Here is a 56,423-nt window from a genome sequence, read left to right as displayed (position 1 = left end):
GGGATTTCTTGCGCTGGGGGTGCCGGTGTTTGTGCACCTGCTGCGGCGTCATGTCACGGTGCCGCGTCCTGTCGGGTCGCTGATGTTTTTTGAACGCGGCACGCAGAGCTCCACGAAGCATCGGCGATTGAAGTACCTGTTGTTATTTGTATTGCGTGCGGCGCTGGTGTTGCTGGTGGTGCTGGCATTTGCGAATCCATTTGTGAAGCGGCCTGCGGCTGATCCTGCCGGACGGTTGCTGATGATTGTGCTGGATAACTCGTACAGCATGCGTGCGGGTACTCGCTTTGAAGATGCGAAGCGTGCGGCGCTGGAGATGCTGGCGAAACGGACTGCTTCGCAGCGGGCACAGGTGATTGCGTTGGGTGGCCAAGTCCAGGTGCTGACGCAAGCGACGGAAGATGGGTCGCAGCTGCGGTCCGCGCTGGAGAGCATTCAGCCAGGCGATGGCCATGCGAGTTATGGCGAACTGGCGCGCACGCTGCGTTCGCTGCGCGAGGGGAGCAGGCAGCCTGCGGACCTGCATCTGTTCAGCGACATGCAGAAGTCTGCAGTGCCTGCGAGCTTTGCGGACATGGTGTTGCCGCCGGATGTGGTGCTGACGTTGCACCAGGTGGCAAAAGGGAATTCCACGGAGAACTGGACTGTGGCCAGTGTGGATGCGCCCGCGGAGATTGCGGATGTGAAAGACCCGAAGCAGTCACGCGCACGCGTTACGGTGACTGGATTCCATGCGCGTGCGGCGAAGAAAAGTGTGTCGCTGCTGGTGAATGGGCACATTGTTGCAACGAAGCAGGTGGACGTGCCGGAGAACGGCAGTGCCACGGTGGAGTTTGCGCCGTTGGATGTGGCTTATGGATTCAATCGCTGTGAGGCACGCATTGATGGCGGCGATGCGTTTGCTGCAGACGATGTGAGTTATTTTGCGATCCGACGTTCTGATCCGGAGAAGGTGTTGTTTCTGCATGGCATTGGCGATGCTCGTTCGGAGGTGTATTACGGTTCGGCGCTGGCGGCCGCGGCGCGTGCTTCATTCACGTTGCAGAGTACGAGTGCGGCTGCTGCGAATGATCTTGATCCTTCGCGATTTGCGTTTGTGGTCTTGTCGGATGCGGTGGCGCTGCCTTCCATCTTTGAACACAATCTGCAGGACTACGTGCAGAAGGGTGGCAATGTCCTGATCGCGCTGGGAACGGCTGCGGGGCATCATGCGCGTATCCCGCTGTGGGGCAGCGATGTGAAGGATACGCGCAGCTATAGTGCGAATGCGCCGGCAACGGTGGGGCAGGTGGACTTTACACATCCTGCGCTGCAGGATGCGCAGCCGGGGCGTGACAACGGCGGATGGGCAGAGGCGAAGATCCTTTATGCATCGCAGGTGGATGCGTCGAATGCGCGTGTGCTGGCGCGGCTGAATGATGGAACGCCGTTGCTGCTGGATCGTGCGATGGGCGAAGGGCATGTACTGCTGCTGACCACAGGGTTAGATAACCTGACGAACGATCTGCCGCTGCATCCGGTGTTTGTTGCGTTTGTCGATCGCAGCGCGCGGTATCTTGCCGGTGCAGAGCGACTGGCTGGTTCGCGCATGGTGGATAGCTTTGTAGTATTGCGTTCTGGAAATGCATCGACAGCGAATGTCGAAGTAATCGATCCGGACATGAAGCGTGCGCTGTCGTTGGAGGAAACGCGTACGGCGCAGACATTCCGGTTGGAGCGCACTGGTTTTTACAGTGTGCATTTTGCCAGCAGTCGGGATGCGGTGATTGGCGTGAATGCGAATCGACTGGAAAGCGATCTGGAGCCGATGCCGCAGGATTTGCAGCAGTTGTGGGCGGGAAGCAACAGCGGTGAAGCGCAGAGTCAAACTGTTGCAGCGACTAATGATGCGAAATTTCAGCGCGTGAGCTTGTGGTGGTGGGTTATGCTGCTGGCACTCCTCGTAGCGATTGCGGAGACAACGCTCTCCGGCAGCTACATGGCCACACAGCGGGAGGATGCATGAGTTATCAGGGCGAACTCCGCAGTTATATTGCACGCATCCAGCAACGGTTGCAGGTGCGGGCCGGCGTGCGTGGCGTGGCGATCTTCTTTGCAACAGCGCTGGTGATGACGCTGGTGCTGGTGTTGCTGCTGAATCATTATGCGTTTCCTCATGCGGGCACGGTGCAGTCGCGCGCGGTTTTGCTTGCAGTGCTTGTTGTTGTTGCGTGTGCAGGGATTGCATGGCCATTGTGGCGGATGACGGCATCGCGTGCGATCGCGAGTGTGGAGGCTTCGCATCCTGAACTTGAAGATCGTTTAACGACGTTCCGTCAGCGTGAGGAAGAGGCGAATCCGTTTGTTGAGTTGCTTGCTGCGGACACGCTGACGCGCACAGAAAATGTAGAACCGCACTCAGTTGTGTCAGCGTCCACGCTGGCGATGTTCGCTGGTGCTGGCGTTGCGTGTCTTGCGGCCTTGTTGTGGATGATTTTTGCTGCGCCGGGGTATGTGGGTTATGGAGCGTCGCTGCTGTGGCGTGGTGAACGAAAAGCTGTGCAGCCGTTGTATGCGATTGCGGTGCAGCCCGGCGATGTGACGGTGCGTCGTAATAGCGATCAACTCATCACGGCAGAGGTGACGAATCTGCATCCGGAACGCGTGGAGTTGTTTGCGCGTTTTCACAGCAGCAATGGATGGGAGCCGGTGGCGATGCAGGCGATTCCATCGGCAACGGGCAATGCGAGCTATCAGTTCACATTTACCGGTTTGCCTGAGGATGTGGAGTATTACGTTACTGCAGGGCCGTTGACTTCCGAACATCACACAGTGCGCGTGGCGGATCTTGCCGCGGTGAAATCAGTGAAGGTGACGTATCACTATCCTGCGTGGACGGGGTTGAAGACAGAGACGCAGGAACATGCAGGCGATCTGCGCGCGATTGAAGGCACGCAGGCAGAGTTACAGATCGAGATGGACCGCCCTCTGAAGGATGGCAACCTTTCGCTGGATGATGGGCGCACGATTCATCTGCAGCCTGTGGAAGGCAATCGTTACAAGGGAACGATTGCGATGGCCAAGGATGGGGCGTATCACGTTGCAGGAACCGCCGATGGCAAGCCGGTGCGCTTGAGCGAGGACTATTTCATTGCAACCGATAAGGCAGAACCACCGCAGATTGCGATTGAGAAGCCGGGGCGCGACTATCGTGCCAGTCCGATCGAGGAGGTGACGATCGGCGTGAAGGGCGGTGCGCAGTTTGGACTGCGCGATATGCATCTGCATTACAGCGTGAATGGTGGCCCGGATAAAGACATTGCCATATTGAACAAGCCGGGTGCGCGCGATGCCGATGGGAAGTACACATTGCGGCTGGAAGATTTCAAAATGCAGCCGGGTGACCTCATCAGCCTGTATGCGACGGCGCGCGATGGTCATGCGGAGTCGCGCACGGATATTTCGTTTATCCAGGCGGACCCGTTTGAGCGTGAGTTTTCGCAGTCGCAGCAGGGTGGTGGCGGTGGAGGAGGAGGCGGACAGCAGGGCAGCAACCAGACGGATATTTCGCGGCGACAGAAAGAGTTGATTGAGCAGACGTGGAAGCAGATCAACGACAAGACTGCCACGGAGAAGACTGCAAAGGCGCAGGGAGATTTTCTGTCCGGCGCGCAGAGTAAGCTGCGAGATCAGGTGAATGCGTTGAGTGTGCGCGTGAACAGTCGCGATCTTTCTGAAGCGAATGAGGAGTTCACTACTTTTGACAAAGCCATGCAGGAGGCAGCGAAGAACATGCTGCCTGCAAGCGAGAAGCTGGCTGTGACGAAGTGGCAGGGCGCTCTCGCATCAGAACAGAAAGCATTGCAGGCGTTGCTGCGCGCAGAGGCCACGTTCCGGCAGATCCAGGTGGCATTTGGACAGCAGGGAGGTGGGGGAGGTGGTGGTGGGAACAGCACGGGGCGCGACCTGGCTTCGCTGTTCGACCTGGAGTTAGATACCGAGAAGAATCAGTATGAGACGGCCCGCACCTCGTCTCCGCAGGAAGAACATCAGAAACAGGTGGAGGATGCGCTGGCGAAGCTGGATGCGTTGGCGAAGCGACAAGAGGAGTTGGCGCAGCAACAGAAGAATCCGCAGCAGGCGTTTCAAGAGCGTTGGCAGCAAGAGATGTTGCGTCGTGAGGCGGAGCAGTTGCAGCGGCAGATGGAGCAGATTGCACAGAATAATCAGAATGGTCAGCAGGGCTCATCGCAAAGCGGGCAACAGGGGCAGTCTTCTTCGCAGGGCGGACAATCTTCTTCTCAACGTGGACAACAGGGAAGCCAGCAGAATGGTCAGGGCACTTCCTCTTCCGGCAACAACGGCCAGCAACAGGCCCGCAGTAGTAGTAGCGGATCGCAAGGGAGTGCGGATCAGAGGATTGAACAGGCTTTGAATCGTGTTCGCTCTGCCAGCGATGCGATGAAGCGTGCGGGAGCGCCTGGTGCAAACAGCAGCAGTGCGGAGGCGCAGCGGCAGGCGGCGGAGCGTTTGCGTGAGGCAACGGGCTTGCTTGGTGGTGCGCAGCAGAACCTTGCGGGCAATCGCATGGGACAGCTTTCACGTGAGGCTGATCGTATTCAGCAGGAGGAAAAGGCGCAGGCGCAGCGCGTGGATGACTTCACGAAGCAGACACAGAATCACAGTTTCAATCCGCAGGACATTCAGAACTTCATGCGGCAGCGAAACCAGCTTGCGAGTGATCGGCAAGAGTTGTCGGATAGCTTATCGAAGCTGCAGAAGAACATGCGCGACGCAGCGTCGGGCATGGCTTCGAACCAGCCGGATGCGGCGAAGAAGGTGCGCGATGCGTTGTCGGAGATGGACAACAGCGATCTCGACAATCGCATGCAGCGTAGCGCGGATTGGTTGCGCAGCGGCATTAATCCCAACAGCAACGGTACTGAGAAGGGCATTGCAGATGGCTTGTCGAAGTTGTCGCAACAACTTCATGCAGCATCCGGCGCCGTGGGTAGTGGCAATGGACAACGCACAGGTGACGCTGGCAAGCCTGATCAGACAGCGGCACTGGGGCAGGTGGCGCGTTTGCGTTCGCAGTTGCAGGCAATGCAGGCTTCGCGGCAGGGCAATGGCTTGAATCGTGGTGGCAGCGGTCAGCAGGGGAATGATTCGCAGAATCGCAACGGACAGCAAGGCCAAGGACAGCAGCAGGGCAATGGATCGCAACAAGGCGGCGGTGCGCAGTCCGGCCAAAATGGCGGAGGTCAGAGCGGCAATGCGCAAACAGCGGGCAATCGTAGCGGTGGCGCTTTGACTCGCGGTAATAGCCGCGACGGTGCTACCGATGATCGTGGTGGCCAGCTTGGTGATCTGGGTAATCGCGTGAATGCTGGCGGAGGAAATCGGGGCACGGTCTTTGGCGGCGTCAATACAGGCAACAACACCTATGCTGGTGGCGGTACTGCGGTTGGCGCGAAAGACACCTCGGATAATCCCGCGGATACGGAACGAAATTTCCAGCAGTCGTTGCGACAGTTGCAGGCGTTGCGCGGCATGGTGCGGGATGATCCGCAGGCGCAGAAGGATCTTGCCGAGTTGACCCGGCAGATGCAGAACCTGGACCCGAAACGGTTCCCGGGGAATCCTGCGATGGTGGAACAGATGCACAGCGACGTGTTGCGCACAGTGGATCGCCTGGAACTGGAGTTACAGCGCAGTGGTGAAACTACAGCGCATACGGGAACTCCGCAGACCATCCCGGCGGGATATAGCGATTCCGTTGCGGATTATTATCGGCGGCTGAGCAAGAACAGCAGCCGATAAACGCGATTTAAAGAGCAGCTTCGCGAAGTCTGTCTGCGATGGTGACAGCTTCACGTGTGCGCTGGACATCGTGAACGCGGACGATGTGTGCGCCCGCGATTGCGGCCATGACGTTTGCTGCTGCGGTGGCTTCATCGCGTTGCTGCGGCGCGGGAGGTGTTGCTCCAGCCGGGTCTCGCAGCGTGTCGCCAAGGAAGCCTTTACGTGAAAGCCCTGCAAGCAGAGGGAAGCCGAGTTCCTGAAGACGATCCATCTCGTGCAGCAACGTCCAGTTTTCATTGCCGATTTTGCCAAAGCCAAAGCCCGGATCAAGGACAATGCTGGATTGGTTGCATCCTGCAAGCATCAGCCGCGAGGCGGTTTCGCGGAGCTCGTCCATCACCGTGGGAATGATCCGGCCTGGTTCCAGGCGTGGTTGCGTGGCCCATTCAGAAGGCAGGCCGCGTGTGTGCATGGCAACGACGCCGCAGCGCAACTCCGCGCAGGTAGAGGCCATGTCGCGGTCCCACAGCATTCCGCTCACATCGTTGACGATCTCTGCGCCTGCATCGATAGCAACACGCGCTGTGGAGGCGCGGTAGGTGTCTACGGAGATGATCGTGTCCGGTCGCGTGTGTATAAGACTGCGAATCAGGGGCAGGATGCGGGCCTGTTCTTCGTCTGTACTCACCGCGTCTGTGGTGCCTGCTGCCGTGCCGGGGCGGGTGGATTCCCCGCCAATGTCGATGATGTCGGCGCCGTGGTCCAGCATGTACAACGCGTGTTGCAGGGCAGTGTCGGGGGACACGTACTCGCCGCCGTCAGAGAAAGAGTCCGGCGTGGCATTGAGGATGCCCATGACCAGTGTGCGTTTCCCCAGCGTCAACGCGCGTGTGCGCAGTTTCCACTCATATTCGCCGCGGTGTGCAATCTGCATAGTTTCCATTGTAGGAAACGAACTGGTCTTGCCGTTGAAAACGCCACAGAACGCGGTACACTCAGCCGCATGAGCTTCCGGTTTCTGCCTGTTCTGTTGCTTTCTGTGTCGATTGCATCTGCCAGTGGGCAGACGCAGGCGCTACCCACGTATGACGGCCTGCCCCTGTCGGAGCGTGTGCAGCGCATTACCAGCGAGCCGAATGTGGTGCGTGCACACTGGGGCGTGCGTGTGACGAAGCTGGACGGAACGCCGGTGTTCACCATGAACGATGTGCAGCTATTTCAGCCCGCGTCGAATGCGAAGCTGTTCACCACGGCTACGGCAATAGCGCTGCTTGGTGCGGATACGACCTTTGAAACGCGCGTGATCGCAAATCCTCTCAAGCCGATACACGACGGCAATCTGGAAGGCGATCTGGAATTGGCGGGTGACGGTGACCCGAATCTTTCGGGCACCACGTTGCCGTATCTCTCACCTGCGCAGCGACCAAAGGTTGACCCGAATGCACCGCCGGTTGATCCGCTGCGATATCTGGCGCAGCTTGCGGATAAGGTTGCTGCGACGGGGTTGAAACATGTTGCGGGGAATATCGTTGGTGATGACACGCTGTTCCCTTATGAGCCGTATCCCGAGGATTGGAGTATTGACGATGCGGTCTGGGGTTATGGTGCACCTGTCTCCGCGCTGACCATCAATGACAACCTGATCAACATCAAACTGAAGCCGGGTGCGAAGGTTGGCGACCCCATCACGTATGAGCTTTCACCTGCAATGCCGTGGTACTCCATCGACACGGTGGATGCGAAGACGGGCGATGCGAAGAGCGGTTCGCACCTGGTCATCGACCGTATGCCGGATTCGCGCAATATCCGCATCTATGGCTCGATTGCAGTGGATAGCGCGCCGGACAATGAAGAGCTTGCGATGAATGATCCCGCAGACTATGCGGCTACGGCGTTCAAGATGCTGCTGGAACAGCGTGGCATCAAGGTGGATGGGAAGCCTGTGAGCAAGCATCGGCTGCCGCAGAATGAAGGCAGTTTTACCGTGGAGGCGCGTAAGCCGGTGACGCTGCCAGAGGCCGGCGTATTGGCGCATCGCCCGGCTGTTTCGTCTGAAAATGTTCCTTCGGCTTCTACGAATGGCAGTGACGTTGTGTTGGCATCATTTGCATCGCAGACTGTTGCGACGGACATGATGCTGACCAATAAAATTTCGCAGAACCTTCATGCGGAGATTTTTCTGCATCAGCTTGGCGCGGCGTTTGGTAATGGTTCCACGTTGAGCGGGGCGCGTGTGGTGCGTACGTTTGTGACGCAGCGGGCAGGAGTGGATCCGGAAGATTTCATCTTCTTCGACGGCTCGGGGCTGAGCGGGCATGATCTTGTCACGCCACGCGCGATCACCACGCTGCTGCAATATGCAGCCACGCAGCCGTGGTTTGCGGCATGGAAGGCGACTCTGCCAGTGGGCGGCGAAGACGGAACATTGCGCGCGCGTTTCCCCGGTGCGCCCATGAAGGACCATGTGTTCGCGAAGACGGGAACATTAAGCGAAGCGCGTGCGCTGTCGGGATATATTGATTGCGCCAGCGGGCAGACGTTGATCTTCTCGGTGATGGTGAACGCGCATACGCCACGCACCAGCGATGACATGAAGGCGATGGATCGGATTGTGTCGGCGATTGCTGCCACAAATTGACGGGGTGATGCAGTTGCCAGTGGCGCGGCAGGAATGTGACCATCGTTCGCATGAAGCTGACGCCCCATGTTCTCGCACTGTGCCTCATCCTGCCTGTTGCAGCCAGTGCACAGGCAAAACATATACCGGATCTGCGCACGGAAAAGATTGAGTGGACGTGGGCCGATCGGCCCGAATCACCCAATCCGGCGCTGCCAAATGTTTTGCTGCTGGGCGATTCCATTACGCGTGCTTACTATCCGTCAACGGTGAAGGCGCTGGAAGGTGTTGCGAATGTGTATCTCTTCGCTACTTCGGCATGCAGCGCGGACCCGCGTTATACGGCACAGTTAAAGGACTACATGGCGCTTGCGGCAGTGCCGTTTGCGGTGATCCATTTCAACAACGGCATGCATGGATGGCGATTTACTGAGGCGGAATATGCGGCATCGCTGCCGGGCGTTGTCAGCACGTTGAAGAAGCTGCAGCCGCAGGCACGTCTGGTGTGGACCGATACGACACCTGTCCGCAAAGACTCGGATACAGGCGCTACGAATGCTCGCATTGACCAGCGCAATCGCGATGCGGCGCAGGTCATGCAGCGGCTCAACATCTCCGTGGACGATCAACATGCGTTGATGCAGCCACACGCGGACATGCATTCTGACGACGTTCACTGGAACGCGGCAGGCAGCGATCTGCAGGCTGCGCAGGTCGCTGCCCTGGTGCGGAGACAGTTAGGCCGCTGAGGTTATACGGTTGCGGTTCTGTAGGCGCGTTTCACGCTCATCAGCAACAGCAGTCGCGAGAAGCCGGTGAACAGAATCGAAAATCCCAGCAGCGTTCCGATGACCCATGTGGCAGCGGCCAGCACGTGTGCCCAGATGATGCAGGACAGTACGAGCGAAATAACACCGTCCAGCAGCAGCCATCCGGAGCCGGGAATGCTTCGCGCTGCAAGGCCGCCCACAATCTCCATAATGCCCTTGATGAGCAGATAGACGCCGAGGATTGCGGTCAGCCCCACCAGTCCGGCCAGCGGGTGCATGAAGGTATAAATGCCGCAAAAGAGATAGACCAGTGCGACCAGAAATTCCCACAGGTGTGCTCCCACGCCGCGCACCTGCCATGCGAATACCAGGTGCAGGAATCCCATCAGGATCAGGCCCCAGGCGAAGATGGCTGTCACCGCCACGCCTGCTACCAGAGGCATTGCCAGGGCAAGGAATCCAAGCACAATCATCAGCACGCTGATGGCGATGGAGACGCCGTGAGAACGTTCCGTTGCGACAACTTCTGTTCCAGCCATATCAAAATTCCTCCCGGCCCTCATGGTGTGCCTTCCTGTGATACAAGTCCACCGTAAAAACATGTAGTCTGCGGCGATGGAACCCTTTGAGACGTACCAGGGCTGGCGCGGCACGCTGGTGAAGCGCATTCGTACAGAGGCCCTGCCTCCGGAAAAGTTCTCTCACCAAGCGCGTCTCTATGCGCTGACGCGGGAGATCGCCGCCAGTGTTCGCGAGCCTGTGGATGACGATGTCCTCTTTGGCGCGGCCTGGGTGCATGATCTGGGGGTGTTTCTCGGGCATCGGCCATCGGAGCCGGAGGCGTTGAAGCGGTGGGACTCCACAGCCTACACCGTGGCGCACGCAGGCGAAGTTCTGCGCGAATGCGGGTTTCCGGCAGAGAAGATTGCGGCTGTGATTGAGTGCATACGCACGCACGAGGCTCATGGAGAACCCACCACGGTGGAGGGGACGATTCTTCGCGACGCCGATCTGCTGGAGCAACTGGGTGCCGTCGCAGTGATGCGGACGACGGCAAAGATTGCGCAGGATACGCGGTTCGTTACCTTTGCCGATGCGGCGCGCTCGCTGGAAAAGGCGCTTGTCACGGTGCCGCCGCAGATCCGGCTGGAAAAGACGAGGGAACTCGCCATGCCGCGCATCGCCGCGCTGCGCAGTTTTCTGGATTCACTGCAGTGGGAATCGGGTGGCCTGCTGGATTAAGAGCGGAACGTTAAGCCTTCTCTCAGAAACGTCAGGGTTCCACGGCCTGACGCATGCGTTTGTCGGAATAGATGCGCCATTTCCTCACACGTAACAAACTGGTAACGACTCACGCCAGTCACTTACGGGAATCAGGGGAGCGCGCCTAGTCTGAAAGGGCTCTGATGTATGATTCTCCGCGGCCGGCCAACGGCATGCCCGCGACCCCCAACGGAACCGTCTCCCGCTCTCTTTCGGTGCGCACGGTGGCGCTCGCCCTTGCGGCAACGCTGCTGCCCACCCTGAGTCATGCTGCCACCCGTCACACCGCCGCGCATCCTGCTGCAAAGCATGGAAAGGCTGCGCCTGCTCACACGACTGCTGCCAAATCCGCGAAGTCCCATCGCAATACGGAACTGGAGCGCGCGGAAGCAGCCTCTCGTAAACCTGCGAAGGGACACGCTGCGAAGCGGGTGACTGCTGCGAAACCGGAAGTCGCCATAAAACGGCCTGCCGGACGCGAAGCCATTGAGGCGGCGCGTGCCGAAGTGCGAGGCGCACATGCAGCGGCTCAGACGAAGTCTGCTGCCGTAGCCGAGGCCCCCAGCCGCAAGGCAGGCGCCCCGGCGGAAGCGGCAACTGTCGATCGCGCCACGCAGGACCGTGTTCATGCGTGGTACAAGTCGCACACGACTGCGTCCTCTGATGAAACGGCAGATATTGCTGCACCTGCCAAGCCCGCAACGGCGAAGGCAAAGCCGGTAAAGCAGGTGGTTGCACCGGATCTTTCTCCGACACCACGCAAAGCCACGGTGGAAGACTTTGATCGTGCGTTGGAACAGCAGCGGCAGGCCCTCCGTACGGCGCAGGCGCAAAATCTTGCTCGCACCACGGACGACGATGACGCCGCCGAGGCTGCCACGCAGATTCCCCGTACCGCGCCCACAGCCCGCGTTGCTTTGCCGTTCGTCCATGGCGATTTGCTGGCTCAGGCCGCCAGCGACCAGGACACTGCTGTGCCGGATGTTGCGCCGCCAGAGCGTGTTCGTACAAACACCGTCGACACGGCATCTGTGGATACAACAAAAGCGAATCTTCCTAAACCGATTGTGATTCGCAAGGATGCTGCTTCTGCAGTCGCTGCGGTGAAGACTGCGGCCAGGAAGCCGGAACTGGACCCGCAAACCACACAGGCGCTTACCGACGCCACGTTTGACGATGACGGCGATGCTCCGACAGATAACACTCGCACCGTTAAGGCTGCTCCTGTAGTACGGCGCGCTGTTGCTGCCAGCGATGAGGATGCGGCGGATGCAGCCGTGATTCCTGCCGTCAAGGTCGATCTGTACGATACGCGCGGACGCATCAAAATGTTGCCCGCCATGAAGGGCAGCCACGAAATCCTGGTGCACCAGAACCAGATGGCAGTTGCCGACGGTCTGGATCGCATTGAAGATGACGACCAGCTTCAGCAGATGCGGCATTACAAGCTGCTGGTGTCACTGCCGAATAACGAGTCCATCATGGTGAACGACACCATGCCTGCGAACCGGCGGTATGCGCGTCCGTGGACGGTTCGTTTTCTGAACGATCTGGCGCGCGCCCACTATGCGCGCTTCCATACGCCGCTGGTCATCACCTCCGCCGTGCGTACGGTCGAGTTTCAGAAGCATCTGGTCCGCATCAACGGCAATGCAGCACCACCCACTGGTGATGTCGCTTCGCCGCATCTTTATGGACAGGCCATTGACCTGGGCAAACGTGGCATGAGCATGACGGAAATCGCATGGATGCGTGCCTACCTTACGCCGGTGGAAGTTGCCGGAAAGGTTGACGTTGAAGAAGAGTTCCAGCAGGCCTGCTTCCATATCAGCGTCTATCGCCGCTACCTTGGATTGCCGCAGAAGAAGAATGCGCCCACACCGGACGCTTTGCCGCAGCGCAGGATGGAACTGGTAAAGGCTGTGCCGGCACCCTCCAGGCGCCGCAGGCATATCTCCGCATTGCTTGCTGCCGGAGTGCGTTAGCACTTGCCGCAGACTGGGGTGCCGCCCGCGACACAGCGTTTTGACAGCGTGGATGTGTTGCGCGGCATCTCCATCGCGGCGGTGGTGCTGCATCACTGTTATATCCGCTTCGTAATTGCAGGACACGATCTCGGCCATGTTCTGCCACAGGCATTATGGCGAATACTGTTCCTCAACGGAGGCAACGGTGTCACGGTTTTCTTCGCCGTTTCCGGCTTCCTCATCACTTACATTTCACTGCGCCGCTTTGGCTCACTCACTCATCTGAAGCCACGTGTTTTCTATCGCATTCGTTTTGCACGTATTGCGCCTCTGCTGCTGGCTTTGCTTGCACTCCTCAGTATCCTGCACCTGCTGCACATCAATGCGTTTTACATCTCCCCAAAGCGCGCAACACTTCCACAAGCTCTCATTGCTGCACTCACTTTTCATCTCAACTGGCTCGAAGCAAAGCGCGGTTATCTCCCAGCGAATTGGGATGTCCTATGGTCTCTCTCGATTGAGGAGATGTTCTATCTTTTCTTTCCGCTTGCGTGCCTTCTGCTTCTGCGTATACGCCGCGTCGGTATGCTGCTGTTCTGCCTTCTGCTTACCACATTGATCGTGCTTGCCCCGCTGGGCCGAACCCTCTGGGCGGCCAACGAACTCGAGGCAGAAAAGTCCTACCTCGGCGGCATGGGTGCCATTGCCATGGGCTGCCTCACCGCGCTTCTTCTGCAACGCTGGCAAATGCGCCGGACCCTGCCTTCCCCCACCAAACTTCTTGCACTCGCATGGTCCGGTGGGGCGCTCATGCTCTTTGCGGAGATGCCGTTTCGCGTTACCGCCATCCGCCCGTTCATGCACTGGATTGCTGTACGTGATCTGGATGATTCGCTGCTTACGTTCGGCGCCTGCATGGTCATCTTCGGCCTCGTCGCCCGTAATCGTGCGGGTTCGCAGTGGGTCGTGCCAATTCGTTGGCTTGGCCGTCTTAGCTACGAGGTTTACCTTACACACGAGTTTTTCGTGATCGGCGTCACGCTCCTGGCGCTGCATATCGGCCACACTACCGGTAAGGGTCTGGGCCGCGGCATGGTGGCGTGGAGCCTGTTCACGTTGCTGCTCAGCTCTGCCTTTGGATGGCTTGTTGCCACCTGCTTTTCTGAGCCCATGAATCGCCGTCTCCGCGGCGCACCCCACCCTGCGGAACTTACTTCTCTGCCGGATCGTAGATAGAGCGGTACAATCCTCCACACCGCATACCGGAGACGATTCATGTCCGCTTATCCTGAAGCACTCCCGCCGGGCCCCATCGACCAGTACGATAATCAGCCGCCACTCACGCCTGTTCAGCGTGTCCTCAACATCTTTTATGCGCCCTCGAAGACCTTCGCGGATCTTCGTCGCAACCGCTCCTGGTGGCTTGCATTCGTCGTCATGGCCATCTTCGGTTATCTCTTTAGCACCACGGCGCTGACCAAGGTTGGGCCGCGCGGACTGGCGGAATCTTCCATCCGTAACAGTCCCGCTCAGACGGAGAGGATGCAGAACGCCTCACCGGAAGGCCGTGCGCAGATGATCTCCATCACGGCTTCCATCATGCAGGTTTCGCTGTGGGCATGGCCGGTCTTTGTGCTGGTTTCGGCGGCCATTGGTGCTCTGCTGTTGTGGCTGGGGTTCAACTTTATTCTTGGCGGATCCGGCACATATCCCGGCATGTTTGCCGTGATGATCTTTGCGTATTTACCGGGCATCTTCCGATCCGTGCTGAGTACGGCGGTACTGCTCTTTGGCGAGACGGAAAACTTCAACCTGAACGACCCCGTCGGTACCAATCCGGGCTTCTATCTCGGCACTGACTCTTCTGTTTTCCTGAAGACTCTTCTTGGTTCGGTGGATGTGTTCTCGCTGTGGACGCTGGTTCTTATGGCGATTGGCGGGGCCATTGTGGCGCGTGTGAAGGTGAAAAATGGCGTGGTGATGGTCCTGGTTACATGGCTTATTTACGCGTTGGGTAAGGCCGCTATCGTCGCTGTCAGGGGTTGAGGCACTCCGAAGCGCACGCTCTTTGTGCAAATGTGGTGCAATAAAAAGATCGCATTTTGAACGCAACGAGTCCATTTCAACCGCGCCGCTGGCTCCGCAACGGCCACCTGCAGACGATCGTCGGCAACTTTCTGCCGCGCATGGATCGCCTGCCCGTGGCCACGACGGAACTGGTTCCCGTGCCATTGCCGCAGGAGATGCAGTCGCTGCCCGAAGCCGTGGCGCTGGATCAGCATCTGCCCAGCCGCATTCTTTGCCATTGCCACTGGCAACCGGAGCCGGAAGGCCGTGTCACGGTCGTGCTGGTGCATGGTCTTGAGGGATCGTCGTACTCACAGTACGTGGTGGGAAATGCGAACCGCCTCTTTGCAGCGGGATGCAACGTGGTCCGCATGAACATGCGCAACTGCGGAGGCACCGATGCGCTTTCGCCCACGCTGTACCACTCCGGTATGTCTGGCGATGTAAAGGCTGTGCTGGCGTGGCTCATTGCGCGCGGTTGCGGCCGCGTTGTTCTGGCGGGCTACAGCATGGGCGGTAACCTGATGCTGAAGGCGGTGGGGGAGTTCGCAGACGAAGCTCCGCGGCAGCTGATCGGATGCGTCGCCGTTTCGCCCGTGATGGATCTGGGAGAGAGTGCCGACGCACTGCATGAGTCGCAGAATCGCCTCTATGAACGCCGCTTTCTGCGCGCTCTGTTGCAGCGTTATCGGCTTAAGTGTCGTTTGTATCCCGCAGTGTATGCGCCGGAGCTTGCCGCACGTGTGCAATCCATCCGCGATTTTGACGAGTACATCACCGGCCCTGCATGTGGCTTCACTGGCGCCAGTGACTATTACCATCGCGCTGCTTCGGCGCGGGTTCTGGATCGCATTATGGTGCCGACGCTGGTGCTGCATGCATGTGACGACCCCTTCATCCGACTGACTGCCAACACGCGGCAGAAGCTGGTATGCAATCCGCACATCACGCTGCTGGAGCCGCAGAACGGTGGCCACTGCGCCTTCCTCGAACAACCCACGCAGGATTACGACGGCTATTATGCGGAACGCCTGTTGCTGGATTTTGTGAAAGACCGCGCTGCCGATTCTGCGCGGGAGCGGGTGCCGCTATGCTGACCGACTGGAATGCCGCATGTGGCCCGGACGACCCCGTCCTGGTGGTGCCCTGGGCATCGCCGGATGGTTTGCTGCAGTGGGTAGACCTGCGCGAAGACCCGTATGCCGTGAATGAGATTCCCGAGGGGGAAGACTATCCCGCTCTGCTCGCGGCCCTGCGTGCGTTGAACGGTTCACGTTCGCCTGTGTTCACCGCAAAGTGCGATGTGTGGGCGATGGATGCGGATGAACTGGATGCCATGCGCGACGAGCTTCTGCTGGATGAGGAAGTTGCCACGGCGGGCCTTGCTTCTTATATCGATCTGCTGTGGCGCGACCGCACCATCTTTGCCTCGCGCCATCGCATGGAACAGATGCTGCACCGGCTGGACCGGATACTCACGGATCTTCCTTACTCGCTGGCTGCGGCGGAACTGACGATGCGGCCGGCGGTGCTCGACCTGGAAGGAACGGTGGCGGAGGGCTTTGCCATTACGCTGTACGCCAAGGGCGTGGGTGTGGATGAAGCGGAAGCGGCGCAGCGGTGGGATGAGGCGTTGCGCGCCATCACCGCCACCTTCCGCAGCCGCGAACTTGCTGGAAACTAATAAAGTCTACGGGCGGTTCAGGTCTTTGATGGTGTCACTGACCACATCTGCAGCCTTGCCTGCGGCATCCTTGATGTGGCCAACGGTCTGCTCGCCTGCGCCTTCGTCTGCCAGATCATAATTGCCCGTGGCTTCACCGAACTTCTGCTTGGCCGCGCCGAGTATGCTTTCGCCGCCACCCTTGACGCGCTGCTTTGCACCCCATGCGCCAATGCGATTTGCAGCATGTTCCACGTCAGGATCGCTGTAGGTGTTTTCCGGTTCGTTCAGTGCGGCAACGACCACAGCGGCAGCGCCAACAGCAAGTCCGGCAATCAACCAGGGGAAGGCTTTCATCGTAGATTCTCCTGCCTTGCTGTGATGCAGAAACCAGCGGGCGCGGCAGGATTCCGTGTGGCATCGGTACACTCAAGAAGCAATGTCCACCACCGTCCGCTCCTACGCAAAGATCAACCTCGGCCTGAGGATCGGCCCACCACGCGCGGACGGCTTCCACGAATTGCATACGCTGTACCAGACCATTGGCCTGCACGATGAGGTGACGGTCAGGGCGAAGGCGGCAGCGGCTACGCGCATCACCATGGACTGCACCGATCCCCGGGTGCCCACGGACGCTCGCAATACTGCTTTCCGCACTGTAGAGATGGCGTTGGAGGCGATGGGTCTGGCGGCGGAAGTTCACCTGTCGCTGACCAAGAACCTGCCGGTACAGGGTGGGCTGGGAGCCGGATCAGCCAATGCAGCGGCGGCGCTTCTCGGCCTGGAGAGAGAACTGGGCACTGCGCTGCCGGGTCCGCAGCGTATGGCGCTGGCAGAGCGCATCGGTTCCGATGTCCCACTATTTCTTTTGGGAGGAACGGTTTACGGGCATAACCGGGGGCAGATTGTGCTGCCGTACCCTGATCTACCAACGATGCATTGTGTGGTTTTCGCGCCCACGGTGGGATCAAGCACTCCGCTGGCGTTTAAGGCCTGGGACGAGCAGGTTTCTCGATTGACCCCCGAAGCCGCGCAGGATAGACTTGATGAGTTGAGCCGCGTCTACGCGTCCGCATTCGCCTGTACGGGAGCAGACAGTCAGACCGGCGCCTCCGGTGCTTTCGGAACACTCGATGCGGGACATAAGAACCTGCAACGATCCGGGAGCCTGGCCGGGAATCCTCTTCCTGCGCTTGTCCGTACCGGGATTGCGAACGACTTCGAAGAGGTCGTCTTCCAGCAACACCCCTTCCTGCGCGACATTCTGCATGCCCTTCGGGGCGATGAGGCTCTCGGGGAATCGTCCGCGATGATGGCGGCGCTTTCCGGCTCCGGTTCGTCCTTGTTCGGTTTATACCGGACGGAGGCAGACGCAGAAGCGGCACAGGCACGCACCGCGGGGTTTGCAGGACGGTCTTTTAAGACCATTTCCCTTACTCGCGAGGCGTACTGGAGTTCCATGTTCGTCTGAAGCCAGTGGCTTCCGGCGGATTGCGGCAAATCGCCGGGGTTGTCAGGCCAATGTCTTTAGTACACTGGAACTGGCAGAGTTCCCAAGCGTCAAACGGCGCGACGGACTTTTTGGGCGATCGACTAATGGTAGGTCAAGTGCCTTTGACGCACTTTGTCTAGGTTCGAATCCTAGTCGCCCAGCCATCAAGCGTCGATGCTCCCCAGCGGCAGAGTTCTACGAGAGGGGGCAGAGGCAGGACAATCCGGCAGAACCAACCAACGCTAAACGGCTTGGAGGCTCGTACCGCAGTGACCACACCCGAATCCATGTCAACCGCCGCAACCGCTACTCCCGTCATCACCGAACCCATTACTGACCGCGCAACGCTGATTGCCGCAGGCGGCACCGCGAAACAGCCCGCTCCGGAGAAGAAGCGTTCCAGCCGTCTGGCGGATGATCGCCGCTTCAAGATTTTCTGCGGCTCCGCAAATAAGGCGCTGTGCGAAGAGGTCTGCCAGTTCCTGGGTGTGCCCATGGGCCAGACCAAGCTCATCAGCTTTTCCGATGGCGAGATCCACTTCCAGTTGCTGGAGAATGTGCGCGGCGCCGATGTATTTCTGGTCCAGCCGACCTGCGCTCCCGTGGAACGCCACATCCTGGAACTGTTGATCATGATTGACGCGCTGAAGCGTGCATCGGCAGGTCGCATCACGGTGGTGATTCCGTACTACGGATATGCTCGCCAGGATCGCAAGGACCGCCCACGTGTTGCGATTACATCGAAGCTGGTGGCTGATCTGTTGCAGACCGCCGGTGCGAACCGCGCGCTGCTCGTCGATCTTCACGCGGCGCAGATTCAGGGCTTCTTCAATATCCCGGTGGATCACCTGTTCGCATCGCCGGTACTGGTCGGTTATTTCCGCGATTTGAATCTGCCGAACCTGACCGTGGTTTCGCCGGATGCAGGTGGCGTGGAGCGTGCGCGCTTCTTCGCCACCAAGCTGGGCGTGCCGCTGGCCATTGTGGACAAGCGCCGTACCGATATCAACGTGACAGAAGTGATGAACGTAATCGGCGATGTGAACGGTCGCACCTGCATCATTCTGGATGACATTGTGGACACCGCAGGCACGCTCACCAAGACGGTGGATGCACTGCTGGAGAACGGTGCCACGGATGTTTACGCCTGCGCATCGCACGCGGTGCTGTCTGGTCCTGCGGTGGAACGAATTAAGAACAGCAACCTGAAAGAACTGGTTGTGACCAACACCATTCCGCTCTCGGAAGAGGCGGCTGCGGTGGACAAGATTAAGGTGCTTTCGGTGGCTGGCCTGTTGGGCCGCGCCATTGAAAGCATCCATATGGAGACGAGCGTTTCGACGCTCTTCTCGTAAGTTTCAGGGAACAGGGAACAGGGAACAGGGAACAGGGAACAGCCTGTCCGTTGCCGGTTTATAACGCAACGACTGACTTGCAAGGCAAGCAGCTAACAGCGGCGAAAATCCGCGAAGGGAGTAAGAGCGAGGAATCAGGCGCGGAGAGCAAGGATGCTATTCCCTGTTCCCTGAATCCTGTTCCCTGTCTCTCGCGCCCGAAAGGAAAACATGGCAAACACAGAAGCAGTAAAAGCAACACTCCGCTCAGGTAAGTTCAACAAGAATGCAGCGCGTCGCGTGCGCGTGGCCGGTCAGATTCCCGCCGTTGTATACGGTGCGGGACAGGAGTCGGTGGCGGTTGCGCTGGACCCCAAGGTCATCACGAAGATCCTGCACTCGGAATCCGGCCACAACACCATCTTCGACCTGGACGTTGAAGGCGGCACTGCAGCAAAGGCCATGATCGTGGACTGGCAGTATGAGCCCATCAAGGGCAAGCTGCTGCACGTTGACCTGAAGCGTATTGCTATGGACAAGGCCATGCGCGTTAGCGTTCCGGTCATGCTGGAAGGCGTGCCGACGGGCGTGAAGAACAGCGGCGGCATTCTGGATCAGTTGCTGCGCGAAGTGGAACTGGAGTGCCTGCCGGGCGATATCCCGTCGCACATCGACGTGGACGTGAGCGGACTGGAACTGCATGGCTCCATCCACGTGTCAGACCTGCCGCACGCTGGCAAGTACAAGTTCCTGGTTCCGGAAGACACGATGGTTGCGCACGTGACGATCATCAAGGAAGTTGCACCCGTTGAGGCCACTCCTGCTGCTGAGCCGGAAGTGACGAAGGGCGCAACCAAGGCTGCCGAACCGGCAAAGAAGTAAACCTTCGTTTCTCTCGTTTCTCCCGCTGTTCGTTGCTCTCGTGAAACGAAACGGGAGTAACGATAGCCAACGAGAGCAACGAGAGGAACGCGACCGTGAAGCTGATTGTGGGACTTGGAAATCCGGGCCCGGAGTATGCTTTCACGCCGCACAATGCAGGGTTTCTCGCCATCGATCGCATCGCAGAAGATCGCGGTGCGATGGTGGTGAACCGGCGCAGCAAGGCACTTACCGGCAAGGCAGTAATCGCCGGAGAAGAGTGCCTTCTGGTGAAGCCGGAAACCTTCATGAATCTGAGTGGCCTCGCAGTCGCTCCGCTGATGAAGGAATACGGGCTGGACCCGGCAAAAGACCTGATCGTGCTGTATGACGAACTGGCCTTTCCGCTGGGCGAGCTTCGGCTGCGGCCCAACGGCAGCAGCAACGGGCACAACGGTGTGAAGAGCATCACCGGCGTGCTTGGAACAGAAGATTGGATTCGCATCCGGATTGGCGTAGGGAAACCTGCCCTGTCGGATGGCCGCGAGATCAAGGCAGGGGGTAAGGATTACTTACTAACTCCCATGCGCAAGACAGAACTCGCGGTGATGGATGAAGTACTTGATTGTGCGGCACGGGCAGTCGAGATGGTGGTTGGAGAGGGCATCGCAGCGGCGATGAACCGCTTCAATCAGAAAGACAGTTGTAAGTCTTAGTTGTAAGTAACTAAGAGCCTGCATACCACTTACTTTCCATACCTTCCGTTGCGAAGGTGCGGAGTTTACTCCGCAGAAAGAGAAGCAAAAATGAACCGTACGTATGAAGTGATGTACATCATTCGCCCCGACCTCGAAGAGGCGGATCTGGATAAGCTGATCGAAGGCTTCACCGCCGTTGTGACCAATGGTGGCGGCGAAGTTACACAGACTGAGAAGCTGGGACGTCGCCGTCTGGCTTACGTCGTCCGCAAGTTCCAGGACGGCCTGTATGTGCTGATGCACGTGTCGGCAGACGGTCCCCTGGTGGCTGAGCTGGAGCGTCGTCTCCGCGTGACGGAACAGGTGATCAAGTTCATCACTGTCCGCACCGACGAGGAGAACAAGCGCCTGGCCAAGATCAAGGCCCACCGCGATAGCCGCGTAAAGGTTTCCGACCAGCAGGCTGCTGCAGCCGCTGCCGCAGCGGCCGCCGTCGCAGCAGAAGCACCGGTTGCTGTAGCTGCGGTGGAAGCTCCGGTCGCAGTGGAAGCTCCGGCTGAGACTGAAGCTGCTGCTGTCTAAGTTAGCCTGTTAAGTTTCTGGTTCCGCTAACTACGGAACTTAGAAGTTTGGTTAAGTACCTGCGACGATCTGCTTCCGTATGACCATGGGATTCAATGCAATCCCGGAGCATGACGCCGCCGAACCCGATGAAAGGATTGGCAACAATGGCTGACGAAACCAGCACCCCTAGCACCCCGACTTCCTCCGCTCCGGCGCAGGGTGGATCGCGTCCTCCCCGTCCGGCGGGCGGCCCCGGCGGCCGCAAGTTCTTCCGCCGCAAGAAGGTCTGCAAGTTCTGCGTGGAAAAGATCGACAACATCAGCTACCGCGACGTTCGCCTGCTGCAGGGCTTCGTGGCGGAGCGCGGCAAGATCACGCCGCGTCGTCTGACCGGTGTCTGCACCACGCACCAGCGCCAGCTCTCGCAGGCCATCAAGCAGTCGCGTAACATCGCCCTGCTGCCGTTTGCCGCGAAGTACTAAGTCGAACTTACTCAGCGTGACTTAACGAGTAAGTCGCGCTCCACCGGACAGCGCACGACGCGCGTCCGCAAGGAGAAAGAACATGGAAGTCATTCTGAAGGAAGACGTCGAAAGCCTCGGTCACCGTGGCGACGTCGTTAAGGTTGCAAACGGCTACGGCCGCAACTATCTGCTGCCGCAGCACCTGGCGATTGAAGCCACCGCTGGCAACAAGGCAGTCATCAAGCAGATGCAGGAATCCGCAGCCCGCAAGGCAGCCAAGGACAAGGCTGTTGCGCAGGAGCAGGCAGAGAAGCTGAACGCTGTCGAGCTCACGTTCGAGCGCAAGGTCGGCGCGAACGATGTGCTGTTCGGTTCGGTTACCTCGGCTGACATTGCTGCTGAGCTTGCCAAGCAGGGCTACGAGATCGATCGCCGCAAGGTGCACCTGGAGGAGCCGCTGAAGCAGATCGGCGAGTTCCACGTGCCGGTGAAGATCTACCGTGAGGTTTCGGCCCACGTGAAGGTCACCGTCAAGAGCGACGACCCGAACTACGTTCCCAGCGCCGTTGTTGTCGCTGAGGAAGAGACCGCAACCGAAGAGTAATTCTTCTGCTGCAGGAACAAGAAAGGCATCCGGTGAACCGGATGCCTTTTTGCTTGTGCGAATCTCTTACCGCGATTCCAAAGGTTGTTGATGGAGTTTGCGTTGCAACAGCAACGCGGTGATAAGAAAGTAAACCGCACCGAAAACAGCGTAGCCGCCAAGGTCTTTCGCGTGCAGCTTACCGCTTAGGCCACCCAGCGTGAACGCTACACCTGCCGCGGTGGACTGCGCTCCGCTGAGGATCATGGCCCACTGACCGCCGAGCTGCTTACGGCGCGCGATTCCAACGGCAAGTTGCAGCAGGCCAGCCACAAGCGCCCATGCACCAAAAGATGCGATGGCATACGCCGGATGCGAAACATTCGTTACGCCGATAGAGATCGCGGTCAGCACACCCAGCGCAACATTTGCCTGCAGAATCACGCGGCCTTCTGAAGCCGAGCGTAGGTCAAACAAGGTGGCGGCGACATCCCAGAGCGGATACAGCACGAGCAGCGCTGCCGTAATGCCAGGACCGAGGGAGCCTTTGATCACGAAAGCCGCCCAGACAATCTGGACCAATGTGCGGGTGAGATACAGGTTACGAAGGATGCGAGTTCTTGCTTGCATGTTCAAAGCCTTTCAATCTACTAGTTGGTTAATCGGAGAGCCCAAAACGATGCCTTGCATAGTGGGCGTCGCAGAGGATTACGGTGTAATGCGCTTCAGGGCAGCATCTGTAGCCAGTTGAAAAACTTCGCAATTACCGGATACGCGCGCGGAAAGCATGGCGCCGTGGACAGTCGCCATAAATAACTGCGCTTCCGATTCGATTGAAGATTCCAGCCGGATGCTTCCGTGTTGCGCGCCCGCTACCATCGTTCGTTGTATCCAGGCAGCAAGGTCTTGGAAATGAAGCCGAACCTCCGCCTGTACCTTATCGGGCAGTGATGGCAGTTCTGCCGCCAGCAGCGCAGCTACACAGAATGAGATGGATCGGTCACGAATGCAGCCCTCCCAGTACTTCACATAGGTCTGTAAGCGCTGTGCAGGGTTTGGGAAATTTGTGTCCAGCGTCTCCATGGACTGCACCAACCCCTGTCGATGCGCTCTCAGAACAGCAACGGCAAGCGCCGCTTTGGTGGCGTAATGGAAGTGGATGCTTGCCTTGGTAATTCCAATGGCATCAGCAATATCAGCGTAGCTAAACGCGGAATAGCCACGCTCCGTCATAAGCTGGCGAGCGGAGGAGAGAATGCGATCTGCGGTTTCACCTTTCACGTTAGATATGACTATCTACTAGATGGTCAGGATGCAGGAAATTTATTGTTTTCAATGCACGACGATGCCGTACAGACATTGCCACGTTTTCAAGACAGAGTCAGGACGGCTTTTGGGTAGTCTGTTTCGTTGCCATCGTTCGGTAATGTGCGGCCAGTGTGGCGTCTCCCGATTTATCGGCGGCGAGTGCTGCACTTCTCCATCCATTCAGGCGGTTTGGGCTTAGCTTCATGGACGCCTGATACTCCGCCAACGCCTCTTTCGGCTTGTTCTCCAGCATCAGCAGATCGCCCAGCATTTCGCGTGCGGGAATATCCACTTCATCCTGTCCCTTCTTGTCCTGCGCATCGGCGGCTGCGCGCATCGTGGCTGCGGCGTCTTGCGGTTTGTTCTGAGCGAACTGCAACCAGGCCAGCACCTCATTCCGCTTAATGTCGACGGAGGGCACGATCCACGAGAACGGCGACGCTGCGACCTTTGTGCGTGCCTGATCGATACCGGCAAGAGCGCGTTTCGCCGTCGACTCATCCTTAAGGTGTCCCGCGGCCACACCCATGCCCCACCACGTTAAAAAATCTTCGCCAATGCTTGCGCCGGGCGGCGGTGTGGCATTGGCAAGCACCTTCCAGTCGTGCGTTTCGATGCCGTAGATGGCGTGCAGTTCTCCGTCGAAGAACGGACCATCATCCTTCATGTCATCCATGCCGGGCATGTTGTGCATCTGCTGGCCGATGCCGCGAATTCTGCTCAGCAGCAGGCGGGATTTTTCCGTCTGCCCGGTTTGCAGATAGGCATAGATGAGGAACTCATCGGCATGCATCTGGTGCGCGCCGCCGGGCTGGTGTGTGGCCAGAGCATGTAGCGAGGCACGCACCGACGCTTCGTTGGAAGCGATGTCCTCTTGCCACATGCCGAGACGCGCAAAGATATGTCCGGGCATGTGCAGCGCGTGTGCGGAGGACGGCGCTATCTTCGCGTATTCACGTGCGGCTGCAAGACCATCCTTTGCCAGCGCGGGTGTGTCGCAGGTGTGAATGATGTAGTGCGCCAGGCCGGGGTGCTGTGGATGCGCTGCAAACAGCGGCGTCAGAATCGCAAGTGCCCTCCGCTCTTTCATCAAACTAGTATCAGACGGCTGTACCGATGCAAGAATGGCAAGCGCATCGAAGGCAGCCACTTCTACATCCGCGGGAAAGCGAGCGTGCAGCGCATCCATTGCGTTGGCATAGCGCGTGGTGCGTTCCGCATAATCTTTTGCGGGCGCATAGAGCGCGCTCAACGCACCGATGTATCCATGTTCTAACTGTGTCGTAGAAGATTGCGCTGCGGCAGTTGTTCGAGATTTGGCAATCTCCTCTTCACCGGCTGCCAATGTTGCGGCGTTCGGCACAGACCAGAGCGGCTGAAAGAGTTCCATTGCCAGACCCCAATGCGCCATCGCACACGTGGGATCGCTCTGTGCAATGGCAGCGAACTGCTGTTGCGCCTCGGTGTAGCCAAACGAATGCAGCAACGCGACGCCGCGTTCTAATCCTGCTTTTGAAGCAGGTTTGCAGGACGTGGGAAACGTCACGTGCCCAAGTTGTTCTGTAGAGGCATGGCTATGCGGATGGTTCTCCATACCGGGCATGGAAGCCATGGATTGCGCGTGGCTGATGGTGGAGACGGTCAGCAGAAGGGTGCCGAAAATGCGGAGCATGGCGCAAGATTAGGCGCGTCCAGTACACCTCGCAAGTGCTTTCCAGCATTCAGGATTGCTACACTCGCCAAGTAATGATTCCTGCACGCCGCAAACGCCGCAAGGGCCCCACACCGCGTCATCCGTTTGACCTGCAACACGGGACCGACACCGGCAACCTGATTCCCGGAGAAGACCTGGAAACCGGCCACGCGCATGACCGCCACATCACCGCGTATCACGGCGTGGCGCCGTCGTTGTTTCGCAAGCTGATGGCGCGATGGCAGACGTTTGCGCAGCATCCGGTGGAGCGAACGGTGTTCATCGATATTGGCGCAGGTAAAGGGCGGGCGATGCTGCTGGCATCGGAAATGCCGTTTCGCCGCATCGTTGGGGTGGAGTTGCACCCAGCGTTGGCGGCGGCCACTCGCAGCAACATCGAGATATGGCAGGTTGCGCACAACACACCGCCGATGCGGCTGGAAGAGGCAGATGCCATGCGCCTTCGTATGCCGACGGGTCCATGCCTGCTGTTCCTGTTCAATCCGTTTGACATGGTGTTGCTGGATCGGTTGCTGGATCGGCTGAAAGAGCAGTTCCGCAACCGTCCCGGCGAACTGGATCTGCTGTACGTAAACGACGAGCAGCGCGAATTGATGCAGGATTATCACAAGGGTTTTCGCGAGTTGTGGCGCGGTCGCATCCATCATTCTCGGGAAGACCGCATCGCGGATAAAGCGATCATCGAGCACGACGCAGGCGACATGTACGTCACCACAGGCTACGAAGACTGTGGCATCTGGCGGTTGGAAACGTAGAGTTCTGCCGGAAAAAGAAAATTCGCGGGGCTAGCCTGTCCTACAGGTTTTTGGCTAGTATGGGAGCGCCAATTGGAAGCGCTTCCGCCCCACAGCGAATTTTCAAGGCCAATGTCGAATCTGCGCGGCCGCACCGCGGTTGCAAAGGATTCAAACCGGGAGAACCGCAGAGTGGCCGCAGAGCGCGAATCAAAGATTTTTTACGGCTGGTGGATTGTGGTGGCCGCCTTCCTGAACCTGTTTTTTGCCGTGGGCATCATCTTCTATGGCTTCCCGGTTTTTTATCCGTCGTTTGTATCGGCGCTGGGTTTCAATCGCACGCAGGTGACACAGGGATTCTTTCTCGGCTTCCTGACGATCGGCCTGCCAACAGGACTTGTCACCGGCATTCTCATCGACAAGATCGGTGCCCGCTGGGTCATCTTTGCGGGCGCATTGCTCACCGGCGGGTCGCTCATCCTGATGGGTTTCATGCATCAGTTCTGGGAGTATCAGGTGCTGTGCGTTCTCGAAGTGATTGGGTATGTGCTGGCCGGCCCCATCTCCAACCAGGTGCTGATTGCGCAGTGGTTCCGCGAACGGCGCGGCCGTGCCATGGGCCTTGCCTATCTCGGTTTGGGACTTGGCGGAACAGTGGCGCCGCCGGTGATCAACATGCTCATTCGCGATTATGGTTGGCGCAACTCCATCATCGCGGTTGGCGCGTCCATCATCGTGGTGCTCTTCCCGGTGGCAATCTTCCTTACGCGTTCCATGCCGCATGACATGGGACTGAATCCTGATGGAGCAACTGGTCCATTGATAAGGCACACGGCAGCCAGCAACTCTGTCTTCGGCATCATCGGAGGGGCACTGCGCGACCGAAACTTCTGGCTCATCGTGATCGGTTCCTCACTGGTGATTGGTGCGATGAACGCGGTGATTCAGCATTTCATCCTTTTCCTGAAGAGCATTGGTTACGATGCGTCATCGGCCTCGCGTTTTCTTTCGCTGCTGCTGGCTGCCAGCTTGGGGGGACGTGTCATCGTGGGTTACATCGCGGATCGTTTCCGCAAGAAGAACATCATGGCTATCTTTTACTTCGTTCTGGGCGCGGCCATTCCGCTTCTGTTTCTTGCGAAGCAGCCTGTGGCCGCAGCCGCGTTTGCCATTATTTTCGGCTTTGCAATGGGCGCGGATTACATGCTGATTCCGCTGGTTACGGCAGAGTGTTTTGGTTTGGCTTCGCTGGGCAAACTGCTTGCGTTGATCATCGTGGCGTATTCAATTGGTCAGTGGGCAGGCCCATATATCGCAGGTCGCATCTATGATGCGCACCACAGTTACGACCTGGCGTGGCAGGTGATGGCTTCCGCAGCCGTGCTTGGTTCGCTGGCAATTTATGCAATTGTGAAACGGCCCGACCACGCTCAGGCCTGATCAGAAATTCAACCACAAGAGGACCACATGGCAGCGAAGCGCGTAGGCATCATCATGAACGGCGTCACCGGACGCATGGGTTTGAATCAACATCTGATCCGCTCCATCCTTGCCATTCGACAGCAGGGTGGCGTGGCCATCGGCAAGGGCGACACGATCATGCCTGATCCCATTCTTGTTGGCCGTAACGAAGCCAAGCTGAAACAGATTGCGGATGAGCATGGTCTCACGCGCTACACAACCGACCTGGCCCGTGCGTTGGGCGATAAGAACGACACGGTCTACTTTGACGCTGGCACCACGGGCCTGCGCGAGCAGTTTGTCTCGCAGGCCATTGATGCGGGCAAGGACGTGTATTGCGAAAAGCCGCTGTCCACCAGCGTGGAATCGTCGCTGCGTCTTGCGAAGAAAGCCGCGCAGGCAGGTGTGAAGCAGGGCATCGTGCAGGACAAACTCTTTCTGCCCGGCATTCGCAAGTTAAAACGGCTGATTGATTCGGGCTTCTTCGGACGCATTCTTTCTGTACGCGGCGAGTTTGGTTATTGGGTCTTTGAAGGCGATTGGGGTGGTCAGCCTGCGCAGCGTCCTTCGTGGAACTATCGCAAGGAAGACGATGGCGGCATCATCCTGGATATGTTCTGCCACTGGCGTTACGTGTTGGATCACACGTTTGGCAATGTGCAATCCGTCTCCTGCACAGGCAAAACCCACATCCCCACGCGCGTGGATGAAGAGGGCAAGACGTACGATGCAACTGCGGATGACGCGGCCTATGGCTCGTTTGAACTTGCAGGCGATATCTTCGCGCAGATCAACTCTTCGTGGACCACGCGCGTCTATCGCGACGAGTTGTTCAACCTGCACGTTGACGGAACAGAAGGCAGCGCCATCGCGGGTCTGCGTGATTGCAAGACACAGCATCGTGTGAACACGCCGCGCCCCACGTGGAATCCTGATCTGCCGAATCCGTTCCAGTTTCGCGAGCACTGGCAGGAAGTGCCGGACAATACCGTGTATGAGAACGCGTTCAAGGTGCAGTGGGAGATGTTCCTGAAGCACGTAGTTCTGGATACGCCCTTCCCGCATACGTTTGTGGATGGAGCGCGTGGCGTGCAGCTTGCAGAGCTTGGATTGAAGTCGTGGGCCGAACGTCGCTGGCTGGATGTGCCTGCGATCAACGATGCAGAAGTGCTGAAGGCATAAGCGATGGCAGACCTGCAAAGACTAAGCCTGAACCAGGCAACGGTGCAGAACTGGAGCGTGCAACAGGCCGTGGATGGATGCGTGCGTCATGGCATTCCTTCCATCGCGCTATGGCGGCACAAGATTGCAGAGGCTGGTCTGGATGCGTCTGCGAAGCATGTGCGCGATGCCGGCTTGCATGTGTCCAGCGTGTGCCGTGGTGGCATGTTCGTTGCGCCCACGGCGGAAGAGCGGCGCGAACGCATCGCGGATAATTTCCGTGCTGTCGACGAAGCTGCTGCGTTGCAGGCAGATTCATTGGTGATGGTAGTGGGCGCATCGCCGCAGGTAGCCATCGTCGACGCGCGCAAAATGGTGAGCGACGGTCTCGCAGAGCTTGTTCCTTACGCACGCCAACACGGCGTCAAGATTGGTTTGGAACCATTGCATCCCATGTATGCGGGTGATCGCTCTGTGTTGAACACGATCGATCAGTCATTAGCGATGGCATCCTCGTATCCTGCCAATGAAGTGGGCCTGATCTTAGACACGTTTCACTTCTGGTGGGATCCGTATGCGTACGAGCAAATCGAACGTGCTGCAGGCCGCATCTTCGGATTTCATGTCTGCGATTGGATCGTGCCCATGCCAGACATGCTGCTGGGCCGCGGCATGATGGGCGATGGCGCCATTGATAACCACGGTTTCCGCATGGCGGTGGAAGCTGCTGGATACATGGGGCCCATTGAAGTGGAAATTTTTAACCAGGCGCTGTGGGACAGCGATGGTGACCACGTTCTTGCAACCGTGGTGGAACGATTTACAAAACTTGTGTAGCTGAAGGATTCACGACGATGAAGGTTGAACGCCAGAGGACACCGCAGGAACTTGCGCCCGCCGTAGCGCGCCTATTTGAACTGGCTTCGGAGAAAACGCAGCGTATTGCTGCGCGTTGGGAAGTGAGCATGGGCGCACCGGTAGTGACGCGCGCTGGCGAATATGCAGGCCGCAACTGGACACAGTGGACGCAGGGTTTCGCATACGGCAATGCCATCCTCTGCTACGACATCACGCGCGATGCGAGGCTGTTGCAGATTGGTCGCGACAACACGCTGCAACACATGGCGGAACACATCACGCACATCGGCGTACACGATCACGGCTTCAATAACCTGTCGACCTATGGCCAGCTTCGCCGCCTGATGCAGGAAGGCATCATCCCGCATAACGAGTGGGAGATGAACTTCTACGAACTCGCGTTAAAGAGCAGTGGCGCGGTGCAGGCCGCACGCTGGACGGATCTGCCAGAGGGCGCAGGTTTCATTCATTCCTTCAACGGATCGCATTCGCTGTTCATTGACACCATGCGCACCATCCGCATCTGCGGTGTGGCACACACACTGGGACACACGCTGCTGGGTGAGCAGGATCGCAACATCTCGCTGCTGGAGCGTTTGCTCACACACGCGAAGACATCCTCGCGGTTCAATATTTATTACGGCGAAGGACGCGACAGTTACGACACGCCGGAACTGCGCGGACGCACCGTTCATGAAGCGGTCTTCAATCCGAAGAGTGGGACCTTTCGTTGTCCCTCCACGCAGCAAGGCTACTCCGCATTCACCACATGGACACGCGGCCTGGCATGGGCAATGCTGGGCTTTGCAGAAGAGCTCGAGTTTCTCGCGACACTTCCCGAGAGCGACTTTACTGCAATTGGAGAGAACAAGGCCGACGCGCTTGCACTGATGGAGAAAGCCGCGCGCGCTACCTGCGACTTCTACATACAGCAGGGAACGGCAAGCGATGGCATTTGCTACTGGGATACCGGCGCGCCACAGATGCATAAACTCGGTGATTGGATGAGCCGTCCTGCGGACCCGTTCAATGACTACGAACCAGTGGACTCGTCTGCAAGTGCGATTGCAGCGCAGGGACTTCTACGACTTGGACGTGTACTTGGCAAAGATGGAGAAGCATACTTCCAGGCCGGCCTCGCCGTTGCAGATGCATTACTGCAGGAGCCGTATCTTTCGACTGGCGCCGAGCACGAAGGCATCTTGCTGCACAGCATTTATCATCGGCCCAATGGTTGGGATTACACGCCCCCCGGCGCGAAAATTCCGCAGGGAGAGTCGAGTATGTGGGGCGACTATCACATGCTGGAGCTAGGCCTGTTACTGCACCGGCTCGCTCAGGACAAGTACTACACCTTCTTTGATGCGGAGTAAGTGATGACAAATCCGGTGGAAAACAAAGGACGTGTGGCACTGGTAACAGGCGGCGGACGTGGCATCGGCTTCGGCATTGCGAAACAACTTGCAGCCAGCGGATTTGATGTTGTCATCACCGGGCGTCGCGACAGGACCGACGTTGCGGATGCCATTGCTGCTTTGGAAGCGGCGCGTGCCGAGGCATCACAGAAGATTGAGTACACGGCAGCCGATGTAAGTAGTGCTACTGCGCGTGAGGCATTGGTTCGTTTTGTGAACGATCGTTTCGGACGGATCGATGTGTTGGTGAACAATGCGGGGATTGCACCGCGCGTCCGCGCCGACCTTCTGGAAGCAACGGAAGAGAGCTTCGATGAACTTATCTCCACCAATCTCAAAGGGCCGTACTTTCTGACACAGGCCATCGCGAAATGGATGGTGCAGTTACAGGAGACGCAACGCGAGCGGCGCACAATTGTGAATGTCAGCTCTGTCTCTGCCTTCGTCGCCAGCATCAATCGCGGCGATTACTGCATCAGCAAAGCTGGCATTGCTATGGCCACGAAGCTTTGGGCGTCACGGCTTACACAGCATGGCATCGGTGTCTTTGAAGTGCAGCCGGGTGTGATTGCCACCGATATGACCGCCGGAGTTAAGGGTAAGTACGACGCTTTGATGGAGACGGATCTGCTGCTGGACAAGCGCTGGGGCACGCCGGATGACATTGGAACGGCAGTCGCCATGCTGGCCTGCGGCAGCCTCCCTTATGCTCCGGGCGCCGTATTGGTTCTGGATGGCGGTATGACCCTGCCGAGACTGTAGCGCAATTCGGCGCTTCTGAATCGTTGTACCTCCGCAGAAAAATGTGTGCGAAACGGTGAGGCATCGCTATCATCAGGCGCATGCCTGACATTGCGGTGCAGACGTTTGGACTGACTCGTCGTTTTGACGAGACGATTGCGGTGCGCGACGTAAACCTTTCCGTGGAAGCGGGCCGCTTCTTCGGTTTCCTGGGGCCAAACGGAGCAGGGAAGTCCACCACGATCAAGATGTTAACTGGCCTTTTGGCTCCTTCCGAAGGAAGAGTGGTAATTGCCGGAATGGACATGGCATCGCACTCTTTGGAGGCGAAGCGACTCATCGGTGTAGTTCCGGAAGGCATGGCGCTGATGGGACGGCTTACCGGTTTTGAGTACCTGCGTTTCGTCGGTCGCATGTATGGATTAACGCGCGGACAGGCGGAGGAACGTGCGCAGGAATTATTGCAGTTCATGGACCTTGCTTCTGCACCGCGTAAGTTGGTTGCGGATTATTCGCATGGCATGCAGCGCAAGCTGGCGCTGGCCGCAGCGGTCATTCACACACCGCGCATTCTCTTTCTCGACGAGCCATTTGAAGGCGTGGATGCGATTGCTGCAGGGACGCTGAAACGTATGTTGCAACGCATGACAGAGCGCGGCGTCACTATTTTTCTTACAACGCATGTGCTGGAGATAGTGGAGGCGCTCTGCTCGCACGTTGCCATCATTGATAAAGGTTCGCTGGTGGCGCAGGGATCGCTGGAGGAACTGCGTGCCGGTGTGGCGCATGAAGGAGAACGCCTGACGCTGGAGCAGATATTTCTGCGCGTAGTGGGCGAACGCGAAAACATGCAGGAGCTATCATGGCTGGCCTGAACGATCTCACGTTGCCACGCGAGCGCGACCAGTTAGCGGCATTGTTTGAAATGCGGTGGCGTCTCTTTGTCCGAAACATGAGGCGCGATGAAGCCAAGGTTTCCTTTGTACTGTGGCTTACCGGGCGCTTGTTGGTTCTGCTGTTTTCTGCGGGATTGGGTGTTGTGGCGTCTGCTTTGCTGTATCTCATGCAATCGCAAGGTAAGTCGCTTTCTGCTGCCTTCCACATAGTGTTTGTTGGCTGGCAGTTAATGAATCTCTTTCGCGGCTCGCTGCCGCAGGGAGCTGAGTCAGAACTCTATCGTTTCCCTCTGCGCTTCCGTACGTATGTCCTTCTGTGGCTTTCCGCGGGTGCGTTTGAAGGGCTCACACTCATGGGATCGTGGATCTGCCTGGGCATGTTCATCGGCATCATCGCGGGCGGTGGCAATGTGTTGCGCAGCGTCATCGTGATGCTGCTGTTTTATGCGTTGAATCTATTCATGACACGCTCTGTTTTTCTGTGGCTGGGGCGCATGTTGGCCAGTCGGCGTGCACGTGACATCGTTCTCATACTCACGTCGCTGCTGAGCATCGGACCGCAACTTCTGCGCATGCAGCGCGAACGCATTGCCGGATGGATGCAAAAGATCGCTCTGCCGCCATGGTTCGCGCATGCCCTGCATGCAACCCCGGGATACCTTGCCGCAAAAGCATTGCAGCCTGCCTATGGCACGTCGTTATTCCTGCTGTTGGCGTGGACTGCCGCTACCGCAGGCGTGCTTTTGCTGGGGTTGCATCGTGCATTCCTGGGTGAAGAGTCGCACGAGTTTCGCGCGGTAGCATCGGACTCCATTGCAACCCGTAAGAGGAAAAACGATCAACGCGATGGACCGCTGGTGAGTGCGATTGCCGTGTGCGAATGGGATAAGCTGCGCCACGGTGGTGCTGCCATCTACGCCTCTCTTTCACCATTGCTATATCTCGTGTTTTTTGGTGTGCGATTAGCCCGTGGCCCACTGGGCACATGGCTTGTTCCGATCGCAGCGGGGTATCTCGCTCTGTCGTTGCGGTCTGTGAATGTGTTTGGACAAGACGGGCCGGGGGTGCAGATGTATCTATTAGCACCCGTACCGCTGCGCACCATTCTGCTGGGCAAGAACCTGTTTGCGGCAATGCTTTATGCAGCTCAGGTCTTGCTGGGGTCTGTTGTGCTGGTGCTGGTAACGCATCGAATCAGCATTGCGCCTTTGGCGTTTACTCCGCTGTGGATGGTTGCCTATGCATGCACTGCATTCACGTTGGGGAACCAGCGCTCGCTGCGGCGGCCCACATTTGTTCCCACAGGCAAAGTCACGCTGCGCGACGTGCGACGCGCACGCCGCAGCGGTGGTGGTGGAAGCTGGACAGGTTTGCTGTTGATCCTTGGGGGAGCCGCTGTTGGAGGCGTTGCCATCGGGCTGAGCTTCTGGCTGCACATACCGGCGCTGGCACCGCTGGTGATGCTTCCTTGCGCCATTGCCAGCGTGTTGGTGTACCGCAAGAGCCTTCGTCATACGGCGTACAACGGCGATATCCTGCAGGCTGAAGCGCTTATGAATGTGGCACGCACCGCATGAACTTGGCGTCGAATGTAATTATTCGACGCCAAGTTCGTGCAGGAAGAATGCCTGGATGTCTGCCTCCACATCCAGACGCTTGGACAGAGGCATACCGCCACCATGTCCGGCACGCGTTTCAATGCGAATGAGCACCGGCGCAGGCCCAGCCTGGTCCTTCTGCATCTGTGCAGCGAATTTGAAGCTATGGGCAGGGAAGACGCGATCATCATGATCCGCAGTGAAGATAAGCGTGGACGGATACTTACCGCCCGGTTTCAAGTTATGCAGCGGCGAGTACTTATAGATCGCGTGAAACTCCGCTTCATTCTCACTGGGCGAGCCATAGTCAGCCTTCCATCCCCATCCCACGGTGAACTTATCGAAGCGCAGCATATCCATCACACCAACACCTGCCGCCACTGCTCCAAACGAATCGGGCCGCTGCGTAATCATGGCTCCCATCAACAGGCCGCCATTCGATTCACCGCGAATGGCAAGCTTTTTCGATGATGTGTACTTGTTCGTGATCAGCCATTCCGTGCTGGCAATGAAGTCGTCGAAGACATTCTGCTTGTTCAGTTTCATACCTGCCTGATGCCATGCTTCACCGTATTCGCCGCCACCACGCAGACAGGCCAATGCATATACACCACCGCGTTCCAGCCACGGAATCAGCGTTGCAGAGAAGTAAGGAGATAAGGAAACATTGAAACCACCATATGCATACAGCAGCGTTGGATTATTCCCATCCAGCTTGAGACCTTTTTTATAAGTCAGAAAAACAGGAACCCTTGTGCCGTCTTTAGAGGTAACAAATACTTCCTTCGACTCATACTGCGTGCGATCGAATGCAACCTTGGGTTCGCGATACACACTGGATTGCAGCGTCTTCATGTCCAGCCGGAAGATCACGTTCGGTGTTGTGAAATTCGCAAAGCTATAGAAGGTTTCTTCATCATCACGCTCGCCGCCGAAACCAGTAGCAGTTCCAATGCCCGGCAGCGAAAGTGTGTGTACGTGCTTACCCTTCTCGTCGAACAACTCGACCTGCGTGTGCGCATCCTTCAGATACTCTGCAATCAATGTGCGATGTACCAGCGATACGCTGTCCAGCTTGCTCTTCGCTTCCGGAATGACGGTGGTCCAGTGTTCGCGCCCCGGTTGTTTCAGATCAATGGCAATCACCTTGCCATTGCTGGCGTTCAGCGTGGTGTAGAGCCAGAAGCGCGATCCATCGTTACCAATGGGTGAGTAAGTGGCATCGGCATTTGTGATCAGGCGTTGCACTTTCGCCTTGGGATCGGTCAGGTCCAGCACAGCGAGTTCATTGTTCGGGCTGGTGCCCTGTTGCTGCGTGATGAGGAGATAATTCCCATCATCCGTAACGCCGCTGAAAATGTAGATCTCTTTGTTATCCGAGCGTTCAAAGATAACGGGATCATTCTTCTGCGGTGAGCCCAGTTTGTGAAAGAAGATTTTCATGTTGAAGTTTGCGGCCTTCAGTACATCGCCATCCGGCGGAGCGTCGTAGCCGCTGTAGTAAAAGCCGCTACCGTCATGTAGCCATGCGGCACCGCCAAACTTCGTCCATTGGATGACATCGGGCAAGTCTTTCCCTGTTGCCACATCGCGGACAATAATCTTCTGCCAATCGCTTCCCGCTTCACTCAGCGCAATGGCAGCAAGCCGTCCATCGTGTGTGATGGAGAGTGATCCAATCGCCATGGTGCCGTCGGCAAGATACGTGTTTGGGTCAATCAACTCACGCGGTTCACTATGCAGACCTTCCGTCCAGTAGACGACGGATTGGTTCTGCAATCCGCTGTTGCGCGAATAGAAATAGCGGCTGCCACGCTTCTGCGGCATGGAGAAGCGTTCGTAGTTCGCCAGGTCCATCATGCGCTTGTGAATGCCGTCGCGAAATGTCAGCGGCTTGAAGTAGGCGGCAGTGACTTCGTTCTCTGCGTCTACCCATGCCTTTGTCTCTGGCGAATCCAGGTCTTCCATCCAGCGATACGGGTCGCTGATCTTGGTGCCGAAGTAGTCGTCAACCTGCGGAACGATGTGCGGTGTGGGATAGTGCAAGGCGGTGGTACTCCTGGGTGTCTGGGCGGTGGACATGCTGGCCATCAGCAAAATTGTGGCAATGCGCCAATGCATGTCCAGCTCCATGGCATGAAAATTTACGGCTCGCCAACTGAGTGTAACGCCGTCACAATAGCAGCATGAGTTTACGTGGATGGGGTTGCGGTCTTCTGATAATGGTGGGTGGCGTTCTGCATGGACAACAGCAGGCCACGCCACCGGCAGCGACAGATCAGCCGTACACCTTGCAGACCAGCGCAAAAATTGTGGTGGTACCCACCACGGTCAGTCTGAAGAGTCAGATCATTTACGGCCTGAAGGCGAATCAATTCCGCATTACCGACAACGGCGTGGACCAGCCCGTAACGCTGGATGAAGATGCGGATTCGCTGGGATTATCTCTTGTTGTCGCGGTGCAGTGCTCGCGCATGGCCATCATGGAATACGAGAAGCTGGAAGGACTACCGCAACTGCTTGAGAACCTTGTCGGCGGCGGCAAACGTGAAATCGCGCTGGTCCGTTACGGAAGCCATCCGGAACTGGTGCAGCCCTTCACACGCTCCATCACAAAGATTGATGCTGCCATGCAGAAGATCGGCCCATGCGAAGACGACAAGAATGCCACACGCGACGCCGTCAGCTATGCAAGTTCGATTCTTGAGAATCGCGACAGCCACAATCGTCATGCAGTGCTGTTGATTGGCGAAGAGCGCGATCACGGCTCCACGGTGAAAGAGGCGGAGCTGATCGCGCAGCTTGGCCGCAGTAACACCGTGGTGGATGCTGTAGCTTATTCACCTGGCACCAACGAATTGCGTGAAGAAGCGACACATTTTCGCGGTGGCTCTGGCCCCATTGGCCTGTTGCTGATGGCCGTCCAGGCGATGAAGAAGAATACAGCCAGGTGGCTCACTGCGCAGTCCGGTGGCGATTACTTTAGCTTCCACAACCGCAATGGTTTCGATGAAAGTCTGACCCGGCTCAGCAATCGTGTACACAACTACTATCTGCTGAGCTTCCCCGTCCCCAAAGGCGCAGAGGATGGCCTCCATGAGATTCGTGTCAGTGTGCCCGAGTATCCCAGGGCAGACATCCGCGCGCGCAGAAACTATTACGCAGGCAATACGCCTCCGCCGGATGTCGAAAAATGATCATTGGGTTCTATCTGGCAATTCATGGAGTAGCCGAAATGCAAAGTGGTCACGTCCAATGAGGACGAGGCCACTTTCGTTCTCTGCGGATGCCTCGGGAGAGATTCACTTGCGATTCTGGATTCGTGCCACTGCGGCGCTGGCTGTGACTGTGGGCTGTTTTACGCTTACGGGCTGCAGTGGTTTCTTCTTTGGCACTGGTGTGAATGTTGTGCTGACACCCTCTGCTACCAATGCCACCTATGGCACCAGCATCACGCTCACAGCCACGGTGGCCGCAGCCGATCAGGCAGCGCAGACCTCACAGGGCACTCCGACAGGCAGCGTCGACTTCTACGATGGCAATACCGATCTGGGGACGGGCACACTCAGCAGTGGAACCGCTTCCCTCGCGGTGACCACACTGGCGGTGGGGACACACACGGTATACGCAGTGTTTGATGGCTCGTCGTCTTACAATCAGGGCACATCGCCAGGCAAGACCATCACCATCACTGCAAGTAGCAGCAGTCTTACGGCCACGTCGACGTCGCTGAGTCTCTCCTCCAGCAGCATCGCATCCGGTGGCTCGGTCACCATGACGGCAACCGTATCGCCTTCTGCTGTCACAGGCAGCGTGAACTTCTACAACGGCTCCACGCTGCTGGGGTCTGGCACAGTGGCCAGTGGATCGGCAAGCATCACAACAACGGCACTGCCCGTTGGGACCGATTCGGTGACGGCCACCTACGAAGGCGACAGCACATACGCTTCCAGCACCTCCAGCGCCGCCACTATAACGGTGAACTAAGTGAACTAAATGTGCGTGACCACGGTGGTGTGTCTGCGGAGATACCAGCAGGGCGGCAACCATCCGTTAGAAGTAAGCGGAGGGAAGAGGCTGCGCGCACAGGTGATGGTGATGCTGCCGTCGAAGTAATACTCTTCCTTGTTGCGCTTCAACTCCGCAGCGCTTACCTGTGTGACGGTAACGTCTGCTGTGCCGTTACCGCGCGCCATCTGGATGCGCCACACAATCCAATCGGCAGCAACGATCACACACACAATCAAAAACACCAACGCCGCAATGCGAAGAATCAAGCGGGCCACGCAAGCCTTCCTTTCTCTACATGTGTAGTCATACATCACGCAACCCTCGCGATGCCATGAGTATGCGCAGGGATGCATGTTGATATGCGACAAAGCAAATACCTTGTTACAACACGACCATCTTCATGGAACAGAACGTAGCTCCCGGGGAAACCCTCAGAGCATATCCGCATCTACCAGATTGGTAAGGATAGATGCTGCCCACGAAGAATGGCGGCGAGGAGGTTAGGAAGATGAATACCTTTGGAAAGAAACTTTCGGGTCTGGTTTTGGGCAGCGTCATGGCGATGGGGGTGGCTGCTCCTCTGGTGGTGTCGCAGAATGCAAATGCGCAACATCACGATTCGCGTTACTACTATCGCGACAGTCATGGAAACTGGCATAAACGTCACAGCGGCATTGGCACTGGCAAAGGCGCGTTGATTGGTGGCGCTGCGGGCGCAGGCATCGGTGCACTGGCAGGCGGTGGCAAAGGTGCTTTGATTGGCGGTGCCGTAGGCGCGGGCGGCGGCGCACTGGTTGGCCACGCCAATGCGGATCGTCGCCATCGCGACGAGGCACGTTACGATGCGTACGGTCGCCGTTACTGATAGCAATTGTTATCCACAAAAAACGCCGCACAGATTCGCTGTGCGGCGTTTTTGTTTTGCGTAGACTTGCATCTCAAACAATATGCGGAGAAATTTCTGGAAAACGCTGCTGCTGTGCGGTGCAATGAATTTCATGGCGGCGCACGCAGCCAGCTTTGATTGCGCAAAGGCAAAGCGCCCCATGGAGCACGCCATTTGCAGCGACGCGAAACTCAGCGCAGCGGATTCTGCGATGAGTGTTACATATCGCAATGATCTGTCGCGGTTGTCTTCCAACAGTGTTGGCTTGTTGCGCGTCGATCAGGTGCAGTGGCTGGCGTATGCGCAGCAGGTGTGCCGTGTGAATGAACCTGCGATGACGCGATCAAATGCTGCAACATGTTTGAAGCCGCTGTATGACACGCGCATAAAACAGTTGCGCGGCGCCGTGGGCGCTCGTGATGGCGTAGCGTTTCTCACGCGGTCACAATTCCTTGCGGAAGCAGACGTTGCAGGTACTAATGCCGATATGCCGTCAGGCGAGCATCCAGGCTACGGCACACTGCAGGCGACATGGCCAGCGGCGGACACTGATGTGGAGGAATGGATCACGTGGAGCGCCGCTGTGGAGGCACACATGCTGAAGACTGCGGGCGCAGGACAAGAGCAGGAACTTATCAATGGCACAAAACGCACACTGCCAAAGACATGGGATGACGCAATGGCTGCGGGCGCAGATTCGCAGATCAAAGGTGTGTTGCACAGCGTGGAGCATGATCGCGTAACCACCATCATTGCTGCCTTTGGCATGGGCCACGGCGCAGCGCATCCTTACGAAACGTCTGAGACGCTGACATGGCTGTTCAAGGAAAAGCGAGCGTTGCGTGCAGAGGATGTGTTTGCCGATGCAGCATGGAAACATCGGCTGGCCGAGATGGTGTGGGCCGATCTCAGTGCGCGCAATAAGAAGGAAAAGTTTCTCTATGACAACGTGGACGGTCCGCAGGTGAAAGCGCTACAGGATGTGTTGAACGATGTAACGAACTGGACGCTTGAGGCCGACGGCTTGCACATTAGCTATCCGGACTACACCATTGCGCCGCGCATGTTTCATCCTGAAGATACGGTGTTGTCGTGGGCGCAATTGAAGCCACTGCTGACAAAGGGATTTGTGACCCCTTAATTCTTTCGCATCTCTATAAACGAAAAGAAGCGGCCGCTGGCCGCTCCTTCTATTCCGAGACATCTATATCTGCTACGCGCGACGACTGCGATGCGAACTCTTGCGCGATGCAGTCTGCAGTGATCGTCCGCCGTACTGCCACTGGCGCACCGGCCCCACATCCACGTGCACGAACTGGCTGGTGGGGTAATAACCCACGCCGCCCATGCCCAGCGAGAGTGCCGCATTGCGCAGGGCCAGCGTGCTGACGCCCGGAATGCGAATGTCAATCGCCTTGGAGAGCATGTGCTGCGAATGCTCGGCCACACCGGTCGAAGCGGAACGTGTGCGCAGGAAGTGATTGGACCACGGCGTGCGATAGCCGCAAACAATGTCGATGGTGGCGTCCGGCTTGCCCAGCTTCACCAGAAGGGCGTGTAGCAGATCAAACTCGCGCGGATCGTAGTCGGCGGCGCTCTGCGTGCGATGGTCGCGCAGGAAGTGGTTTAGCTTCGCGATGCCGCTCTGGTCATACTCGCCTTCCGTCTTGTACGCCACGTCGATGTCTTCACCTGTGTGCAGATGATGCATATGCAGGTGGAAAGTCTCTGCCAGTGTGGGCTTTGCCGCGGCCGGTTTGGTGACGGGCGTTACAGGAACCTCTTCCGCAGCACGGACAGCACGTGCGCCAGCGGCGATTCCAAGTGTGGTGAGGGTCGTAAGGGTAATAGCAAGCGTGCGGCTGGTGCGCGAAGAAAGGTTCAAGCGAAAGGGCTCCGGTCCGGGGGATTGGGTAAAGCGTCGTGCCTGAGCGGGGTTTCCATTTCGCGACCTGCAAATGGCATTCTCCGATGCCGATTTGTCCGCTCCAGATGCGCTACTCATTTATTTTACCCAATTGCGCTGGCAACGTTGCGAAACGGCCCGGCATCCAGCGCCACCTGCTGCCAGAAACGGAATGTGGCGCATTTAGGCTAGGGGCATGGGTCTGCTGGATCGTTTTCGTACTCCGAAAGCCGTTTCTGAAGGAAAATTCGGCTTCGCCGTGGTGGGGTTGGGGCATATCGCCAGGCCTTTCCTGGAAGAGCTGCGGGGCTCGCTCACCTGCCGGGTCTCGGCAGTGGTCAGTGGCGATGCCACGAAGGCGGCTGCCACCGCGAAGAAATATGGTGCGGACGCCACCTATTCTTACGCTGACTTTGACCGGATCGCGGACAATCCAGCCATAAACGCCGTCTACCTGGCATTGCCCGTGTGTCTGCATCGCGAATACACGGAACGAGCCGCAGCGGCAGGGAAGCACGTGTTGTGCGAGAAGCCGATGGCTTCCACCTCCGCAGACGCCGAAGTGATGATTGCCGCATGCCGCCAGGCCGGAGTGCGGCTCGGGCTTGCCTATCGTTGCCCGCACACGATGCCGCATAAGCGTCTGCGGGAGTTCATACAACAGGGAACCTTCGGGCCGCAATCATCGTTGCGTATTGAAAGCGGATTTGGATTCCCGCTCAAGCCCGGATGGCGCGATCAGGGCACTTTGGCTGGTGGTGGATCGCTATGGGACGTGGGGATTTATCCGCTGAACGCGGCGCGTTTTCTGCTGCACGAAGAGCCTGTTGCCGTGGAAGACGCTTCCGCCACATGCGATGCAAACGGCATGGAGCGAGAGGTGCGCTGGACCAGCGTCTTCCCCTCTGGCGCTCGCGCGATCTGTACGTCTTCGTATGAACGCGATATTCCTGATACGTTGCGGGTTATGGGTGAGTTTGGCAGTGCGTTGATGGCGCCCGCGTTCCGCTGGCAGGACCCATATCGCATCCGTGGCACGGTGCATAACCCGGCATACCATCGCCCCCTGGAAATCAAAGTACGCGAGTTGGATTTTCCTGAATTTCGTCTGGAGGCGGAAGAGCTGGCGGCTGCGGTACGCGAAGACCGGGACACAATTGCGCCCGGCGAAGATGGGCTTGCGGACCTTCGTGCCATGGAAATGATTTACCGTGCGGCTGGCGTCCCCGGATTTTGAGGGAAAAAGCGCTGATATTTTGCAACGAGAATGGTGCAAATGTCAGGGTGTGTTGTATTTAGACGGAATGTACTCAGAAAAAGTCACTATATTTTGTAGGGTTTGTGCTACGCTGTTTCCAATCGTTTGACCCTCAGTTTTGGTTCTTTGCTCGCCCTGCCCAAACGCACTTGCAAAACCGTATTGAGAGATTCAGCGAAACACCAAAAAGAAGTATCAGGACAGGGACAAGGCAAATGGAACAGGGTAATGTGAAGTGGTTCAACGACGCTAAGGGTTTTGGATTCATCTCGCGCGACAACGGCGAGGACGTATTCGTTCACCACACGGCAATTCAGGCTCAGGGTTTCCGCTCGCTGCAGGAAGGCCAGCGCGTGAGCTTCAATGTCGTGAAGGGACCGAAGGGCTGGCAGGCTGAGAACGTACAGCCCGTCTAACTCTAAGAGTTTCTGATGGAAAGAGGGCGGCCTTCGGGTCGCCCTCTTCGCGTTTACAGCAGAAAGCGTCGCTACCTTTTCACTGTGCTGACGCGTAGCGTGAAATGCGCATCTTACGGACTGTGTGCATGCAGCAGGATTGCCATCCCCCATTTTGAACCTCCCGGGTTCCTCTGCATGTTCGGAGACACAATTTCATCGGGCCCACGGCCAGGAGCACACCGGATGCGCATTGTTGTGCAGGATAAGTACTACCTTCGCGATCTACATCGCGAAATTGATCTTTACGACCGCAAGTTGATTCACCTGCAGAAGCATGAGGTTTTTGCGAATGAAACTCTGCGGGACGCCGCCGTGAAGAAGATGGCCGCAAAACGCGAAACCCTGGCAGCCACAGCGCGTTCGCTGGCCGCTTCCGGCATTGAGTATCACGAGAGCGAACTCCCTCGCTCGTTCCGCCCGGAAGGCCGACCGGAGAATGTCTCTCATCGGCATGACACCGCGGCGTCGGCCAGGGAAGTGGCTGAGGTTACCTCGGCGCTGCATGTAGCGAATGGCATCTCCCCGTTCGGAAAAAAGGTGAACTATTTGCAGCAGCAGGCGCTTTGTGAAGAGGAATCTCCTCTGGCTATTGCGCTGGGCTCGTGGCAGGACGATCTGGCTGCCTACAAGAAGCGCCGCCAGAAGTCTGCCCTGGCGGCTGCTGCTGTCTAATCGCAATCCTTGCGGCGGGTGGAATGGCCCGGAAGGGACGCATTCGCCCGCCGTTTCACTTCACTGTTTTCCCATGCCGGAGCGGCGATTTGCTGACGCCGGCATTATGCTGGATGCCATGGCTTTCGATCTGTATTCCGTTCCCCTGACACGCATGGATGGCACTGTTACCACGCTGGGCGAGTATCGCGGCAAGGTGCTGCTGATTGTGAATGTCGCCTCAAAGTGCGGTCTAACACCGCAATACGATGCGCTGGAAAAAACCTACCAGCGTTATCACGATGCGGGATTTGAGGTTCTCGGTTTTCCCGCGAACGATTTCGCCGGGCAGGAACCGGGTTCCAACGACGAAATCCAGCAGTTCTGCCGCAGCACTTTTGGCGTGGACTTCCCCATGTTCTCGAAGATTACCGTCGTGGGGCCTTCCAAGCATCCACTTTACGCAGCCATGATTGAGGCGCAGCCAAGCTCATCGGGCGAAGGCAAGCAGGGCATGGTCGATGGTCTGATCAAGTTCGGCGTGAAGCCAAACGAGGAGCCGGAACTTCTCTGGAACTTTGAAAAGTTCCTGGTGAGCCGCGAGGGAGTGCCGGTGGCACGCTTCTCGCCGGACACACTGCCCGATGCGCCTGCGATGACACAGGCCATTGAGCGCGAACTGGCAAAGCACTAATCCTTACAATGCGTCGAGAAACGGTGGGAACGTCAACAGCAGACTTGCGGCCAGCAACACAAAAGCTGTGGTCACAATCTTTCTGACGTTCACATCCTTCTTCGACCAGAGCCAATGCAGCAGCAGCCAGCTCGCAAGCCATGCCCCAATCGACACTGTGGTGACGCCGGAGAGAGCACCGGTGGGGCGATAGAAGACAAGCGCACTCTTCATGGCTGGGCTTTTGTCGCTGACGAGCGTCAGCAGGCCCAGCACGGCAGAGCCAACTCCCGCAGCCAGCGTTGCGGCGGCACCAGCACCATTCGGCAATGGTCGGATCTCGGAAGTAGAAGAGTTCATTTTGCCTCCGCCTGCGAGAACGAATAGATGCGCCCACCCACTGTGGGCGCATATTTGTTGATCATGGCACCCCATGTGCCCGCCACTGCCGCGGAAGCGAACGCGACAATGGTGAACCACAACACGGCACTGCGCAGATAGCGTTGGTCTCTCAGGTCGCGGCCGTAGTGGAAGAATGTGGCTGCCGCCATGGTCATGGCAATGGGACTCAGCCATGCCACGTGTTCTTTCCATTCCATGCCAAGCGTGTGCCAGCCGATCGTCGTGGGGCTGGACTTCAACAGAAGCTGCGGATACAGCGCAAGGTCATGCGCTCCGGCCGGTGCAACGGCGCGATACCAGGGATAGACAACATAGGTTCCGCTAAGAACAGCGACCCACGCCAGCAGCGCCATGGCCAGCAGATACCACTTCAACACGGCGTCCGTGTGGCCGTGGGCAGCGCCATTGCTGCGGCAAATGCCCCAAAGCTGATAGATGGCAGCGGAACACGCCAGAAGAAACAGCGCGCCAAAGCCCATGCCGTGAATCAGCGTCCAAAGACCGCGGGAGGTAATTTCCATCGTCCTGCCTTCTGCACAAGGCTTCGCTCGTCCCGGAAGAGGAAGGGGCAGCAGCTTCGCTTGTGTCGATACGGCAATATCTTAGTCAACGAAGATGAAGACAGGCTGAAAAGCCGAGACTCTCTTGGCAAGCGGAGCAAAAGGCAAATGGCCCTATCAGTCGGATAGGACCATCGCGAAGCCACAGAAAGTAATGGTCGGGACGACTAGATTCGAACTAGCGACCTCACCCACCCCAAGGGTGCGCTCTACCAGGCTGAGCCACGTCCCGACGGAAGTCACAGGAGGCGCTGCCAGAGAGGCGGCGCAGGGTTTATCTCCAGTGCGTCACGTTCGATTGTACACGGTGCAGTCCGGAATCAGCCATTGGTAGCGAAAGCAGTGGTTCAGGTGCAGGTGGGAAGATGCGGACATCGTTTATCTGTCACGTGACGTTCAAGCGAGGGAAGTGTGAGCCGATTTTCCGCTCCATCCCTGAAAATGTAGTGCGGACTGTACTCGCACACCCGCAACGTCTCGTCGCACGTTATGCGATCACTATGCCTGCACCGCAGCGATTTTCGGGACAGGAAAGTTTTCCGCATCTGCGCTACAGGAAATGACGCTATGGCGACTACACTGCTTCATGCTGACGTGTTGAAATTTGCAATCCGGGAACGAGTCTCCGTAGCTGTGGAGCTGGACGACATTGATACGCTGGCGCGGAACTACCGTCCGCGGCTGCTGCGCTTCGTCATGGCCAGTGTGCGGGATGAGGATCTGGCAGACACGATCGTGCAGGATGCACTGCTGAAGGCTTACCGCAATCGTGCCGGCTTCCGTGGCGATTGCAGTCTGAACACGTGGCTGACCGGCATTGCGGTGAACCTGATCCGCGACCATGCGCGTACGCAGAAGTTCAAGTTCTGGAAGAAGGCTGGCGCATCCTCGGTGGATGCCAGCGAAATGGCGAACCACCTGCGCAGCAGCGGCTCTTCCCCGGAAGGCACGTTGCTGGCACGCGAGCAGGCGCTCCAGGTGCACCAGGCAATGGAGGAACTTTCGCCAAACCAGCGCACCGTCTTCCTCCTTCGCTTCATCGAAGAGATGGACCTGGCGGAAATTGCCGAAGTAATGGATATGCCGGTAAATACGGTGAAAACACACCTGCATCGCGCGGTAAAATCCGTTCGGGCACGTGTAGGAGGGCAACGGGTATGACAGAACATAAACAGAACCCGATGGATTCCTCGGAACATCTCAGCGATGAGTTTTTTTGCGAAATGCTGGTCTCGCAGCATCGCGGTCCGGAGGAGACGGCAGAGCTCACGGAGATGAAAGACGCTCTGGCGACCTACCGGGCAGAGACGCTGTCATGGGCTGAGCGCCGCAGCGCCGCACAGCCTTCGCTGGCAGCAGCCGCGCGCCGTAAACACCTGTGGGCTGCGGCTCCGCAGTGGGCTATGGCCGCTGTTGCCATCATGTCGATTACGGTCGGTGTCCTGCACTTCGCGGGCATTCCCGGTGACGAAATGGCAATGGAACAGCGAACAATTCCTGCCGCGGCGCAGGCTAGTCCGCAGCAGCAGCTTGCAGACGATAACGCTCTGTTGGAGTCGATTGATTCCGCATTGAACACAGGCAGCGCGCTGCCCGTGGATGCGCTTGGTCTTGGGCGTGCACAGAATGCCGGAACGCGGCATCATGGAAGTGTGGAGTAAACGGAAGTTCGCTGGAAGGGATGGATGACGCTGGGACGCAATAGCCGGATACTGCTGATGGGCTGCCTGATGATGGCGGCTACGGCAGCGTACGCCCAGGGCCCTGGTGGTCCGGGCGGCGGTCCGGGCGGCGGCATGGGCATGCCCGGTGGCGGTGGCCGGATGGGCGGCATACGTGGCGGCGGTATGCCGCACGGCGATGGCTCAGGCGGTATGCGCGGCGGCTCCCGTGGCAACAGCAGCAACAGTAGCAACAGCGTTTCCGGGCGCTGGTGGGACAACAAGGGCGTGGCCAAAACGCTGGGCCTGAACGGCAACCAGCAGAAGCGTATGGACCAGGTCTTCTCGCAGAACCGCGACACGCTGCAGCAGCGCTATGACGCGTTTGTAAAGCAGCAGTCGAAGCTGGATTCTCTGAAGCGCAGCAACAGCGCTTCAGAAAGCGACCTGTTCACTGAGATTCAGCGCACGGCACAGGCGCGTGCCGAGCTGGAGCAGGCATACACGCATATGCAGTTGCAGATTCGCGGAGAACTGACGCCTGACCAGGTCAACAAGCTGGAAGAAGCACAGCACTAAATTTTGCTCCATCGCGAAGCCGCATTCCAGCCGTAACCATCCTTGTATCGAAGCGAAGCTCCTCCGACCGAAGGTCGCCATCTTGAGCGTAGCCGAAGGCCCTGCTTTCTTTCTCATCACTACAATTTCCCGGGCAAGGTGACTCTACGCTGCAATCGCAGAAGTCATTTCTTCATGGCAGCATCGTAATGGCACAGAGGCAAGCAGGTCCTTCGACTACACTCCGCTCAGGATGATGGCATGTTGGGATGCGGTTCCGCTCACGACGGATTTTCATGAGTCAGGATCACGCAGGTTACGCGTCCTTCTCCGTCACGGCCCTCATCGGCTTCTGCGGATAAGGACGTCCGGCGTTCAGTGTCTTCTCCAGGTCGTCATCATAGCCATACATGTCACGGAAGAAGTGCATCTCGCCATCGTCGCTCCATGCCGTGCCGTAAAAGACGACAACGGGAATGGGCTTGGGCAGCAGTACCGTCTTGTTGTCCTGCCCATCGTTCATAGCATCGGCAATGGAGTCTTCATCCCACTTGGAGTTGTCGCGCAGCAACCAGTTCGCCAGCTTCGGCGGATCCTGCAAACGAACGCAGCCATGCGAATAGTCGCGGCGTGTGCGTGCGAACAGCGCTTTCTCATTCGTATCGTGCAGGTAGACGTTGAACTGGTTGGGGAACATGAATTTCACCAGTCCCAGCGAGTTCGAGGTGCCCGCCTTCTGCCGCACCATCTGCGTCCCCTTGTCGATGGCGGCAATGTTTGGTGAAACGACGTTGCCCTTCAGGTCCACTGTCTCGTAGTTCTTCGCGCTCAGGTAGCCCGGCTGTTTCTGCATGTGCGGAATAATCTCTTTGCGCGCAATCGACGGCGGCACATTCCAGTAAGGACGGAAGACAAGGTACTTCATCTGTTCTGCAATCACGGGCGTGTGGTGCGTGTCGTCATCGCTCTTGCCATCCACCACGTTCATGCGGAACACCTCGTGATGCTCGCTGCCGGTGCCTTCAAAGGCACGTAACTCAAACTCCGGCAGATTCACAACGATGGCGGCATTCTGATAGTCATCATTGAGCCAGCGCCACCGCTCCATCGTGTCTGCAATCTGCGTAACCCGCGCGGTGGTCGGTGTATTCAACGCATCGATCGTGGCGCTGCCAAGTTTGCCATCTTCGTTCAGACCATGACGATGCTGGAAGTGTTTCAGTGCTTCTGTCAGGTCCGCTGAAGAAGCGCTGACATTCGCGTCACCGCTGTAATCACCCAGCAGCGCCAGCTTCTGCTGCAACGGCTGCAGCGCAGGATAGCCGGCCGTAATCGCAATGGACCTGGCAGAGGGATTCATCTCTGGCAGCAGTGCAATGTGGTCCTGCGGAACCAGATCAAGGTAGTGCTTCAGCCCAGTCTTCAACGCTTTGTACTGCAGCGACTGCGGCTCCACCGCGTCCACTGCAGCGGTCACATCCGATGCAGCAATGATCTGCGTGTTGAGAACCGTGACCACGTCGAGCTTTTTCTCGTTATAACCCTTCACCCCAAAGGTGAAGTGCGCAGGATTCGTGCGGCCCTGATGCAGATCGTTGAGATACCGCATCGTGTTGACGGTCAGCGCCACATCAAACAGCGCGGCACCCTCCGGCGATTTCAGGTTTGCCACGCGTTCGTCCCATCGGCTGGAGTCGTAATCCTCCGGGCGCAGGCCGCGCTGCATGGCATTGGAAAACTCCTGCAGCATCGCATCCGCCTGGGCGGTGGGCTTGCCACCCTTTACCCACAACAGGTCGAAGTCGTGCGCGTCATACAGATTGTTCACCTGCGCCTGGATGTCGGTGAAGTCGGGATACTTCATCCCGTCCATGTGCCCCGGCGTAATGGCGGCAAGAATCTGCGGCGTGTAATCCGGCTCACTGCTGGTGGCGTGATGAATGATCTGTTGCGTGCGTTTGCAGCCGGAAAGAGGAAGAAGAGCAAATGCAACTACAAGAGCAAGTCGACGAGCATAAGTCTGCATAAAGTCCTGCACGCTAGGATGCGTAAAGTGGCGCGTGTGGCATTAGCGTACCGGATGCGTTACGGTAGAGCCGGATGGAGCAACATTTCTTTCACCTGCAACTGCGCATGTTGGGCATGGGACTGTGGCTGTACGCGGAACTCGTCGGAGACTCGCCCGGCCCGGACCACGCGCTGCGTCACCTGCGCCCCGTACGTTTCCGCAACGAATCGGAAGCGCTTCGCGCTCTCACTGCGGCGGAGGTGGGCACATGGTCCAGCTTTCCGCACGACGGTATCCACGCCACGCTGAACCGCACCAAACTTCGCACCCTCGGATTTCGCGGTAATTTCTAAAGCTCTGCCGCCTGCAGCCGCATCGCCTCTGCTGCCAGCGGCCCCGCGGGATCGTCTTCGTGCTTGTAATACACAAACACATCGCGATCCGCGGCCAGCGCGTGAAACTTCGCGGCCTGATCGGCAATGGTCACGTCGTCGTACCCACCTGCCATGCGCAGACGGTAGCAGGCAAAGTCTTTGGCGGTCTGGACCTCAGGCGTCTTCAGGTCTTCGCTTTCCGCGATGCACACAGCAGCGTTAAACCGGCGCAGAACGCTCCATGTCGCCTCGTCGAACCATGACACATTACGGAACTCAAAACACACACGTCCCGCATGTGCCATCTGGGGCAGGGAGAGGAAGTCCTCCAGCTTTGCAACATCAACCTTGAAGTTCGGCGGCAGTTGAAACAGCAACGCCCCCATCCTGCCAGCATTCCGAACCGGCGTCAGTGCGGTAAGAAAGCGGTCGACCGCGTCGCCGCATTCCTTCAGTCGTTTGCGATGCGTGATGATCTCCGGCGCTTTGAACGAGAACCGGAACTCCGGCCCCGCAGCCTCCATCCATCCGGCAAGCTGTGTTTCTGTGGGCAGCGCGCGAAAGGTGTAATTCACTTCCACGGAGTTCAGCCGCGTGGCGTAATGCTCCAGAAACCGCTTCTGTGGCAACTTGTCCGGGTAGAATCCCGGCTTCCACGTTGCATACGCCCAACCGGAGGTGCCTGCGAAGAGAGCCATGCCCAACAGCCTCTCACACTGCAAAGAAGAACGGACACCGGTTAGGTGTCCGTTGCTTAATTCTTGGGGCGGCTAGAGGGATTTGAACCCTCGACATCGGGTGCCACAGACCCGCGTTCTAACCCCTGAACTATAGCCGCCATTACAGGTACGATTGTACCATCCAAAAGCCGTTCTCAGGCCTTATGCTTCCTCCATGCCCGCGAATGCCACTTCTGCTGATCCGGATTTTGCCCGCACGCCCGACTCCGATATTGTCAGCACCGCAACAGTAGCAGCACCACGCACAGAACGCCTGCTCAGCGTTGATCTTCTGCGCGGACTCACGATCGCATTCATGATCCTGGTCAACAACCAGCCTGGAGACAATGGCTTCTTCGAACTGCGTCATGCGCAATGGAACGGTTTCACGCTGACTGACCTCGTCTTCCCCACGTTCTTATTTCTTGTGGGACTGTCGGTGGTCTTATCCATGGCGGCGCGTCTCGCCAAAGGCGCTTCGCGGCGCACATTGTTTCTGCACACGCTGCGTCGTTCCGTCATCCTGGTCTTCTTCGGGCTCATCGTAAATACCTTTCCTTTTCAACATCTGGACAGCATCCGTTTCTACGGTGTGCTGCAGCGGACAGCCATCTGCTACCTGATCGTGGGAACGCTGTGCCTGCTGCGCTCCGGCTGGAAGGACAAGGCTGTCATCGCCGTCGCCTGCCTCGTCAGCTACTGGCTCCTGATGCGTTATGTAACCGTCCCCGGATGCGGCCTGCCAACACATGAAATTCCCATCAACGACCCCAACTGCAACCTGACCGCTTACATAGACCGCGCCATCTTTGCACCGCAGCATCTCTACCAGCGCGTGCGCGACCCTGAGGGCCTGCTCTCCACGCTGCCCTCCATCAGCACCGCTCTGTATGGCGTGCTGGCAGGCATGTGGCTGCGCACCAAGCGCTCCAACGCCAGCAAGGCTGCTGGCATCGCCGTGGCCGGTGTTGCGCTGACCGCCTCGGGCCTGCTGTGGAACATCGTCTTCCCCATCAACAAGAAGCTGTGGACCAGTTCGTTCTCGCTCCTCGCTGGCGGTCTGAGCCTGCTTCTGCTGGCCGTCTCGGTTTACGTCATCGACGCGAAGCGCTGGGGCCGCAAGGGGCTTTCAGCCAACGAAGCTCCGGCCATCTACAAACCACTCATGGTCTTCGGCACCAACTCCATCCTGGCGTACATGGTGTCAGAGCTGCTGCCGCCCATCTTTTCGCAGATCAAAACCGCAGACGGAAACATCCTGCGTACCCTGCATTACAGGCTGGATTGGCTCATACCGGGGCACGGCTGGCCGGAGCTTTGCTATGGGCTGATTGCCGTGCTGGTCACATGGCTCATCGTGCTGCCGCTCTACCGCAAACGCATTTTCCTGCGGGTATGACTTTCCCTGTGGCGGGAAAGCGAGTTGAATAGACAAAGCAATGCCGCCACGTCCCACTTCCGAACCCGAAATCCTGCGCCCACGCTTCGGCGGTGGCGGCGACTTCTTCAGCGACCGCAACCTCGACGCACTCGCGCATCTGCTGGATGACTTTCTGCGCATCCCCGGTACGCAGATTCGCTTCGGCCTCGACGGCATCATTGGCCTGATCCCTGGCATCGGCGACATCCTGGGGGCCATGGCCTCCTGGATCATCATCCTGGCCGCGTGGCTGCGCGGTGTGCCTCGCATTACGCTGGCACGCATGTTTACCAACGTGGCCATTGAAACCATCGTGGGCACGGTCCCCATCCTGGGCGATGCCTTTGACATCGCATGGAAGGCGAACCGCAAGAACTTCGCCCTGCTGGAGCGTTCCGTCGGGACCATCCCTGTCTACAAAGATGGCGCACCATCCACCCCGGTCCGCGCGGCCACACCGCAGCAGCGCCGCCGCCATCAGCTCTCCGACTGGCTTTTTCTCGGCACGCTCTTCCTGGGCATGATGCTGCTGCTGGCGCTTCCGATCCTGCTGTTGGCATACATTGCAGGACGTTTCTTCGCAATGGGCGCACACCATTGATGCGGAAGCCCTCAATAAAGGTAAAATAGACACAGTCGGGGCGTAGCGCAGCCTGGTAGCGCATCTGCTTTGGGAGCAGAGGGTCGGGAGTTCGAATCTCTCCGCCCCGACCATCACCTCCTTAGTGCTTTCTCCTCAAAAAAATCAAAACGCCATCGCCCGTTCAGCCACTCCCGCTGGCCCTTCCGGCTGTATGAATTGCCAGCGCTGATGACATGATTTTTCTCGTACTATCGTGTTCCGGAAACGAAGGGCACAAACAGGTCGAGAGAATCAGGAGGGCGAAAGATGCTTCGGAATGCAGCGTGCCTACACCTGAGAACCTATTCGTTTCTGCTATTGTTCGCACCACACCTGTCAGTGGCACAGAGCAGCCCCACGAGCGCTACGCAAACGAACCCATCGGCGCAGGTGTCTACCGAGTCAACGAATCGAACCAACCAGCTCCGGCAGCGGCTCGACATCGACTCAGAAGCGTTGTCGAAGATACCCGCCATGCCGCTCATTCAGCCGGACCCGCTTCGCGGCATCATGGACCCCATCAATCGAGTGACCGATGATCTGGCGAAGTCTCAGCGGCTGAAGTTAGGCGCAACCTACACCCTGTTGAATCAATATGCCGCAGTCACTCCAGACCAGGTCCGGCACAATCAGGGCAGCGGTCGCCTTGATTTCACCGGTGCCTGGCGTGCATACGCCAACGAAGGTTCAGCCGGTTCCATCAGCCTGCTAGTGCGTTCCGGCACCAACATCGGCATCAGCCAGCAGTTCAATCTAAGTAACAGTCTCGGTTCGGCACTTACGCTCAACTGTTTGCAGGGTGGTGGCGCACAGCAGCCCATTACTTTGAACATCCTTTACTGGCGACAGGACATGCTCGGCAGAAGACTCTCCTTGTACGTCGGCAAGATTCATCCCAATCAGCACATCGCGCTCAGCATGTTTAATGACGATGAAACCGCGCAATTCCTGAATGGCGCAAACGACGGAAATGCTGCGATTGCGTACAACGGAACCTACGCCGGTGGAGCCGCACTCGAATACCAGGCAACGCGTCATCTCTATATCCACGCGGTCGCAGTCGACACAGAAGGCGGAGCGGACAAAAGCCTCGCAACGATGGTCGACAAAAAATACATGGAGGCGGTCGAAATCGGCTGGTTCTCCGGCACGCTCGGCAAGCGATACCAGGGCTTCCACATCGGCATGTGGCGCGACGATACCAAGAGTCAGGGCAGCGGCTACGGCGGCGGCTTTTCTACCGAACATGAATTCAACAGCGGCTGGGCGCCATTTGTGCGTTACGCCCTGGCCACCGACACGGGCACCACTCTACGAGAGGTCCTGGCCGTAGGTCTAACCCAGGTGCATCCTTTCGGTCGTCAGGGCGATATGTTCGGTGCTGCCTTCAATTACAGCGAACCAAGTGCAGGCAAACATCATGAGAGCGTCTTCGAATCGTTCTATCGTCTTCGTCTGACGCAAAGCGTCGATCTCGGTCCTGATGTGCAGGTATCCATACATCCAACCAATGCCACCAGGGAATACACCACCACACTTCTCAGTGCGCGCGTGCGCATTATTTTCTAAGTGGCCTTTGCGCCAGCCACGGCTTCTGCAAGTTCATCTTCGCCGATAGGTGGTTTCGGAAATCCTCCGCCAAACTTCCACACAAGCAATAAAACCAACGAGCCCAGCACGAGGCTCAATAACGCATCGGTGATCAAAGCGCCGCGTACTCCAAAGCGGCCCGCTCCCTTGCCATCGGTGAAGACAGAGCCCGCAATGGCCAGATTGCAGGCAGCAATCGAAACCGCATACTGCGTAGCGCTCAGTGGATTATTCTTACCCACAATCTGGAAGACCAGCGCGCTGGTCGCGGTGTAGTTGATGCCTGCCATCAGGTTGTAAAAGAAGAGTCCGGCTGCAAACACCCACGGCGTCTTCGGGCCAAACGCCATCGCCAGCGACCCAAGCGCAGCCAGCATCGCCGGTGCAATGAAGAGAAAACGGCGATCAAAGCGATTGCTCAGTGGTCCGCCAATCGCCGCGCCAATCGCGCATGCAATCGTGAACAGCAGTCCCACGGAGAGATTGGTCAACTCCGGGCTGGCATGAAAGTCCGCACCCATGCCGCCGAAAAGATTCTGGAGCGCGAACGTTGCAGAGGGGATGACGAACACCAGCAGCGCAAACAGATAACTCGGTTGCCGCGCCGTCTCCCACAGATCACTGAAGAGTTTGCGCATCGCTTCGCCCACGCGGCGTGGAGCGCGGTCCTCTTTCGGAATGAAGAAGAGTGGTGTGGCGCACAGAAGAATGGGGATAGGGACAGTGAACATGGCAATGCCAACGGGAAGATTGCGCACCTCCCACACGCAGATGGCGCCGCCTGCACCGGTAAGCGCAAGGTAGCTGATGTTGAGCCACGCACTGGCCGCGGAATGCTGCGACGGACGCACAAGATTCGGCACCATCCCGCCAATGGTGCTGGTGTACATCTGGTTGCACAGGTAGCCGAAGAACAGCACCAGGATCAACGCGGTTGCGTGCGGGCCATGCCCCTCGTTTTCGGATGCTGCACGCAGCATGGGCACGGAAAAACAGAGGCACGCGGCTGCGGCAATGGCCAGCAATCCAGCCCACACGCGGCGCGGCAGAGCGCAGTCCACCAGCGGTGTCAGCAGAAAACTAACGTAGCTTGCGGTAAGGATCAGCGTGATCATCTCCGCCGTGCGCTCCAGCGAAACGCCGTGTTCCGGCATCAGTTGCGAGAGGCTCACAGCCGCGAAGCCGTTGTATGTTCCGCCGTAGAGAATGCCGGTGACCCACGCGGGCATGTAGCGGCGTTGCGATGCGGTGGGAGCGGCGGAAGGCATTCCCGCTATCGTAGCTGCTGTGGACATAGCGACGCGCGGAAATTCTTTGCCGCCATCAGACCTCACAGAAGACGATAGCCATGCGGCGATTTTCAGCCATTCGCATCGAGCCATCCTCACTTTGCATCGTAGGAGGGAGGGTGGGGAACGGTGTCATCACGCGGCGCGTATTAGGGCTTGATATGCTGAGAGACATACCCATGAACTCCGGTGCCTCACGTCGGCTTTTGTGCTGCGCTGCTGCCGCATTCTTTGCGGTGCTGCCAGTCGCTGCGCGGGGGCAGGCATCACCCACGCCCACCGGCGAACCGGAAGTGCTGCACGGCAGCAACGGCTCCATCACAGAAGTCGGGGTGCTGGGCCGCGCGGAGTACCGCATCGATGTACCCGCATCGTGGAACCGTTCGCTGGTGGTCTTTTACCACGGCTACTCGGAATCGCCATTTCGTTACCGCCTCGACGGCAGCATCGGTGCGCAGCCGGAGCAGATGTACAAACGCGGTTTCGCCGTCATTCAGAGCGGCTACAGCGAAACAGGATGGGCTCTCCAGGCGGGATATTCCGACACGGAATCGCTGCGCCGTTACTTCGTCAAAAAGTACGGCGCCCCGCGCGAGACATTTGCCGCAGGCGGTTCAATGGGCGGCGCGCTGACCATGATCACCCTGGAGCTGAACAAGAACACCTACGCAGGCGGCCTGAACCTGTGCGGTGCCGTCGGTCCCAGCTACGTGCATCTGGATCGTCGTTTCGCGATTCGCGCCGCGTTCGACTACTACTTCCCCGGCCTCATGGGACCGCTGGATACTGTTCCTGCGAATTTTGAAGAGAGTGAGGCGCTGCGGCAAAAAGTGCTTACCGCCCTGCGCGCCAAACCCGATGCGGCGCTGGCCATGCGCGAACTCACGCAGTTGCATTCTGACGTAGAGGTGGCGCGCGCCATCGGCTATTTCACGTACGTCATCGGCGATCTGCAGAAGAAGGCGGGCGGCAATCCCTTCGACAATCGCAACTGGATTTACACCGGCACCAGCGTGAACACAGCGACTGACTATGCACTGAACGACGGTGTCCACCGCTACGCACCTGATAAGCAGGCGCGCAACTACCTGATGGCCCATTACTGGCCCAGCGGCCGCCTGACGAAACCCATGCTGGCGCTGCACACCATTTACGATCCGTTGATCCCGGCGAATAGCCTGACGCTCTACGCCAGCGAAGTGGCGCACGCCGGTTTTGCCGACAACCTGGTGCAGCAGTATGTCCATCGCGAGGGCCACTGCACCTTCACGCCGGACGAGGTCGGCCACGCCTTTGACGAATTGTTGACATGGGTTCACAGCGGCAAGGCTCCGCAGGCCGGCCTGCTGCACTAAAAACGCTCC

55 protein-coding genes and 4 tRNA genes (1 of these 59 only partly in view) are annotated in these 56,423 nt (G+C 58.0%); 43 read left to right on the top strand and 16 right to left on the bottom strand.

From position 1 onward, the window contains the following. On the top strand, nt 1-2,005 hold the 3' portion of the coding sequence (locus tag AB6729_RS09675) for a VWA domain-containing protein (protein WP_371081404.1). Its footprint begins 29 nt before the window's first position; 2,005 of the gene's 2,034 nt are visible here — the last part of the coding sequence; the start codon falls outside the window, past its left edge; its stop codon occupies nt 2,003-2,005. Continuing rightward, nucleotides 2,002-5,802: a hypothetical protein gene (locus tag AB6729_RS09670; RefSeq protein WP_371081403.1), complete on the top strand. Its 3,801-nt coding sequence runs from the start codon at nt 2,002-2,004 to the stop codon at nt 5,800-5,802. Before AB6729_RS09675 ends, AB6729_RS09670 begins: the two co-directional genes overlap by 4 nt. A gap of 7 nt (nt 5,803-5,809) precedes the next feature. Here the strand turns inward: AB6729_RS09670 and folP are convergent, their stop codons facing one another. Further along, entirely contained in the window at nt 5,810-6,718 is a 909-nt protein-coding gene (folP, locus tag AB6729_RS09665) for a dihydropteroate synthase (RefSeq protein ID WP_371081402.1), read from the bottom strand. Nucleotides 6,719-6,787: 69 nt separating this feature from the next. On the opposite strand from folP, the gene dacB reads away from it, so the two are divergent. After that, nucleotides 6,788-8,422, top strand: a complete 1,635-nt coding sequence (dacB, locus tag AB6729_RS09660; RefSeq protein WP_371081401.1) for a D-alanyl-D-alanine carboxypeptidase/D-alanyl-D-alanine-endopeptidase — start codon at nt 6,788-6,790, stop codon at nt 8,420-8,422. Nucleotides 8,423-8,472: 50 nt separating this feature from the next. Continuing rightward, the gene (locus tag AB6729_RS09655) at nt 8,473-9,150 is read left to right on the top strand and encodes an SGNH/GDSL hydrolase family protein (protein WP_371081400.1); all 678 of its coding nucleotides are present in this window, start codon (nt 8,473-8,475) and stop codon (nt 9,148-9,150) included. A 2-nt stretch (nt 9,151-9,152) separates the two neighbouring features. Here AB6729_RS09655 and AB6729_RS09650 read toward each other — a convergent pair whose 3' ends face one another. Further along, on the bottom strand, nt 9,153-9,710 hold the full coding sequence (locus tag AB6729_RS09650; protein WP_371081399.1) for an HdeD family acid-resistance protein: 558 nt from the start codon (nt 9,708-9,710) through the stop codon (nt 9,153-9,155). A 76-nt stretch (nt 9,711-9,786) separates the two neighbouring features. Between AB6729_RS09650 and AB6729_RS09645 the strand changes: the two genes are divergently transcribed. The 6 genes from AB6729_RS09645 (at nt 9,787) to AB6729_RS09620 (ending at nt 16,152) form a co-directional block, all read left to right on the top strand. Beyond that, nucleotides 9,787-10,413, top strand: a complete 627-nt coding sequence (locus AB6729_RS09645; RefSeq protein ID WP_371081398.1) for an HD domain-containing protein — start codon at nt 9,787-9,789, stop codon at nt 10,411-10,413. A gap of 164 nt (nt 10,414-10,577) precedes the next feature. Next, entirely contained in the window at nt 10,578-12,419 is a 1,842-nt protein-coding gene (locus AB6729_RS09640; protein ID WP_371081397.1) for a DUF5715 family protein, read from the top strand. 3 nt (nt 12,420-12,422) lie between these two features. Beyond that, on the top strand, nt 12,423-13,637 hold the full coding sequence (locus AB6729_RS09635; protein WP_371081396.1) for an acyltransferase family protein: 1,215 nt from the start codon (nt 12,423-12,425) through the stop codon (nt 13,635-13,637). A 39-nt stretch (nt 13,638-13,676) separates the two neighbouring features. After that, nucleotides 13,677-14,447 carry a YIP1 family protein gene (locus AB6729_RS09630; RefSeq protein WP_371081395.1) on the top strand — a complete coding sequence of 257 codons (771 nt, stop codon included), beginning with the start codon at nt 13,677-13,679 and terminating at the stop codon, nt 14,445-14,447. A gap of 56 nt (nt 14,448-14,503) precedes the next feature. Continuing rightward, the gene (locus tag AB6729_RS09625; protein ID WP_371081394.1) at nt 14,504-15,565 is read left to right on the top strand and encodes a YheT family hydrolase; all 1,062 of its coding nucleotides are present in this window, start codon (nt 14,504-14,506) and stop codon (nt 15,563-15,565) included. After that, nucleotides 15,559-16,152 carry a hypothetical protein gene (locus AB6729_RS09620; protein WP_371081393.1) on the top strand — a complete coding sequence of 198 codons (594 nt, stop codon included), beginning with the start codon at nt 15,559-15,561 and terminating at the stop codon, nt 16,150-16,152. The genes AB6729_RS09625 and AB6729_RS09620 overlap by 7 nt, the downstream gene beginning before the upstream one ends. 6 nt (nt 16,153-16,158) lie before the next feature. On the opposite strand, the gene AB6729_RS09615 is transcribed toward AB6729_RS09620, so the two are convergent. Continuing rightward, nucleotides 16,159-16,488 carry a CsbD family protein gene (locus AB6729_RS09615; protein WP_371081392.1) on the bottom strand — a complete coding sequence of 110 codons (330 nt, stop codon included), beginning with the start codon at nt 16,486-16,488 and terminating at the stop codon, nt 16,159-16,161. An 82-nt stretch (nt 16,489-16,570) separates the two neighbouring features. Between AB6729_RS09615 and AB6729_RS09610 the strand changes: the two genes are divergently transcribed. From AB6729_RS09610 to rplI, 8 genes are all read left to right on the top strand, one after another. After that, complete coding sequence (locus AB6729_RS09610) at nt 16,571-17,602, top strand: 4-(cytidine 5'-diphospho)-2-C-methyl-D-erythritol kinase (protein WP_371081391.1); 1,032 nt, start codon at nt 16,571-16,573, stop codon at nt 17,600-17,602. A 111-nt stretch (nt 17,603-17,713) separates the two neighbouring features. Beyond that, nucleotides 17,714-17,787: transfer RNA gene (locus AB6729_RS09605), tRNA-Gln, on the top strand. A 105-nt stretch (nt 17,788-17,892) separates the two neighbouring features. Next, nucleotides 17,893-18,978 carry a ribose-phosphate diphosphokinase gene (locus AB6729_RS09600; protein ID WP_371081390.1) on the top strand — a complete coding sequence of 362 codons (1,086 nt, stop codon included), beginning with the start codon at nt 17,893-17,895 and terminating at the stop codon, nt 18,976-18,978. 210 nt (nt 18,979-19,188) lie between these two features. Further along, a complete protein-coding gene (locus AB6729_RS09595) occupies nt 19,189-19,839 on the top strand; it encodes a 50S ribosomal protein L25 (protein ID WP_371081389.1) in 651 nt (216 codons plus the stop codon). Nucleotides 19,840-19,934: 95 nt separating this feature from the next. After that, nucleotides 19,935-20,534, top strand: a complete 600-nt coding sequence (pth, locus tag AB6729_RS09590) for an aminoacyl-tRNA hydrolase (protein ID WP_371081388.1) — start codon at nt 19,935-19,937, stop codon at nt 20,532-20,534. Nucleotides 20,535-20,624: 90 nt separating this feature from the next. Continuing rightward, entirely contained in the window at nt 20,625-21,098 is a 474-nt protein-coding gene (gene rpsF, locus AB6729_RS09585; protein ID WP_371081387.1) for a 30S ribosomal protein S6, read from the top strand. A 146-nt stretch (nt 21,099-21,244) separates the two neighbouring features. Continuing rightward, nucleotides 21,245-21,562, top strand: a complete 318-nt coding sequence (rpsR, locus tag AB6729_RS09580; RefSeq protein WP_047494348.1) for a 30S ribosomal protein S18 — start codon at nt 21,245-21,247, stop codon at nt 21,560-21,562. Between the two features lie 82 nt (nt 21,563-21,644). Further along, entirely contained in the window at nt 21,645-22,148 is a 504-nt protein-coding gene (rplI, locus tag AB6729_RS09575) for a 50S ribosomal protein L9 (RefSeq protein WP_371081386.1), read from the top strand. Between the two features lie 66 nt (nt 22,149-22,214). Here rplI and AB6729_RS09570 read toward each other — a convergent pair whose 3' ends face one another. The 3 genes from AB6729_RS09570 to AB6729_RS09560 form a co-directional block, all read right to left on the bottom strand. Then, on the bottom strand, nt 22,215-22,757 hold the full coding sequence (locus AB6729_RS09570) for a hypothetical protein (RefSeq protein WP_371081385.1): 543 nt from the start codon (nt 22,755-22,757) through the stop codon (nt 22,215-22,217). Nucleotides 22,758-22,835: 78 nt separating this feature from the next. Then, entirely contained in the window at nt 22,836-23,408 is a 573-nt protein-coding gene (locus tag AB6729_RS09565) for a TetR/AcrR family transcriptional regulator (protein ID WP_371081384.1), read from the bottom strand. A 100-nt stretch (nt 23,409-23,508) separates the two neighbouring features. Further along, nucleotides 23,509-25,107, bottom strand: a complete 1,599-nt coding sequence (locus tag AB6729_RS09560) for a hypothetical protein (RefSeq protein WP_371081383.1) — start codon at nt 25,105-25,107, stop codon at nt 23,509-23,511. 74 nt (nt 25,108-25,181) lie between these two features. Here AB6729_RS09560 and AB6729_RS09555 point away from each other — a divergent pair, with 74 nt between their 5' ends. From AB6729_RS09555 to AB6729_RS09520, 8 genes are all read left to right on the top strand, one after another. Continuing rightward, nucleotides 25,182-25,904, top strand: a complete 723-nt coding sequence (locus AB6729_RS09555; protein WP_371081382.1) for a class I SAM-dependent methyltransferase — start codon at nt 25,182-25,184, stop codon at nt 25,902-25,904. A gap of 111 nt (nt 25,905-26,015) precedes the next feature. Continuing rightward, the gene (locus tag AB6729_RS09550; protein ID WP_371081381.1) at nt 26,016-27,323 is read left to right on the top strand and encodes an MFS transporter; all 1,308 of its coding nucleotides are present in this window, start codon (nt 26,016-26,018) and stop codon (nt 27,321-27,323) included. Nucleotides 27,324-27,350: 27 nt separating this feature from the next. Continuing rightward, nucleotides 27,351-28,526: a Gfo/Idh/MocA family protein gene (locus tag AB6729_RS09545; protein ID WP_371081380.1), complete on the top strand. Its 1,176-nt coding sequence runs from the start codon at nt 27,351-27,353 to the stop codon at nt 28,524-28,526. A 3-nt stretch (nt 28,527-28,529) separates the two neighbouring features. Next, nucleotides 28,530-29,342, top strand: coding sequence for a sugar phosphate isomerase/epimerase family protein (locus tag AB6729_RS09540; RefSeq protein ID WP_371081379.1), 813 nt, complete (start codon nt 28,530-28,532; stop codon nt 29,340-29,342). A gap of 17 nt (nt 29,343-29,359) precedes the next feature. Continuing rightward, nucleotides 29,360-30,736 (top strand): hypothetical protein, encoded by a 1,377-nt coding sequence (locus AB6729_RS09535; RefSeq protein ID WP_371081378.1) that lies wholly within the window; start codon nt 29,360-29,362, stop codon nt 30,734-30,736. Between the two features lie 3 nt (nt 30,737-30,739). After that, nucleotides 30,740-31,540: a 3-ketoacyl-ACP reductase gene (locus tag AB6729_RS09530; protein ID WP_371081377.1), complete on the top strand. Its 801-nt coding sequence runs from the start codon at nt 30,740-30,742 to the stop codon at nt 31,538-31,540. 80 nt (nt 31,541-31,620) lie between these two features. After that, on the top strand, nt 31,621-32,394 hold the full coding sequence (locus AB6729_RS09525) for an ABC transporter ATP-binding protein (RefSeq protein ID WP_371081376.1): 774 nt from the start codon (nt 31,621-31,623) through the stop codon (nt 32,392-32,394). Further along, nucleotides 32,382-33,992 carry a hypothetical protein gene (locus AB6729_RS09520; RefSeq protein WP_371081375.1) on the top strand — a complete coding sequence of 537 codons (1,611 nt, stop codon included), beginning with the start codon at nt 32,382-32,384 and terminating at the stop codon, nt 33,990-33,992. Before AB6729_RS09525 ends, AB6729_RS09520 begins: the two co-directional genes overlap by 13 nt. A gap of 18 nt (nt 33,993-34,010) precedes the next feature. Here AB6729_RS09520 and AB6729_RS09515 read toward each other — a convergent pair whose 3' ends face one another. Next, nucleotides 34,011-36,134 carry a prolyl oligopeptidase family protein gene (locus AB6729_RS09515; protein ID WP_371081374.1) on the bottom strand — a complete coding sequence of 708 codons (2,124 nt, stop codon included), beginning with the start codon at nt 36,132-36,134 and terminating at the stop codon, nt 34,011-34,013. Between the two features lie 65 nt (nt 36,135-36,199). On the opposite strand from AB6729_RS09515, the gene AB6729_RS09510 reads away from it, so the two are divergent. Both AB6729_RS09510 and AB6729_RS09505 read left to right on the top strand, forming a co-directional pair. Beyond that, complete coding sequence (locus tag AB6729_RS09510) at nt 36,200-37,210, top strand: VWA domain-containing protein (RefSeq protein WP_371081373.1); 1,011 nt, start codon at nt 36,200-36,202, stop codon at nt 37,208-37,210. Nucleotides 37,211-37,319: 109 nt separating this feature from the next. Further along, complete coding sequence (locus AB6729_RS09505; RefSeq protein WP_371081372.1) at nt 37,320-38,000, top strand: Ig-like domain-containing protein; 681 nt, start codon at nt 37,320-37,322, stop codon at nt 37,998-38,000. Nucleotides 38,001-38,005: 5 nt separating this feature from the next. On the opposite strand, the gene AB6729_RS09500 is transcribed toward AB6729_RS09505, so the two are convergent. After that, nucleotides 38,006-38,299 carry a hypothetical protein gene (locus AB6729_RS09500; RefSeq protein WP_371081371.1) on the bottom strand — a complete coding sequence of 98 codons (294 nt, stop codon included), beginning with the start codon at nt 38,297-38,299 and terminating at the stop codon, nt 38,006-38,008. Nucleotides 38,300-38,532: 233 nt separating this feature from the next. On the opposite strand from AB6729_RS09500, the gene AB6729_RS09495 reads away from it, so the two are divergent. Continuing rightward, on the top strand, nt 38,533-38,889 hold the full coding sequence (locus tag AB6729_RS09495) for a glycine zipper domain-containing protein (protein WP_371081370.1): 357 nt from the start codon (nt 38,533-38,535) through the stop codon (nt 38,887-38,889). Between the two features lie 133 nt (nt 38,890-39,022). Next, a complete protein-coding gene (locus AB6729_RS09490; RefSeq protein ID WP_371081369.1) occupies nt 39,023-40,051 on the top strand; it encodes a DUF3298 domain-containing protein in 1,029 nt (342 codons plus the stop codon). Between the two features lie 72 nt (nt 40,052-40,123). Here AB6729_RS09490 and AB6729_RS09485 read toward each other — a convergent pair whose 3' ends face one another. Beyond that, nucleotides 40,124-40,795 carry a DUF882 domain-containing protein gene (locus tag AB6729_RS09485; RefSeq protein ID WP_371081368.1) on the bottom strand — a complete coding sequence of 224 codons (672 nt, stop codon included), beginning with the start codon at nt 40,793-40,795 and terminating at the stop codon, nt 40,124-40,126. Nucleotides 40,796-41,012: 217 nt separating this feature from the next. On the opposite strand from AB6729_RS09485, the gene AB6729_RS09480 reads away from it, so the two are divergent. The 4 genes from AB6729_RS09480 to AB6729_RS09465 all read left to right on the top strand — a co-directional run bounded on the left by AB6729_RS09480 (nt 41,013) and on the right by AB6729_RS09465 (nt 43,877). Then, nucleotides 41,013-42,053, top strand: coding sequence for a Gfo/Idh/MocA family protein (locus AB6729_RS09480; protein ID WP_371081367.1), 1,041 nt, complete (start codon nt 41,013-41,015; stop codon nt 42,051-42,053). Nucleotides 42,054-42,289: 236 nt separating this feature from the next. Next, nucleotides 42,290-42,490, top strand: a complete 201-nt coding sequence (locus AB6729_RS09475; protein WP_047490646.1) for a cold-shock protein — start codon at nt 42,290-42,292, stop codon at nt 42,488-42,490. 225 nt (nt 42,491-42,715) lie between these two features. Further along, nucleotides 42,716-43,204 (top strand): hypothetical protein, encoded by a 489-nt coding sequence (locus AB6729_RS09470; protein WP_371081366.1) that lies wholly within the window; start codon nt 42,716-42,718, stop codon nt 43,202-43,204. Between the two features lie 118 nt (nt 43,205-43,322). Continuing rightward, nucleotides 43,323-43,877: a glutathione peroxidase gene (locus AB6729_RS09465; RefSeq protein ID WP_371081365.1), complete on the top strand. Its 555-nt coding sequence runs from the start codon at nt 43,323-43,325 to the stop codon at nt 43,875-43,877. Nucleotides 43,878-43,880: 3 nt separating this feature from the next. On the opposite strand, the gene AB6729_RS09460 is transcribed toward AB6729_RS09465, so the two are convergent. The 3 genes from AB6729_RS09460 to AB6729_RS09450 all read right to left on the bottom strand — a co-directional run bounded on the left by AB6729_RS09460 (nt 43,881) and on the right by AB6729_RS09450 (nt 45,050). Further along, entirely contained in the window at nt 43,881-44,216 is a 336-nt protein-coding gene (locus AB6729_RS09460) for a hypothetical protein (protein WP_371081364.1), read from the bottom strand. Next, nucleotides 44,213-44,779 (bottom strand): hypothetical protein, encoded by a 567-nt coding sequence (locus tag AB6729_RS09455; RefSeq protein WP_371081363.1) that lies wholly within the window; start codon nt 44,777-44,779, stop codon nt 44,213-44,215. The genes AB6729_RS09460 and AB6729_RS09455 overlap by 4 nt, the downstream gene beginning before the upstream one ends. 194 nt (nt 44,780-44,973) lie before the next feature. Beyond that, a tRNA-Pro gene (locus AB6729_RS09450) sits at nt 44,974-45,050 on the bottom strand. A gap of 335 nt (nt 45,051-45,385) precedes the next feature. Here AB6729_RS09450 and AB6729_RS09445 point away from each other — a divergent pair. Genes AB6729_RS09445 through AB6729_RS09435 form a run of 3 tightly spaced genes read left to right on the top strand, consistent with a single transcriptional unit; the run spans nt 45,386 to nt 47,058 of the window. Next, the gene (locus tag AB6729_RS09445) at nt 45,386-45,979 is read left to right on the top strand and encodes an RNA polymerase sigma factor (protein ID WP_371081362.1); all 594 of its coding nucleotides are present in this window, start codon (nt 45,386-45,388) and stop codon (nt 45,977-45,979) included. Then, a complete protein-coding gene (locus tag AB6729_RS09440; protein WP_371081361.1) occupies nt 45,976-46,479 on the top strand; it encodes a hypothetical protein in 504 nt (167 codons plus the stop codon). The genes AB6729_RS09445 and AB6729_RS09440 overlap by 4 nt, the downstream gene beginning before the upstream one ends. A 24-nt stretch (nt 46,480-46,503) precedes the next feature. Continuing rightward, nucleotides 46,504-47,058 (top strand): hypothetical protein, encoded by a 555-nt coding sequence (locus tag AB6729_RS09435; RefSeq protein WP_371081360.1) that lies wholly within the window; start codon nt 46,504-46,506, stop codon nt 47,056-47,058. Between the two features lie 295 nt (nt 47,059-47,353). Here AB6729_RS09435 and AB6729_RS09430 read toward each other — a convergent pair whose 3' ends face one another. Further along, complete coding sequence (locus tag AB6729_RS09430; protein ID WP_371081359.1) at nt 47,354-49,063, bottom strand: murein L,D-transpeptidase; 1,710 nt, start codon at nt 49,061-49,063, stop codon at nt 47,354-47,356. Between the two features lie 74 nt (nt 49,064-49,137). Here AB6729_RS09430 and AB6729_RS09425 point away from each other — a divergent pair, with 74 nt between their 5' ends. Further along, nucleotides 49,138-49,398 carry a hypothetical protein gene (locus AB6729_RS09425; protein ID WP_371081358.1) on the top strand — a complete coding sequence of 87 codons (261 nt, stop codon included), beginning with the start codon at nt 49,138-49,140 and terminating at the stop codon, nt 49,396-49,398. Here AB6729_RS09425 and AB6729_RS09420 read toward each other — a convergent pair. Further along, the gene (locus AB6729_RS09420) at nt 49,395-50,117 is read right to left on the bottom strand and encodes a DUF72 domain-containing protein (RefSeq protein WP_371081357.1); all 723 of its coding nucleotides are present in this window, start codon (nt 50,115-50,117) and stop codon (nt 49,395-49,397) included. The genes AB6729_RS09425 and AB6729_RS09420 overlap by 4 nt on opposite strands. Nucleotides 50,118-50,181: 64 nt before the next feature. Next, a tRNA-His gene (locus AB6729_RS09415) sits at nt 50,182-50,257 on the bottom strand. Nucleotides 50,258-50,313: 56 nt separating this feature from the next. On the opposite strand from AB6729_RS09415, the gene AB6729_RS09410 reads away from it, so the two are divergent. The 4 genes from AB6729_RS09410 (at nt 50,314) to AB6729_RS09395 (ending at nt 53,749) form a co-directional block, all read left to right on the top strand. After that, entirely contained in the window at nt 50,314-51,537 is a 1,224-nt protein-coding gene (locus AB6729_RS09410) for an acyltransferase family protein (RefSeq protein ID WP_371081356.1), read from the top strand. 40 nt (nt 51,538-51,577) lie between these two features. Next, a complete protein-coding gene (locus AB6729_RS09405) occupies nt 51,578-52,159 on the top strand; it encodes a DUF4112 domain-containing protein (protein ID WP_371081355.1) in 582 nt (193 codons plus the stop codon). A gap of 36 nt (nt 52,160-52,195) precedes the next feature. After that, nucleotides 52,196-52,272, top strand: a tRNA-Pro gene (locus AB6729_RS09400). A 382-nt stretch (nt 52,273-52,654) separates the two neighbouring features. Further along, complete coding sequence (locus tag AB6729_RS09395) at nt 52,655-53,749, top strand: carbohydrate porin (RefSeq protein WP_371081354.1); 1,095 nt, start codon at nt 52,655-52,657, stop codon at nt 53,747-53,749. Here the strand turns inward: AB6729_RS09395 and AB6729_RS09390 are convergent. Next, nucleotides 53,746-55,038 carry an MFS transporter gene (locus AB6729_RS09390; RefSeq protein WP_371081353.1) on the bottom strand — a complete coding sequence of 431 codons (1,293 nt, stop codon included), beginning with the start codon at nt 55,036-55,038 and terminating at the stop codon, nt 53,746-53,748. The two genes, AB6729_RS09395 and AB6729_RS09390, sit on opposite strands and share 4 nt — an antisense overlap. A 200-nt stretch (nt 55,039-55,238) precedes the next feature. Between AB6729_RS09390 and AB6729_RS09385 the strand changes: the two genes are divergently transcribed. Then, a complete protein-coding gene (locus AB6729_RS09385; protein WP_371081352.1) occupies nt 55,239-56,414 on the top strand; it encodes an alpha/beta hydrolase in 1,176 nt (391 codons plus the stop codon). Nucleotides 56,415-56,423 lie beyond the last annotated feature (9 nt).

This window comes from Terriglobus sp. RCC_193 (assembly GCF_041355105.1).
Classification (GTDB): domain Bacteria; phylum Acidobacteriota; class Terriglobia; order Terriglobales; family Acidobacteriaceae; genus Terriglobus.
The sequence above is the reverse complement of the archived record's forward strand: the minus strand, read 5'-3'. Positions and strand labels throughout refer to the sequence as shown.

Bases quoted from the DNA above. Each gene is read 5' to 3' on its own strand.
- AB6729_RS09670 (WP_371081403.1), top strand. From the start codon at position 2,002: ATGAGTTATCAGGGCGAACTCCGCAGTTATATTGCACGCATCCAGCAA.
- folP (WP_371081402.1), bottom strand. From the start codon at position 6,718: ATGCAGATTGCACACCGCGGCGAATATGAGTGGAAACTGCGCACACGC.
- dacB (WP_371081401.1), top strand. From the start codon at position 6,788: ATGAGCTTCCGGTTTCTGCCTGTTCTGTTGCTTTCTGTGTCGATTGCA.
- AB6729_RS09655 (WP_371081400.1), top strand. From the start codon at position 8,473: ATGAAGCTGACGCCCCATGTTCTCGCACTGTGCCTCATCCTGCCTGTT.
- AB6729_RS09650 (WP_371081399.1), bottom strand. From the start codon at position 9,710: ATGGCTGGAACAGAAGTTGTCGCAACGGAACGTTCTCACGGCGTCTCC.
- AB6729_RS09645 (WP_371081398.1), top strand. From the start codon at position 9,787: ATGGAACCCTTTGAGACGTACCAGGGCTGGCGCGGCACGCTGGTGAAG.
- AB6729_RS09640 (WP_371081397.1), top strand. From the start codon at position 10,578: ATGTATGATTCTCCGCGGCCGGCCAACGGCATGCCCGCGACCCCCAAC.
- AB6729_RS09630 (WP_371081395.1), top strand. From the start codon at position 13,677: ATGTCCGCTTATCCTGAAGCACTCCCGCCGGGCCCCATCGACCAGTAC.
- AB6729_RS09620 (WP_371081393.1), top strand. From the start codon at position 15,559: ATGCTGACCGACTGGAATGCCGCATGTGGCCCGGACGACCCCGTCCTG.
- AB6729_RS09615 (WP_371081392.1), bottom strand. From the start codon at position 16,488: ATGAAAGCCTTCCCCTGGTTGATTGCCGGACTTGCTGTTGGCGCTGCC.
- AB6729_RS09610 (WP_371081391.1), top strand. From the start codon at position 16,571: ATGTCCACCACCGTCCGCTCCTACGCAAAGATCAACCTCGGCCTGAGG.
- AB6729_RS09595 (WP_371081389.1), top strand. From the start codon at position 19,189: ATGGCAAACACAGAAGCAGTAAAAGCAACACTCCGCTCAGGTAAGTTC.
- rpsF (WP_371081387.1), top strand. From the start codon at position 20,625: ATGAACCGTACGTATGAAGTGATGTACATCATTCGCCCCGACCTCGAA.
- rpsR (WP_047494348.1), top strand. From the start codon at position 21,245: ATGGCTGACGAAACCAGCACCCCTAGCACCCCGACTTCCTCCGCTCCG.
- rplI (WP_371081386.1), top strand. From the start codon at position 21,645: ATGGAAGTCATTCTGAAGGAAGACGTCGAAAGCCTCGGTCACCGTGGC.
- AB6729_RS09570 (WP_371081385.1), bottom strand. From the start codon at position 22,757: ATGCAAGCAAGAACTCGCATCCTTCGTAACCTGTATCTCACCCGCACA.
- AB6729_RS09560 (WP_371081383.1), bottom strand. From the start codon at position 25,107: ATGCTCCGCATTTTCGGCACCCTTCTGCTGACCGTCTCCACCATCAGC.
- AB6729_RS09555 (WP_371081382.1), top strand. From the start codon at position 25,182: ATGATTCCTGCACGCCGCAAACGCCGCAAGGGCCCCACACCGCGTCAT.
- AB6729_RS09550 (WP_371081381.1), top strand. From the start codon at position 26,016: ATGTCGAATCTGCGCGGCCGCACCGCGGTTGCAAAGGATTCAAACCGG.
- AB6729_RS09545 (WP_371081380.1), top strand. From the start codon at position 27,351: ATGGCAGCGAAGCGCGTAGGCATCATCATGAACGGCGTCACCGGACGC.
- AB6729_RS09540 (WP_371081379.1), top strand. From the start codon at position 28,530: ATGGCAGACCTGCAAAGACTAAGCCTGAACCAGGCAACGGTGCAGAAC.
- AB6729_RS09535 (WP_371081378.1), top strand. From the start codon at position 29,360: ATGAAGGTTGAACGCCAGAGGACACCGCAGGAACTTGCGCCCGCCGTA.
- AB6729_RS09530 (WP_371081377.1), top strand. From the start codon at position 30,740: ATGACAAATCCGGTGGAAAACAAAGGACGTGTGGCACTGGTAACAGGC.
- AB6729_RS09525 (WP_371081376.1), top strand. From the start codon at position 31,621: ATGCCTGACATTGCGGTGCAGACGTTTGGACTGACTCGTCGTTTTGAC.
- AB6729_RS09520 (WP_371081375.1), top strand. From the start codon at position 32,382: ATGGCTGGCCTGAACGATCTCACGTTGCCACGCGAGCGCGACCAGTTA.
- AB6729_RS09515 (WP_371081374.1), bottom strand. From the start codon at position 36,134: ATGCATTGGCGCATTGCCACAATTTTGCTGATGGCCAGCATGTCCACC.
- AB6729_RS09510 (WP_371081373.1), top strand. From the start codon at position 36,200: ATGAGTTTACGTGGATGGGGTTGCGGTCTTCTGATAATGGTGGGTGGC.
- AB6729_RS09495 (WP_371081370.1), top strand. From the start codon at position 38,533: ATGAATACCTTTGGAAAGAAACTTTCGGGTCTGGTTTTGGGCAGCGTC.
- AB6729_RS09490 (WP_371081369.1), top strand. From the start codon at position 39,023: ATGGCGGCGCACGCAGCCAGCTTTGATTGCGCAAAGGCAAAGCGCCCC.
- AB6729_RS09480 (WP_371081367.1), top strand. From the start codon at position 41,013: ATGGGTCTGCTGGATCGTTTTCGTACTCCGAAAGCCGTTTCTGAAGGA.
- AB6729_RS09475 (WP_047490646.1), top strand. From the start codon at position 42,290: ATGGAACAGGGTAATGTGAAGTGGTTCAACGACGCTAAGGGTTTTGGA.
- AB6729_RS09470 (WP_371081366.1), top strand. From the start codon at position 42,716: ATGCGCATTGTTGTGCAGGATAAGTACTACCTTCGCGATCTACATCGC.
- AB6729_RS09465 (WP_371081365.1), top strand. From the start codon at position 43,323: ATGGCTTTCGATCTGTATTCCGTTCCCCTGACACGCATGGATGGCACT.
- AB6729_RS09460 (WP_371081364.1), bottom strand. From the start codon at position 44,216: ATGAACTCTTCTACTTCCGAGATCCGACCATTGCCGAATGGTGCTGGT.
- AB6729_RS09455 (WP_371081363.1), bottom strand. From the start codon at position 44,779: ATGGAAATTACCTCCCGCGGTCTTTGGACGCTGATTCACGGCATGGGC.
- AB6729_RS09445 (WP_371081362.1), top strand. From the start codon at position 45,386: ATGGCGACTACACTGCTTCATGCTGACGTGTTGAAATTTGCAATCCGG.
- AB6729_RS09440 (WP_371081361.1), top strand. From the start codon at position 45,976: ATGACAGAACATAAACAGAACCCGATGGATTCCTCGGAACATCTCAGC.
- AB6729_RS09435 (WP_371081360.1), top strand. From the start codon at position 46,504: ATGACGCTGGGACGCAATAGCCGGATACTGCTGATGGGCTGCCTGATG.
- AB6729_RS09430 (WP_371081359.1), bottom strand. From the start codon at position 49,063: ATGCAGACTTATGCTCGTCGACTTGCTCTTGTAGTTGCATTTGCTCTT.
- AB6729_RS09425 (WP_371081358.1), top strand. From the start codon at position 49,138: ATGGAGCAACATTTCTTTCACCTGCAACTGCGCATGTTGGGCATGGGA.
- AB6729_RS09420 (WP_371081357.1), bottom strand. From the start codon at position 50,117: ATGGCTCTCTTCGCAGGCACCTCCGGTTGGGCGTATGCAACGTGGAAG.
- AB6729_RS09410 (WP_371081356.1), top strand. From the start codon at position 50,314: ATGCCCGCGAATGCCACTTCTGCTGATCCGGATTTTGCCCGCACGCCC.
- AB6729_RS09405 (WP_371081355.1), top strand. From the start codon at position 51,578: ATGCCGCCACGTCCCACTTCCGAACCCGAAATCCTGCGCCCACGCTTC.
- AB6729_RS09395 (WP_371081354.1), top strand. From the start codon at position 52,655: ATGCCGCTCATTCAGCCGGACCCGCTTCGCGGCATCATGGACCCCATC.
- AB6729_RS09390 (WP_371081353.1), bottom strand. From the start codon at position 55,038: ATGCCTTCCGCCGCTCCCACCGCATCGCAACGCCGCTACATGCCCGCG.
- AB6729_RS09385 (WP_371081352.1), top strand. From the start codon at position 55,239: ATGAACTCCGGTGCCTCACGTCGGCTTTTGTGCTGCGCTGCTGCCGCA.